Here is a 44,685-nt window from a genome sequence, read left to right as displayed (position 1 = left end):
TCGCGCCGCGGTCGTAGACGGGGTCGTGGAAGAGGTTCTCCGGCCCGCCGGGGTCGGCGGGCGGGCTCTGCCAGAACTCGTCCTCGGCCGGCGTGGCGTAGGCCGCGTCGAAGGCGACCTGCACGGTGCGGCTTCGTGGCCGCCGGCGCCGTGGCCCTGCCCGTACGCGCCCTGCACCGGAGGCGACACCTGGGCCTGGCTCGCCGGGAGTTGCCGCCACTGAGGCGGGGGCACCGCGCCGTACGGCGGCGGGGCGAAGGACGGCTCGGGGCGGCGGCGCCCACGGAGGACCTTGACCAGGATGAGGGTGATCACGATCGCGACCAGCACGCCGGCCCCGATGAGCACCCACACCAGGATCGACTTGGGCGTCTCGTCCTTGCCCGCGGAGATGGCCTGCTGCGTGTCGCTGAGGTATTTGGCCACGTACGGGTGGTTCGGGAAGAGCGCCTGGACCTCGCGGAACTTCGGCAGCGCGGCCGAGTAGTGGTGCCGGAAGAAGTCGTTGAGCGCCTCGTTGTACCGGGTCGTCGTGATGGCCTGGGCGGGCTTGATGTTCTTCTCGCCCAGTTTCTCCTTGATGATGCCCACGGGCAGGACGAAGCTCTCGTTCTCCGACGCCTCGCCGCCCTCGCTGACCGTGCCGGCGATCAGCATGCCGATGACCTTGCCGTCCTTGCTGAACACCGGGCCACCGGAGTTGCCCTTGTAGGAGGGCGCCTGGGTCTGGATGTACGGCACACCGGTCTGCGTGGTGCGTTTGGCGTTGTACGGGCCCTCGGTCAGCGCCGGCTCCAGCTTGGACTCCAGGCTGAAGAACGGGGTGTTCGTGACCAAGCCAGGGAAGCCGCTGATGTACAGCGTGTCGCCGGTCCGCACGTCGGCGTCCTCGCCCAGCGGCACGGTCGGCAGGTTCTGCTGCCCGTTGACCTTGAGCAGCGCGAAGTCCTTGCCGGGGTAGCTCTCGCCCACCGACACCAGTTCGGCGGGGACCGGCTTGGCCGTCTTGTCCACGCCGCCGCCGGGCAGGCTCTGCACGACCGACAGGCTCTGCTGCAGGTTGCGGATCTTCATGTGGTCGGTGTTGAACGTCACGTAGATCTGCTGGGCGAGCTTGACGATCTCCTCGTCGGCCTCGATGCCCTGCAGGCCGTTGATGATCTCCTTGGCGTCCTGCTCGTTGAACTTCTTCAGCGCCTGCTGCGCGAACAGCCGGCTGAGCTCGGTCTCGCCCACCTGGACGCAGTGCGCGCCGGTGACCATGTAGCCGTCGGGGGTGACCCACCAGCCGGTGCACAGTCCGCCGACCTCGGCGTCGACCGTACGCTCCGGGGTGGTCGAGGTGAGGTAGGTGTCCACGTCGGCCGCGATCCGCTGGAACAGCCACTTGGCGATGCTGCGCTCGTCTGAGGCGATCTTGCCGGACTGCACGGTCGCCGTGGCCTGCTGGACGAGCTGGGCGAACGCGGTCTCGTTGATCGTGCTGGTCGGCACGGCGACCGTGCCGGTGTAGGTGAAGCTGGTCAGCTGGACCGCGGGCTGCGTGCGAGCGGCCAGCCAGGTGCCGACGGGCACATCGGGTCGCTCATCGGGCGCCACCTCGGCCGCCGCCGGTGACACGGGCAGCGCGACCGCCATCACCACCGCCGCGGTCGCGGCGATCTTCGTAAACCTTTTCCTGATATTTCCGTTCACAGCCGGAAATGGTGGTGGACGGCTCTTGTGGGCGGCTTGGAGCCGACTGGCGGTGCAGGACTCCGCCGAGGGCGGTGCCGCTCAGTCCCGTTCTCGAGGCAACGGGAGGTCCACCCGCCGCCCCAATCCGAACGAGCCCGCCTCGTCATGCGTGACCATGGCGTACGCGCCGACGGGCACTCCGTCGAGAACGGCCGCGCGGGACGCGATGCTCAGGAGCGTGTCTTCGTCGGCCCCGCTGATGAAGAAGACATAGACGTCCCCGAACTCCTCACTGTCGTCGAAGACCTCCGCCTCGCCCTGCTGCTCCCTTTCGAAGACGAACTCGTCGATCACCTCGATCCACGGAAAGGCGTAGTCGTCTTCGGGCACCCGTGGATCCGCGACGAGGGGAACGTGGATCTCAACGACAAGCTCGTCCATGCCCCTATGGTGCCTGGTTCCTGAGCGGGCGGACCGAGTCGCGGACGATGATGTGGGTGCCGAGCAGGACGTGCTCGGCCATGCCCGCCTGGATGCCCGCCTGATCCTGCCCCCGTCCGAGCGCCAGGCGTACGGCGGTGCGGCCCAGCTCCTCGTGCGGCACGTGCACGGTGGTGAGGTCGATGTCGGCGGCCGGGGGCAGGTCGTCGAAGCCGACCATGGAGACGTCGTCGGGAACGCGCAGCCCGTGTTCCCGCAGCGCCTGCCGGGCGCCGGCCGCGATGAGGTCGTTGCCGGCGAAGATGGCCGTGAAGTCGCGGGGCCCGGCGGCCAGCCGCTGGCGGACCATGCGGTAGCCCTCGAGCCGCTCCATCGTGCCCTCGACCTCCAGGCCGGGATCGTGCGGCACGCGGTGGTCGGCCAGGGCCTTGCGGTAGCCGGCGACGCGGCTCTCCGGGGTGGTGTAGCCGTCGCGCCGGCCGAGGAACAGGATGCGCCGGTGGCCTGCCGACAGCAGGTGGCTGGTGATGGCGTAGGCGCCGCCGGTGTTGTCGTACTCGACGACGAGGGCGGGCACGCCGGGGCCCAGCGGCGGGCGCCCGCACAGGACGAGCTGCGAGCCGGCGAGCGCCAGCGCGCGGGCGTATTCGGCCATGCGCTCGCGGTAGGCCTCGTCGTTGACGACGTTGCCGACGAGGATCACGCATTCGGCGTGCTCCTGGCGCATGAGCTGCACGGTGGCGAGCTCGCGCTCGGAGTCGCCGCCGGTGGTGCCGACGATGCACAGCTTGCCTTCGAGCGCGGCCTGGGCCTGGACGCCCTGGGCGACGTGGGCGTAGTGGGGGGAGACGACGGAGTTGACGATGATGGCGACGCTGCGGCTGCTCGCGCCGGCCAGCCCGCGTGCGTTGGCGTTGGCCACGTAGTCGAGCTCCCGGACCGCGCGCATGACCTTGCTGCGGGTCGCGGGTGCGCTGGGGTAGGTGCCGGACAGGATCCGGGAGACCGTCGCGACGGACACGCCCGCGTGCGCGGCCACGTCGCGGATCGTCGTCGGCCGCCGCCCCTCGTCGCCGGACGCAGCACGCCGGGCCATCCTACCTCCCCCTGGCGCTGCAACACGCTGGTAAACCGCTTTCATACGATGGTTCCGCCTCGCCGCAGGAGTGTCAAATCACCGCTCGCATGCCCGCAGGCCAGACGGGTGGGCGGCGCGCACACCAGGGTTTGTCGCAGGTCGGCCATGCAAACGCATCCCATGGTTGCAGAGGGCCCTTGACAGCCATTGCAGCTCATGCTGCGATCTGCTCTTAGTAAACGGTTTAACAACTCGCCGTTTCATCGCTGTTACGCCTACCGAGTGGAGCCCCCCCATGGCGATGATGTCCCGACGAAACCTTCTCTTGAGCGCGGCGGCGGTCGGCGCCGCCGGGCAGGTCGGCTGGACCGCGGGACCGGCGCGTGCCGAGGCCGCGCAGCCGGTCACGGCGAGCGGCGCGCTTGACGACGGCGTCCAGCTCCGGTGGCTGGAAGGCGGCGCGCCCCGGCAACTCGCCGCGGGGTCCACGTGGGGCGTGCCGTGGCCGAAGGGCACCGTGCCCAAGGACCAGGCCTTCGCGTTGCGCACCGCCGCGGGGCAGCAGGTGCCCGTGCAGACGTGGGCCACCGCGTACTGGCCGGACGGGTCGCTCAAGTGGACCGCTCACGCCATCGGCGCCGAGGTCGCCCCGGCCGAGCAGTACGTGCTCACCGCAGGACAACCGGCCGCGCCCGCGGCGGCCGTGACGGTCAAGGACGGCGACGACCAGGTCGAGGTGAGCACCGGCGTCATCCGGTGCCTGATCCCGAAGAAGGGCGACCGGCTGGTGAGCGCCATCCTGCGCGGCGACCGTGAGATCGCCCGCGACGGCGAGCTCGTCTGCCTGCGACAGACTGACCCCGGCGACGACGAGGGCGGCTCGGTGAAGAAGGAGAGGTTCACCGGCCGGACGGAGAAGGTGACGGTCGAGCAGTCCGGCCCGGTCCGCGCGGTGGTCAGGATCGACGGCGCGCACCGGCACGGCAACCGGTCCTGGCTGCCGTTCACCGTGCGCCTGTACTTCTACGCCGGCAGCGACGGCATCCGCGCCGTGCACAGCTTCGTCTACGACGGCGACGAGAAGGAGGACTTCATCCGCGGTCTCGGCATCCGGTTCAAGGTGCCGATGCGCGACGAGCTGTACAACCGGCACGTGCGCTTCGCCGGAACGGGCGACGGCGTCCTGGCCGAGGCGGTGCGCGGCATCACCGGCCTGCGCCGCGACCCGGGCGCCGCGGTCCGCCAGGCGCAGGTCGCCGGGCAGGCCACCCCGCCGGTGGCGACCTGGGACACCCGGGTCAGCTCGCGGCTGCACCTCATCCCCGCCTTCGGCGACTACTCGCTGCGCCAGCTCACCGCCGACGGCTTCCAGATCCGCAAGCGCACCAAGAGCGGGCACGGCTGGATCCCGGTCGACGCCGGTGGCCGCGCCGGCGGGCTCGGGTACGTCGGCGGTCCCACCGGCGGCTTCGCCTTCGGCATGCGCAACTTCTGGCAGCTGCACCCCAGCCAGCTCGACATCCGTGGCGCGGCGGGCGACAACGCCGAGATCACCGTGTGGTTGTGGTCGCCCGACGCCGGGCCCATGGACCTGCGCTTCTACCACGACGGGATGGGCCAGGACACCTACGCCGAGCAGCTCGAGGGCCTGGAGATCACGTACGAGGACTACGAGCCGGGCTTCGGCACCCCGTACGGCATCGCGCGCACGACGGAGCTGATGTTCTGGGCGCTGGAGGCCACCCCGGCCGCCGAGAAGGTGGCGGAGCTGGCCCAGGCCGTGCAGACGCCGCCGCTCGTCGTCGCACCGCCCGCGCACATGCACGCGGCCAAGGTCTTCGGCGACTGGTCGCCGGTCGACCGCTCGACCCCCGCCAAGGCCCGCATCGAGGACCGCCTGGACTTCCTGTTCGACTTCCACAGCGAGCAGGTCGAGCAGAGGTCCTGGTACGGCTTCTGGGACTACGGCGACATCATGCACAGCTACGACCCCGACCGGCACGTCTGGCGTTACGACGTCGGCGGCTACGCCTGGGCCAACTCCGAGCTGTCGCCCGACCTGTGGCTCTGGTACCACTACCTGCGCACCGGGAAGGCCGAGGCGTTCCGCTTCGCCGAGGCGATGACCCGGCACACCGGCGAGGTCGACGTCTACCACCTCGGCAAATGGCGGGACCTGGGAACCCGGCACGGCGTGCAGCACTGGGCCGACAGCGCCAAGCAGCTGCGCATCAGCACCGCCGGCTACCGGCGATTCCTGTACTTCCTCACCGCCGACGAGCGCATCGGCGACCTGATGCACGATCTCGTGGACTCCGACAAGTCGTTCCTGGTCCTGGACCCCATCCGCAAGATCCGCACGGGCCCGTACGAGCCGGACCCGCACGCCCTTTCCGTCGGCACCGGGACCGACTGGAGCGGCCTCGCCCTGGCCTGGCTGACCGAGTGGGAGCGCGGCGGCGACCCGATCGCCAAGGAGAAGCTCCTGAACAGCATGCGCACGATCGCGGCGATGCCCAACGGCTTCGCGCGCGGCGGCGGCCTGTACGACCTCGACGACGGCACCTTCAAGCCCACCGAGCCGGCCGTCAGCGTCGGCTCGCTCGGCTCGGTGTTCGGGCTGGTCGAGGTCTGCAGCGAGATCATCCACCTGACCGGTGACGAGGCGTTCACCAAGGCGTGGCTGCAGTACTGCCGCCTCTACAACGGCACCGCCGCCCAGCAGCAGGCGGAGACCGGGCAGTCGTGGGGCAACCTGAACCTGCGCCAGGCCCACTCCCGGCTCACCGCCTACGCCGCCGCCAAGCTCGGCGACGCGACCCTGGCCGCGCGGGCGTGGAAGGAGTTCGACACCGGCCACGCCGGATACCCCAAGACCCTGGAGTTCAAGGCGGTGCGCGTGGCGGGCTCGAAGGTGCTCAAGCCGGTCGACGAGACCGCCTTCGCCTCGACCAACGCCTCCTCGCAGTACGGCCTGGCCGCCATCCAGTGCCTCGCCCTCGTGGGCGACCACCTTCCCGCGTAATCCGGCACATCCAAGGAGGAGAACATGCGCGCCTTACGCAAAGCGGCTGTCATCGCCTCGGCGGTCCTGGCCGTCAGCACGGCACTGGTGGCCGGCTCCACGTCCACCGCGTCGGCCCTCGCGGGTCCGCGGGTGATGGAGAACCTCGGCCGCGGGGTCGTGGCCGTGCGCTCCAGCAGCACCAGCGTCCTGGTGACCTGGCGGCTGCTGGGCCTCGACCCGGACGGCATCGGCTTCAACGTCTACCGGTCCACCGCCGGCGGCTCGTACGTCAAGCTCAACACGAGCGTGCTGACCGGCGGCACCAACTACGTGGACTCCACGGCCGACCTGACCAGGGCCAACAGCTATTACGTGCGGCCCGTGGCCGGCGGCGTGGAGCAGGCGCCGAGCAGGGCGTTTACGCTGACCGCCAACCACGCCACCGAGCCGGTGGTCCGCCTGCCGCTGCGGGCCGGCGGCCCGGTGAAGTTCGTCTGGGTGGGCGACCTCGACGGCGACGGCGAGTACGACTATGTGCTCGACCGGCAGACGTCCCCGCAGAAGATCGAGGCCTACCGGAGCAATGGGCAGTTCCTCTGGCAGGTCGACATGGGACCGAACAGCACCAACCAGGACAACATCGAGGGCGGCTCGTCCACCATCGACGTGGGCCACAATGACGGCGTCACCGTCCACGATCTCAACAGCGACGGCCGCGCCGAGGTCGCGGTCCGCATCGCCAACGGCGTCACCTTCGGCAACGGGACCAGGTTCACCAACAGCGACAACAACCGCCAGTTCATCGCCATCCTCGACGGCGCGACCGGGGCGCCCCGGGCCACGGCTCCGGTGCCGACCGACTACCTGGCCGACGGCCCGATGTACGCGCGCTTCGGCGTCGGATATCTCGACGGCGCGACGCCGAGCCTCGTCGCGTACATGAAGAACCGTATCGGCAGCGGCGACTTCAACCTCATGATGACCGCCTGGAAGTTCACCGGGACCGCGCTGACCCAGCAGTGGAAGTGGCTGCGCGGCAACCAGGACATGCCCGACGGGCACAACACCCGCATCATCGACGTCAACGGCGACGGGACGGACGAGGTCGCCGAGATCGGGTTCGTGCTCAACGGCAACGGCACCTTGCGGTACTCGCTGGCGCCCCAGGGCATCATCCACGGCGACCGCTTCCACATCGCGAAGATGGACCCGAACCGTCCCGGCCTGCAGGGATACGGCGTGCAGCAGGTCAACCCCAGCGGCCTGCGCGAGTACTACTACGACGCCGCCAACGGCTCCATGATCTGGAAGCACGTCGAATCCGGCACGGCCGACGTGGGCCGCGGCATGGCCGGCGACATCGACCCGCGCTTCCCCGGCATGGAGGTCTGGTCCTTCTCCGGTCTCTACAACGCCCCCGGCAACCGGCTCGCCGAGCCGAACACGTCACTGCGGCCGTGGCCGCACCTGGGCCTGTGGTGGGACGGCGACGTCACCATGGAGCTGCTCAACGACGGCAAGATCGAGAAGTGGAACCCGAACAGCCCGACCACGACCGGCAGCGTGCCCCGGCTGGTCAGCACCTGGAACTACGGCGCGGTCAACGCGAGCGGCCCGAACCCCGCCTTCGTCGGCGACATCCTCGGCGACTGGCGCGAGGAGGTCGTGTACACCAACGCGGCCTACAACGAACTGATCATCTTCACCACCAACGTGCCGTCGAGCACCAGGTTGTACACCCTCGCCCACAACCCCGCCTACCGCAATGCCATGACCCTCAAGGGGTACATGCAGTCCCACCACGTCGACTACTTCCTCGGGGCCGGCATGACCAAGCCGCCCCGGCCGAACATCACCTACGCAGGAAGCTAAGCTCCTTTGTCTATGTCAACGCGCCTCCCATCGCCCGATGACCGACTGTCCGGCTACACCGGCTGGACCCGGGCGCACTGGGAGGCGATGGCCGATCACCTGCTGGCGTCCGTGATGCCGTACGCGACGGACGGTTTCTCCCAGTTCCGCCTGCCCGGCAGGCCGAGCCGGTCGGGGCCGGTGAGTGACGGCCTGGAGGGTTTCGCCCGCACGTTCCTGCTCGCCGCCTTCAAAATCGCCGGCGCGGGCGGGGACGTGCCGCCGGAGCTGCTGGAGCGGTACGCGAGCGGTCTGGCCGCCGGGACCGATCCGGCGCACCCGTACGCGTGGCCGGCGCTGACCGACATGTCGCAGCAGCTCGTCGAGGCGGCCTCGGTGGCGCTGGCGTTGCACGAGACCCGGCCGTGGATCTTCGATCGGCTCTCGCCCGCCCAGCAGGAGCGGGTGGTGGCGTGGCTGGCCGGGTTCGTGGGGCGGCGCACGCCGGACAACAACTGGGTGATGTTCCGCGTGGTCGTCGAGCAGTTCCTGGCCGAGGTGGGCGGGCCGCACGAGCCTGGCGAGATCATCGGCGGGCTGGAGCGGGTCGAGGAGTGGTACGCCGGCGACGGCTGGTACTCCGACGGCAAGGGGAAGAACTTCGACTACTACTGCGGCTGGGCGATGCACCTGTATCCGTCGTTGTGGGCGCGGATGGCCGGTGACACCGCCAGGCAGGAGCTCTACGCGGCGCGGCTGCACCGCTTCCTCGGCCACTACCAGCACTTCTTCGCCGCCGACGGCGGACCGGTGCACCAGGGGCGTTCGCTGACCTACCGGTTCGCGACGGTGGCGCCGCTGTGGCTGGGCGCGCTGACCGGCGCCTCGCCGCTACCACCTGGCCGGACCCGGCGCATCGCCAGCGGCGTGCTGCGTCACTTCGCCGAGCGGGGCGTGCCTGACGAGCGCGGGCTGCTCAGCCTCGGCTGGTACGAGCCGTTCCGGCCGGTCACGCAGGACTACTCGGGTCCGGCGTCGCCGTACTGGGCGAGCAAGGCGTTCCTCGGCCTGCTGCTGCCACCCGGGCACCCGGTCTGGACGGATCCCGAGGAGCCCGCCCCGGTCGACCTCGCCGACCAGGCGGTGGCGATGGCCGCGCCCGGCTGGCTGCTGCACGCCACCCGCGCGGACGGCGTCGTGCGGCTCGTCAACCACGGCAGCGACCGGGACCGCGTCCAGGACCCGGACGGGCCGCCCGACCCGCACTACCTCAAGTTCGCCTACACCACCCACACCGGGCCCGAGGTGGGGGAGAAGGCGCACGGCGTGGACAACCACCTGGCCGTCATCGCACCCGACGGTGCGGCCTCGGTCAGGCGGTTCATCGAGCCCCTGGTCGTGGCGGACCGGTTCGCCGCCTCCGCCTATCAGGACGGCCCGGTGCGGGTGGTGACGGCCTCGGTCGTCGACGGCGCGTCGGAGATCAGGATCCACCAGGTCACCGCCCCCGCCGGGCACCAGGTGCGGGACGGCGGCCACGCCCTGGCCGCGGCGGTCCCGCTCGACCTGCGTGCAGGCGAAGGTGTGGCGCTGGCCCGGCGGCCGGACGGGCTGAGCAGCGCCGTGCGGGCCCTGCACGGTTACACGGGCGCCGACCTGGTGGCGGCGGAGGAGGCCAACGCCTTCGGGACGCACTCGGCCACCCCGTACGTCGTCGCCGACGCCCACCCCGGCGGCACCGCCGTCTACGTCAGCCTCGTGTGGCTGGCGGGGGAGCAGGAGCCGCCCGCGCCGGGCGTGCGCGTAGAGGGCGACCTGGTCGTGCTCTCCCTGCTCGGCGGGGACACGGTGACGGTGCGCCTGGGCGACGTGCCTGCCTGCGAACGCTCCAGGACCGGCTTGCCCGTAGAGTAGTCGTGTCTGTGAAACCGCTTACATACGACAGGAGCTCCCTTTTGCCACGGCGACCCGTCGCGGTCTTCGCCATCGCCCCCTGGGCGTTCGACGGCGTGTTCCCCGCCGACCTCCTCACCCGGTTGCGGGAGCTGGCGGACATCGATCCGGCGACGACGTTCACCTCGTTGGACGGGCAGCCCGAGGCCTTGGCGGAGGCGGACATCCTGCTGTCCGGGTGGGGGTGCCCGCGTATCGACGCCGGTGTGCTGGCGGCCGCGCCGCGGTTGCGTGCTGTCGTGCACGCCGCCGGCACGGTCAAGGCCCTCGTCGATCCCGTCGTGTTCGAGCGCGGTGTCATCGTGTCCTCCGCCGCCGAGGCGAACGCCGTCCCGGTGGCCGACTACACCATGGCCATGCTCGTCCTGGGCGCCAAGCAGGCGTTCAGCCGCGCCAAGCGCTACGCCGCCGCCGTCGAGGGCACGCCCAGGGACTGGTTGTCGGGGGAGGGCACCGGGCTCCACGACTGCACGGTCGGGGTGATCGGCGCCTCCCGGATCGGCCGCCTCGTCCTGCGGCGGCTCCGGTCGTACGACGTCCGCGTCCTGCTCTACGACCCGTACGTGACCGACGCCGAGGCGTCGGACCTCGGCGTCCAGCAGGTGAGCATGGACGAGCTCTGCCGCCGCAGCGACCTCGTCACCGTGCACGCCCCCGCCCTGCCCGAGACCCGCCACATCCTCGACGGCCGCAGGCTGGACCTCCTGCCCGACGGCGCGGTCGTCGTCAACACCGCCCGCGGATCGCTGATCGACACCGAGGCGCTGACCCGCGCGTGCGCCAGTGGCCGGATCTCCGCCGTCCTCGACGTGACCGACCCCGAGCCGCTGCCGCCGGGGCACCCGCTCTTCACCCTGCCCAACGTCATGATCACTCCGCACCTGGCCGGGGCCCAGGGCCGCGAGCTGCGGCGGCTCGGCGAGTTCGCCGTCGCCGAGGTGAGCCGGCTCCTCAGCGGCGCGCCGCTGCTCGGGCGGGTGGAGCCGGAGCACCTCGCGTACATCGCGTGACCTTTCAAGGGAGGGCGACGGTCACGTCGAGCCCGCCCTCCTGGCGGGGCCGGGAGGGGCCGTTGTCGGAGCCAGTTGCTTGAGCTCGTCGTCCGGAGCGTCCATCCGATGCGGTGGCAAGGCGAATCCCGAGGAAGACAATTGCGGAGATTCCGCGCTCCGTGGACCATGGAACCGGCAGCCACAAGCTGACCACCGAGCAAGACACGTGGAGAGCCCGTTGCGTCAAGAGACGCACGGCGGGTTCGGGACGGCGGCTTGGGAAACGGACCGGTGGCAGCAACACCGACACCGCGCGCCGAGCCGACCGCACAAGCCCACCAGTGACATGCGCACCCGCTAGCGCGCCGCTATTGGGCCGCTAGTGGGCCACTAGCTTTTCAACGAACCGGTGGCCGGCGATCTACGTTTGGGTGACCAGTCGGCGAACTGTGCTCAGAAGATCTGTCGTCGCATTCGGTCGTGACCCAGGCTCCCTTCCGGGCGGTATCAGAACCCGTCCAAACGGAAGGAACCATGATGAAAAACCTGCTCAAGACCGCTGTGGTCGGAGCTGCCGTGATCGCGTCGAGCCTTGCCATGGCGCAGCCGGCGATGGCCAGCACGTTCTCGTGGAACGTCGGCGACGGCGTCGTCTCCTACGACGATGCCAAGAACAAGTTCTGCGTGCGGGCGTACGACTCCGAGGGCGCCCGCTCGGTGGAGGTGAAGCTGCCAGCCGGCGGCAGCACGTTCACCATCACCGACCTCAACAACTATTACGGTAAGCCGGGCGGCACGTGCAGGTACCTGAACACCATCTACAGTGAGAACACCTCCCTCACCGTGACCGCCCGGTCGTACTGGGGCGAGCGCGGCACCTGGGTGGATCGCGGGAGCAAATCGTTCACCACCTGACAACCTGCCGGCTCCCGGCACGCCGCCCAGGCGAGCGGGCGACGGGGTTGGCGCCGGTAGCGACCATCGCCTGATCGTTTACGTGAGGGTGACGGTCACGTCGAGCCCGCCCTCCTGCCGAGGGCGGGCCTCGAGCGTGCCGTGGTGCGCCTCGACGATGGCGGCCACGATCGACAGGCCCAGTCCGAGCCCGTCGCCGCCGGCCTTTCTGCCGCCCTCCAGGCGCTGGAAGGGCTGGATGAGCAGGTGGGCCCGGTCGGGCGGGATCAGCGGGCCGCTGTTGGAGACCCGGAGAGTGGAGTGGCCCGACCTTACGGCCGTCTCCACCGTGATCCATCCGCCGGGCACGTTGTACCGCACCGCGTTGTCCAGCAGGTTCGCCACCAGGCGTTCGATCAGGGCACGGTCCCCGGACAGGGGCGCCGGGTCGAGAGTGGACTCGACACGGATCTCGTCAAGGTCTTCGAGGGCCTGCCGCGTGATCGCGGCCAGGTCGACGGGCCCGCGGTCCTGCAGGCCCTGCTGGCTGCGGGCCAGGGTGAGCAGAGCCTCGATGAGCCGTTCCTGGTGCTTGCCCGCGGCCACCACACGTTCCAGCACGGTGCGCAGCTCCCGGCTGCCGGCCTCCGGGTCGGCCAGCGCGACCTCGGCCATGGCGCGCTGCAACGTCAGCGGGGTGCGCAGCTCGTGGGAGGCGTTGGCGACGAAGCGCCGCTGCGCGGTGAACGCTGACTCCAGCCGGTCCAGCAGCTCATCGAAGGTGTCGGCCAGCCGCTTGAGCTCGTCGTCCGGCCCGGAGGCGGCCAGCCGCCGGTCGAGCCGATCGGCCGTGATGCGGCGAACGGTGGCGGTCATCTCGCCCAGCGGCCGCAGCACCCGCCCGGCCATGAGCCAGCCCAGCAACATCGCCGCCAACGCCATGACGGCCAGCGCGACCAGGGAGTTGACCAGGAGCCGGCTCAGGTTCCCCGCCTGCTCCACGCGGGGCGTCGGGACGGGCACCGGGAACCCGCCGGGCGCGGGGGCGGCCGGCGGCGCCGGGAACGGTGAGTACTCCACCAGGAGGTAGATGAGGGCGACCAGCACCACCCCGGCCATCAGGAACAGGCCGCTGTAGAGCAGGGTCAGGCGCAGCCGCACGGTCCGTCTCATAGCCGGTATCCGGCCTGCGGGACGGTCTCGATCAGCGGCGGGTCGCCGAGCTTGCGGCGTAACCGGCTGACCGTCACCTTCACGGTCTGGGTGAACGGGTCGGCGAACTCGTCCCAGCAGCGCTCCAGCAGCTGTTCGGCGGAGACCACCGCGCCCTCGGCGGCCAGCAGCAGCTCCAGGACGGCGAATTCCTTGGGGCTCAGCGGCAGCCGCCGCCCGTCGCGGGTGGCGATCCGGGTGGCGGTGTCCAGCCGCAGGTCGCCGCGGACGAGCACCGGCGGGAGCACGCGAGCAGGCCGCCTGGCCAGCGCCCGGATCCGGGCGACCAGCTCGGCGAAGGCGAACGGCTTGGGCAGGTAGTCGTCGGCGCCGACGCCCAACCCGGTCACCTTGTCGTCGATCGTCCCGGCGGCGGTGAGCATCAGCACCCGCGCCGGATGGCCGGCGGCGGCCAGCGACCTGCACACGTCGTCACCGTGGATGCCGGGCAGGTCGCGATCGAGCACGACCACGTCGTAATGGTTGACCGAGGTGCGCTCGAGCCCGGCGGGGCCGTCCAGCACCACGTCGACGGCCATGCCCTCGCGGCGCAGTCCCGCGGCCACCGTCAGGGCCAGTTCCTCGTGGTCCTCGACCACCAACACCCGCATGATCTCCAGGATGCCTCCTCACCCCCTTACAGCGGGGTAACAGCCGCCGTTGCCGCCCTGTAACCGGTATCGGGATTGGCTGGTCGCACCGGAAAGAGAAGGAGGCAGCATCATGGTCGGTTCGACGATCAGAAGGTTGGTCCTGGCCGCGGCGGTCCTCGCCGCCGGCATGGGCGGGATGGCCGCGGCCTCGGACGAGGCGCCCACGGGGGACGTCAAGGAATTCGTCGCCTGCATGCGCTCGCACGGACTGCCCGATTTCCCTGAGGTGGCGGTTTCCTCGGACGGGCTGGTCAACCTGCACATCAAGGGGGAACGGGTCGACGTCCTGTCCAAGACGTACGGGGCCGCGGTCAAGGCGTGCGAGTCGCTGCTGCCTGCGGGCAAGCGGCTGCCGCAGGCGCCCACGGCCCCGGTCGCGCCGTCACTCCCGTCCTGACAGGGCGCGGAGGAGCCCGGGAAAGGCTTCGTCGATCTCGTCGCGGCGCAGCGCGTTCATGCGGGAGGTGCCGACGTAGTACTGGCGGATGAGGCCGGCCTCGCGCAGCACGTTGAAGTGGTGGGTGGCGGTGGACTTGCTGATCGGCAGGTCGAAGGTGCCGCAGCGAAGGTCCTGGCCGCCGGTGTACAGCTCGTTGACGATCCGGCGGCGCACCGGGTCGACCAGGGCCTCCAGCACCTGCTGCAGAGTGATCGTCCGGATGTCGGGATGGGGCGGGATGCGCTCCCGCCCGGCTTGCCGCGTTGCCACCGCACCATCGTACGATAAACATCGAAGTACGATCGGCATCGAAGTTTGACAGGAATCGTACTTTCGGCTTGAGTGAGGCACCGAAACCGAATCGGATGGGGTGGTGGCGGGTGATGGCGAAGACGGTGCGGTTCCACGAGTACGGCGGGCCGGACGTGTTGCGGCTGGAGGACGTGGAGGTCGGCGAGCCTGGTCCCGGTGAGCTGCTGATCCGTGTGGACGCGATCGGGCTCAACCGGGCCGAGGTGTTGTTCCGCAGTGGTGACTACATCGAACCGGTCAAGGAGTTCCCCGCCAGGCTCGGTGCCGAGGCCGCGGGGGTGGTCGAGGCCGCCGGCGCGGACGTGGCGGGGTTCGAGGCCGCGCAGCCGGTCAGCGTGGTGCCCGCGTTCTCGATGAACGACTACGGCGTCTACGCCGAGCGGGCGATCGTGCCCGCGGCCGCGGTGGTGCCCCGCCCCGGCGGGGTCGGCGCGGTCGAGGGCGCGGCCGTGTGGATGCCGTACCTGACGGCCTACGGCGCGTTGGTGGAGGTCGGCGGGATGCGGGCCGGGGACACGGTGGTGCTGACCGCCGCCTCCAGCAGCGTGGGCCTGGCCGCGATCCAGGTCGCCAACCGCGTCGGCGCGACGCCCATCGCCACCACCCGCACCCGCGCCAAGGCCGAACGGCTCCGCAAGGCGGGGGCGGCCGAGGTGATCGTCGCGGACGAGGAGGACGTCGTCACGCGCGTGCTCGACCTGACCGGGAGGCGGGGTGCCGAGCTCGTCTTCGACGCCGTCGCCGGTCCCGGTGTGGTGGACCTGGCCAAGGTGGTCGCCCCGGGCGGCACACTCCTGGAGTACGGGGCGCTGAGCGGCGAGGTCACCCCCTATCCGGGGTTCGAGCTCGGCATGCCGGCTCTGAACATGCGCACCTACCTCGTCCACGAGACGACCACCGATCCTGAGCGGTTGCGGCGGGCGGCGGCGTTCGTCTCCTCCGGCCTGCGGAGCGGGGCGTTCGAGCCGGTCGTGGACCGGGTCTTCGGCCTGGACGAGATCGTCGCGGCGCACCGCTATCTGGAAGCCGGTGACCAGGTTGGCAAGATCGTCATCTCCGTGGACCACTACCCGACCGACCGGTAGATAGGCTATCCTCGTCGCGAGCCGACCGACCGGTAGGTAGAGCGACGAAAGGGAGTCTCATGGACGTGTGCGGGACGGTAACCGGCGGCCTCGAGCCGGTGATGGACGTGTTCCAGCACAATTTCGCCCAGGGCGCCGAGGTGGGGGCCGGGCTGGCCGTCTACCGGCACGGCGAGCCCGTCGTGGATCTGTGGGCCGGCTACGCCGACCCCGGCGCCCGGCGGCCCTGGGCTCACGGCACGTTGGCGGCGCTGGCGTCGACCACCAAGACGTTCGCCGCCGGGGCGTTACTGCTGCTGGTCGAGCGTGGCCGGGTGGACCTGGACGCGCCGGTCGCCGCGTACTGGCCGGAGTTCGCCCAGAACGGCAAGGACGGGATCACCGTGCGCACGCTGCTCAGCCACCGCGCGGGTCTGACGTCGATGGAGGCCAGGCCGGTCACCTGGGAAGACCTTCGCGACTGGACGCCGATCACCGACACCCTGGCCGCCGCCGCGCCCGCATGGCCGCCCGGCGCCGCGCACGGCTATCACGGCGTGACGATCGGCCACCTGATCGGCGAGATCGTCCGGCGGGTGTCCGGGACGAGCCTGAGCGAGTTCTTCGCCCGCGAGATCGCCGCGCCGCTCGGCGGCCTGGACTGCTACGTCCGGGTGCCCGACGCCGAGCTGCCCCGGCTGGCCACGATGGTGGTCCCGGACGCCGAACAGGTGGCGCTGGGCATGCAGGTGCCCGAGCTGGCCGACATGGTCCGAGCGCTGAACGATCCGGCCACGCTGACGTACCGGTCGATGTACGGCAGCGTCGCCATCGACTGGGACGCCGCCAACGACCCGCGTACCTACCAGGTGGAGAGCCCGTCCATGGACGGGGTCGCCTCCGCCGCGTCGCTGGCGCGCTACTTCGCCGCGCTGATCGGCCCGGTGGACGGCGTCCGGCTGCTCGGCCCCCCGCTCCTGGACGACGTGCGGCGATCCCACGGCGACGGCATCGACGAGATCCTGCGCGTGCGTACGTCGTGGGGACTGGGGTTCCAGCTGCCCGGCGGCCCGATGTGGCCCGCGCCGGAGCACCTCACCGGCCTGTTCGGGCACGGCGGCGCCACCGGCTCGTTCGCCTTCGCCGACCCCGAGCGCGGCCTGGCCTTCGCGTACGTCCCCAACCGCGGCTCCGAGCTGCTGGAAGGCGGCGACTTCCGGGTCCGTGGCCTGATCAAGGCGCTGTACGCATGTCAACCGACCGATAGGTAGCCTGATAGCCTGCAGCGGATCATCACCCGAATGCGGAGGACCGCGGTTGCCTCGTCACGAGCCGGGCGACACCCGACGTCGCATCATCGAGACAGCGCGGGAGCTGTTCACCACGCAGACCTACCGCGCGGCCTCCATGCGCGACATCGCCGAGCGGGTCGGCATCACCAAGCCCTCGCTGTACCACCATTTCCGCAGCAAGAGCGAGATCCTGGCCAGCCTGGTCGGCCCGCCGATCGACCAGCTCGCATCGACGGTCGCGGACGCGGCCACCTGCCCCACCGACGCGGAGACCCGGCAGCGCGTGCTCGAAGGCTGCCTCGACGTCGTGCTCGCCCACCGCGAGACCATGGCCCTGCTCCTGCGCGACGCCTCGGTCTACGGGGACGAGACGACCGAGGTCATGTCGAGGGTGGTGACCATCGTCAACCGGGCCATCGACCTGCTCGCCGGTCCCGATCCCGACTGGCGCCGTCGCGTACGCGCCGCCCAGGCGTTCGCCGCGGCCACCGACCCGGTCAGCCAGCTCTCGGACGTGCCGGTGGACGACCTGCGTGCCGAGCTGCTCCGCGGCGCGCACGCGATCCTCGCCCTGGAGTGACGCACCGCTCGTCGAAGGTCACGATCACCTGCTCCGTCCACCGTCCGCCAGCAGGCGGGCGCCGTCCACCGTGAACCCGACCTCGGCCCCGCCACCCGGCCGGGTGCGGGCGAAGACCGTGCCGCCGTGCGCCTCGGCGACGTCCCGCACGATGGCCAGGCCCAGCCCGGACCCGGACAGGCCGCGGGCGGCGCCGGCCCGGTAGAACCGGTCGAACACGCGTGCCGTGTCGTCGGCGTGGATGCCGGGCCCGCGGTCGGAGACGGTGATGGTGCCTTGGTGAACGCGCACCTCGATGGGCTCGGTGCCGTCGCCGTCGAACTTGGCGGCGTTCTCCAGCAGGTTGCTGATCGCGCGCTCGAGTCTCTGGCGGCGGCCGCGGACCAGGGAGCCGTCGGCGTCGATCCGCACCGGACGGCCGGCGCGCCGGCGCAGGCGCAGCGCGGCGCCGTGGGCCGCCGCGGCCAGGCTCACGGGCGCCTCGGCTTCGTCGTTGTACCGGGCGAGGGCGAGCTCGACGAGCTCGTCCACCAGGTGGCTGAGCTCGCGCGCCTCGCCCTCGACGTCGTCGAGGAGCCGGTCGCGGGCGTCGGGGGAGAGCTCGGTGAAGCGGCGCAGCACGCTGGAGTTCGTACGCAGGCTGGTCAGTGGCGTCCGCAGCTCGTGGGCGGCGTCCTCCACCAGCCTGTCCTGGGCCTCGCGGGCGGCGGCGAGGCGGCCGAGCATCGTGTTGAACGCGATCGACAGCCGCCCCACCTCGTCCGATCCGTCCACCGGCACCTTGCGGTCCACGAGGCCGTGGACGCTGACGTCTTCGGCCACCCCGGCGAGCCGTACCAGGCGGCGGGTGATGCGCCGGGCGACCAGCCAGCCCGCGGCCGCGGCGGCGAACATGACCGCGAGGCTGAGCGCCGCGATCTCGTTGGCCACGCCGTTCAGCATCCGGTGTGTGTGGTCGATGTGGACCGCGACCTGCAGGGCTCCACGGCCCTCGCCGAGCGAGGTGGTCAGCTGGCGGTAGCAGTGGCCGTCCACGAAGACCTCGGCGGTCTGCGTCCGCCCGGGCGTGCCGGAGCCGGCGAGGGCACGGGTGACGCCGGAGACCGGCAGCGTGATGGGCAGGCCGCCCAGACGCGTGGCCGCGCCGTCACGAGCCACGGCCTGCGCGACCAGCTCGTACCCCGTGTCGTCGTCGTGGCCGGGCGCGGGGTGCTGCGAGACGGTGAGGGAGGACGCCAGCACCAGATCCTGGTCATCGGCCAGGGCCGCCGTGGTGTCCCGCAACGAGCGGTCGATCTCCGCGGTGATGCGGTCGGAGGCGGCGTAGTAGCTCAGCACGCCGACCAGCGCCGACACCACGGCGGCGACGACGGCGAAGGCGAGTGCGAACCGCGAGCGCAGGCTCATGGCCGCCGCACCGTGTAGCCCACGCCGCGTACGGTGTGGATCACGTGGGGCGCGCCGGCGTCGGCGAGCTTGCGCCGCAGGTACCCGATGTAGACAGCCAGGTTCTTGGAGTCCGGGCCGAAATCGTAACCCCAGATCCGCTGGTAGATCGTCGAATGGTCCAGCACGATTCCCGCGTTGCGCACCATGAGCTCCAGCAGGTCGAACTCGGTCTTCGTCAGTTGCAACTCCGCGCCGGCCCACCAGGCGCCCCGGGCGGTCGGGTCGACGCGCAGCTCCGCGATCTGGAGCACGGCGCCGGCGTGCTCCGGCACGTCCGCCGCCGACGCCAGCGTGGCACGACGCAGCAGCGCCCGCAGGCGGGCGAGCAGCTCGTCGAGCTCGAACGGTTTGGGCAGGTAGTCGTCGGCGCCGGCGTCCAGGCCGGCCACCCGGTCCGGGGTCTCGACCCGGGCGGTGAGCATCAACACCGGGGTACGGTCGCCCTCGGCGCGCAGCACCCGGCACACGGCCAGGCCGTCGACATGGGGCATCATCACATCGACGACCAGGGCGTGGAAGGAGTCCCGGCGGGCCCGGGTCAGGGCCTCCACCCCGTCGACGGCGGCGACGACGTCGTACCCTTCCAGCTCCAGCGCCCGCGCCAGGGACTCGCGGATGGCACGATCGTCGTCGGCGATGAGGACACGATTCGGCACCCCTAAATGGTGCCTTACGTCCGGTCTACTTCAACCCCCGTTCCCGGCCGATGGTGCGGAGTGACGGTCAACGCACCGACTGCGGCTCCCACGAGAAGACGGCAGACGACTTCGGGTCTGCGGTGACGCGCAGCCAATCGGCAGCGGTGTCGCCGTACGTCTCCAGGCGGGTCAGGTTGGGCACCCCGGCGTAGCCGGGCTCCACCTCGTAGACGTGCTCGTCGCCGTGCGCGAGGACGACCGGCTTGCCGTAGGCCCGCGCCAGCTCGGCGATGCGCGCCCTGATCTCGGCGAATCCAGGGGTGTCCAAGGGCTCGGCCTGCATCATCAGCAGCACGCCCGGCGCGTGGGTACGGCGGGCGACGGCGAAGGTGTTGCCGATCCAGTCCAGCGCGGCGGCCTTGCGGGCCTCGAACTCGGCCAGCCGCTCCTCCGGGCGGTCGCCGCCGGGCAGCTGGCTCCAGGGGGCCAGGTCGTTCTCGCTGCCGACCACGTGCACCGTGGCGAAGACCACGCCGGCCCGCGTGAACAGCACGTTCTCGCGGTAGTCGCGGTGGCGTGCGTCGCGGGCCTGGGTGCGCACGCCCATCGGGTGCCCGCCGAGGGTACGTCCCGCGACGGGATAGAAGATGCGGCGGACCGCCTCCAGCCGTTCGGTGGGGAGGTAGCCGCCGGCGGCGGTGCGGTGGCAGTCGGTCCACTCGTTGTCGCCGGGCGTCAGCACGAACGGGTCGTCGAAGGTGCCGAACAGCCCGGCCAGCGTCTCGAAACGGGCGTCGTCGCAGGTGGAGGAGCCGTTCTTGACGTCACCCGCGTGCAGGACGAACCGCACGTCCGGGTCGGCGTCGATGGAGTCGACCAGCTTCGGGAACGCGGCCTGCTGGGCGTCACCGTAGGGGGTGTCGCCGATCAGGGCGAACGTGACGGCGGGCCCGTCGGCGGCGTGCGCCGGCGCGGACGGCGCGACCAGCGACGCGGTGATCAGGGCGGCCAGGAGCAGAGATTTGCGCATGCGCGCATCTCTAACAGCCGCGGGAGGCCGGCCGATGAAGCTGAGCCAACGGGCCGGACAACTCCGGCACGTCAAGACCGACCTGTGGCTGATGCCGGTCAAGGGAGGGGGCAAGCCGGTGCGCCTCGACGGCGTGTTCATCCACAGGACGGCACGGTCGGTGGCCCGGCGGGGAGCACCTCCCGCCGGGCCGCCGCTTCAGTCCGGGGTCAGCCGGCGGAGAGCGTGAAGCCCTGCTCGGTGCCGAACGCGGTGATCCGGTCCTGCCAGGTCTTCAAGGCGCCGGCCAGATCGCCCCCGCCGTCGATGGCCTGGCCCACGGTGTCCTTGAAGATGCTGTTGGCGTACACCTGGAAGGGGAGGTACTGCCAGTCGGCCTTCACCGCGGTCGAGGCGTCGCCGAGGACCTGGTTGATCTTCTGCCCGTCGAAGAACTCCTGCGGCGCGTCACGGAAGGCCGGGTCCTCGAGCAGCGTCTTCGTCGCGGGGAACAGGCCGGCCTCCTCGTTCAGCGACTTGACGGCCTCAGGGTCGGAGTTGAGCCACTGCGCGAAGGCCACGGCGGCCGGGATGTTCTTGCTCTGCGGGATGACCGCCACTGACGAGCCGCCGTTCTCGGCGTTGATCGGCTTGGCCGCGTCGTGCTGGGGCATCGGGGCGACCGCCCAGTCGCCCTTCGTCTTGGGGATGGAGTTGATGATGCCGTTCGGCGCCCAGGCGCCGGTCATCCAGACCGCGTACTTGCCGGAGCCCATGCCCTTCCACCACTCGTCCGTCCAGCCGGGCTGCGGGTCGACCAGCTTCTCGGAGAGCAGGGAGCCCCACGTGCTGACGAACTGCTTGACGCCGGGGTCGGTGGCGAGCGTGACGCTGACCTGGTTCTCGCCCGAGGTCTTGAACGGCGTGCCGCCCGCCTGCCAGATCAGGCTGTCCACGCCTCCCGCGTCGCCGGGGTCGATGGACGTGATGAAGTTGTCCGGGTTGTCGGCCTTGATCTTCTTGGCCGCCTCGATGAACTCCGCCCAGGTCTTCGGCGGCTCGATCTTCAGCTTCTCGAAGATGTCCTTGCGGTAGAACATCGCCATCGGGCCGGTGTCCTGCGGGATGCCGTAGACGCCGCCGTTGATGGCCACCTGGCCCCACGCCGCGGGCGCGAACTTGTCCTTGAGCTCGGCGGCGCCGTGCTCGGCGAGGTTGACGACCTGCTTGGAGAGCGCGAACTGGGGCAGCGCGAAGTACTCGATCTGTGCCACGTCGGGCGCGCCGGAGCCGGCCTTGATCGCGGTCTGCAACTTGGTGTACTGGTCGGCGGACTGGCCCGCGTTCACCACGTTGACCTTGATGTTCGGATATTTCGCCTGGAAGCGGGCGACGGTCTTCTCGATGCCCGTGACCCACGTCCAGAAGGTCAGCTCGGCCGGCTTGCTCAGCGCGTCCTGGACCGCGGCCGTCGCGCTCGGGGCCGCGGCCGGGGCGGTGGTGGCGCCCCCGCCGCTGCCGCCGCCGCATGCGGCCAGTGCCAGTGACAGGGCGGCGGCGACCCCGGCGGTCATCACACCGCGCCGCGATGGAAGGTTTCTCATGGCGTTTCCTCAATGACGGGGATATCGGGGGCGAAAAGGTGGGGGTTATTGCTTGACGCTGCCGGTGGCCAGACCCGACTGCCAGAACCGCTGGAGCACCAGGAAGGCGATGATCAACGGCACGATCGACAGCAGGCTGCCGGTCAGGATGAGGGTGTACGTGGCGTCGCCGGCGCCGGAGGTGCCGCTGTTGGCCTGGGCGTTCCACTGGTTGAGCCCGACGGTGAGCGGGAACCAGTCCGGCGTGTTCAGCACGATCAGCGGCAGGAAGTAGTTGTTCCACGTCGCGACCAGCGAGAAGAGCAGCACCGTGACGAATCCCGGGGCGAGCAGCCGCAGCGCGATGGTGCGGAAGATGCGGAACTCGCCCGCCCCGTCGATGCGGGCCGACTCCAGGATCGAGTCCGGCACCGCGTCGGCCGCGTAGACGCGCATCAGATAGAGACCGAACGGGCTGCACAGCGACGGGATGAGCACCGCCCAAGGGGTGTCGACGATCCCGATCTGGCTGAACAGCAGGTACGTCGGCACCGCGAGGGCCGTGCCCGGGATGGAGATCGCGCCGAGCACCAGAGCGAACAGCAGCTTGCGGCCGGGGAAGTCGTACTTCGCCAGGGCGTAGCCGCCGATGGTGGCCAGCAGGGCGGCCCCGCCCGCGCCCACCACCGAGTAGAGCACCGTGTTGCCGAACCAGCGCAGGAAGATGCCGTTCTGGTAGCTCAGGGTGTCGCCGATGTTGGCGAACAGACTGAAGTCCCCGCCGAACCAGAGCCCGAAGGTGGAGAACAGGTCCGCGCCGCTCTTGCTGGCGTTGGCCAGCAGCCAGAACAGCGGCAGGACCGCGTACACGAACATCACCAGCATGATCACGGTGAGGAGCGGGCTCTTGCCCCGGCGTTTCCCCTTGGCGGATCGGTGCGTGCCTCTCCGGGCCGCGGTGGCGGGCGCGTCGGCGATCGCCGTCACAGCGTCTTCTCCCTTCTCGCCGTGATGATCTGCACGACGTACGCGACGACGACGGTGACGAGGCCGAGCACCACGGCCACGGCGGCCGAGTAGTTGATCTGCTGGCCGTTGAACGCGAGGTTGTAGGCGTACATGTTGGGCGTGTAGCTCGTCGTGATCACCGAGGGCGCGAGCTTCTGGAGGATGTTCGGCTCGTTGAAGAGCTGGAAGCTGCCGATGACCGAGAAGAGCGTGGCCACCAGCAGCGCGGGGCGCAGCGCGGGCAGCTTGATGCTCCAGGCGATGCGGACGGCCCCCGCGCCGTCCATCTCGGCGGCCTCGTAGAGCTCCTCCGGGATGGCCCGCAGCGCGGCGTACAAGATGATCATGTTGTAGCCGACGTACTCCCAGGTCACCATGTTGCCGATGGAGCCGAGCATCCAGGAGCGCGACATCAGGTCGGGGAGCGTGACGCCGAGGGCGTCGCCGATCTGGCCGACCAGGCCGAACTGGTCGCCGTACATGTAGCCCCACATGAGGGCCGCCACCACGGCCGGCACCGCGTACGGCATGAAGATCGTGATGCGGAACAACGACGGCCAGCGCAGCCGGCCGCTGTCGATGGCGAGCGCGCAGAGCAGGGCGATGAGCAGCATGATCGGCACCTGCGCGACCAGGAAGAGCGCCACGCGGACCAGTCCGGCGCCGAACAACGCGTCGCCGATCGCGCGGGTGTAGTTGCCCAGGCCGGCGAAGACCGTGCCACCGATCATGCGTTCCTGGAAGAAGCTGAGGTAGATCGCGTACGCCAGCGGCGCGACCACCGTGATCAGGAACACCAGGAAGAACGGCAGGAAGAAGGCGTAGCCGGCGACGCGTAGACGCAGGAACGGCCGGGCCAGGCCGGCACGGGTGGCCGGCGCGGTCATCCCGTGCTCCTGTGTGATGTTCGCGTTGCCATGGGGACTGGCACTGAACTCTCCTTGTCGGGGCGTGGGCGGCCTGGCAACCGCACCGCTACCTGCGCCATCGCGTCCTGCCGGTGACGGCAGTCGCGATGATGCTGTGTTTACGCAAACATGGTGAAGATGGTCCGTAGTCTGGACTTGCCGCCGGAATCATGTCAATAGGTAACTGTCTGTTAACACAACTGCCCCTTTTTGGCGTTGTTTGTTGCTGGCTGGATCCGTCGTTGACGGACAGGTCATGTTTGCGTAAACATCATGCGAGACTTCGTACGGAGGTGTGAGTGGACGGGGCGGCCCAGGAAACGGCGGCAGGACGGCGCGCGCGCAGACGGCCGTCCATGGCCGATGTCGCCGCGATGGCCGGGGTCTCCAGCCAGACGGTCTCCCGAGTGGCCAACAACCGCACCAACGTCGAGGAAGAGACCCGCCAGCGGGTCCTGTCGGCCATGCGCGTTCTCGGCTACCGTCCCAACACGGCCGCGCGTGCCCTGGTCACCGGCCAGTTCCGCACCCTGGGCCTGATCAGCTTCGGGCTCGGCGCCTTCGGCAACGCCCGGACGGTCGACGCCATCACGCGGGCGGCGCAGCGCGCCGGCTACACCGTGAACATGATCGCCGTCGAGTCGCAGACCGAGCGGGCCGTGCACGAGGCGTTCGATCAGCTCACGATGCAGGCGGTCGACGGCATCGTGCTCATCGAGGCGCAGATCCTCGACACGCCGGCGCTGCGCCTGCCGCCGGGCGTGCCGGTCGTGATGGCCGACGGCGACGTCAGCCACCGCCATCCGATGGTCGACACCGATCAGGCGCTCGGCGCCCGGCTCATCACCCGTCACCTGCTCGACCTCGGTCACGAGACGGTCTGGCACGTCGCCGGGCCCGAGGACTCCTACGCCGCCCGGCGCCGGGCCGAGTCCTGGCACGCGACGCTCAAGGACGCGGGCGCCGCGGTCCCGCAACTGTTGTTCGGGGACTGGAGCGCGGCCAGCGGCTACCACGCGGGCCGCGTCCTGGCCCGGCGGCCCGGCGTGACGGCCGTCTTCGCCGCCAACGACCAGATGGCGCTGGGCGTGATGCGCGCGATGATCCAGGCGGGCCGTCGGGTCCCCGAGGACGTCAGCATCGCCGGCTTCGACGACCTCGACGAGGCCGCCTACCTCTCGCCGCCGCTCACCACCGTCCGCCAGGACTTCGACGTGGTGGCCGAGCGGATCGTGTCGCTCATGGTCGACCAGATCGAGGGCGGCACGGCCCCTTCCGCCACCGCCTTCGTCGCTCCCGAGCTGATCGTCCGGGAGAGCACCGCCGCGCCCCCATCGGCCTGATCCCGCCGCATCACCCCAACAGGAAGGAGGAGCGGCGACCTCGCCTGCCGAGGCCGCCGCGCCGACGATGAACGCCGTACCTCGCGATGTCACGCCGGTCTCCGGCACCGCCCCGTCCCTGGGCGACCGGCTCTGGCGCCGGTTGGGCGGCGTGGCCTTCGGCGGCGACTACAACCCCGAGCAGTGGCCGGCCGAGACGCGGGCGGAGGACCTGCGCCTCATGGCCGAGGCCCGGGTCAACCTCGTCACCGTCGGCGTGTTCGGCTGGGCCCGCGTGGAGCCCGCGCGCGGCGCGTACGATTTCTCCTTCTTCGACCAGGTCCTGGATGACCTGCACGCGCACGGGATCACCGCCGACCTGGCCACCATGACCGCCTCCCCGCCGCCCTGGCTCGCCCACGAGCACCCCGAGATCCTGCCGGTCACCGCGGACGGCACGGTGCTGGGTCCCGGCGGGCGGCAACACTTCTGCCCGTCCAGCCCGGTCTACCGGGAACGCGCCGCGCTGCTGGCGGAGCGGCTGGCCGAGCACTACCGCGGTCATCCGGCCCTCGGGATGTGGCACGTCGGCAACGAGTACGGCTGCCACATCCCGGCCTGCTACTGCGACGTCTCGGCGGACGATTTCCGCCGCTGGTTGCGGGAGCGGTACGCCGACGACGTCGAGGCGCTGAACGACGCCTGGTCCACGGACTTCTGGTCGCAGCGGTACGCGTCTTTCGACCACATCCGCCCGCCCCGCGTGGCCCCCACGTACCCCAATCCGGCCCAGCAGCTCGACTACCTGCGCTTCAGCAACGAGGCCTTGCGGGCCTGCTTCGACCTGGAGGCCGGCATCCTGCGGCGGGTCACGCCCGACGTGCCGATCACCACGAACTTCCTGATGGGGCTGAAGGCCGTGGACGTCTTCGACTGGGCGCCGCGGCTGGACGTGGTGGCGGTCGACTCCTATCCCGACCCCCACGACGAGCGGCCGCACCTCCTCCCTGGCCTGGTGTACGACACGATGCGCGGCGCCGGGGGCGGGGATCCCTGGATCCTGATGGAGCAGGCGCCGAGCGCGGTGAACTGGCGGGCCAGGAACGCGATCAAGCAGCCGGGCCAGATGCGGCTGTGGAGCTGGCAGGCCATCGCGCACGGCGCCGACGCGATCCTGTACTTCCAGTGGCGGCAGTCACGAGGTGGTGCCGAGAAGTTCCACTCGGGCATGGTGCCGCACGCGGGCGCCGACAGCCGGGTCTACCGCGAGATCGCAGCGCTCGGCAAGGAGCTGGCCTCGGTGCCCGACCTGGCCGGCACGCGGGTCCGCAACCAGGTGGCGATCCTGCTCGACTGGAACAGCTGGTGGGCGCTCGAGCTCGACTCTCACCCCTCCGACGGCGTACGCCAGGAGGACCGGCTGCTCGACCACTACGGCCCCCTGTTCGACCTCGGCGTGGGCGTGGACGTGGTGCCGCCATCGGCGGATCTCTCCGGCTACGCGCTCGTCGTCGTGCCGAACCTGTACCTGCTGTCGAGCGAGGACGCGCGGCGCGTGACGGCGTACGTCTCCGGCGGCGGCGCGCTGGTCGTCTCCTTTTTCAGCGGGATCGTGGACGAGCACGACCGGGTGCACCTGGGCGGCTACCCCGCGCCGCTGCGCGAGGTCCTCGGAGTGCGGGTGGAGGAGTTCAGCCCGGCCGCCGAGCACGAGACGTTCCCCGTCCGTGGCTACGGGGCGCTGGCAGATCTCGAAGGGGTCGCCGACCTGTGGCGTGAGGACCTGCAACTGGCCGGCGCCGAGCCGGAGATGGCCTTCGACTCCCAGGGCTGGGCCGGCCGCCCGGCCGTGACCAGGCACGAATACGGCGAGGGCACGGCACGCTACCTCTCGACCCGCCTCGACGCGGCGACCATGCGGGCGATCCTCGGCCGGGCGCTCGCCGAAGCAGGCGTGACCCCCGTCGTCGCGGGCCTGCCTGCCGGGGTGCAGGCGAGCGTCCGCGACGGCGCCGGTCGCCGCTTCCTGATCCTGCTGAACCACACCGGCGACAAACACGACATCACCCTCCCGCGCGAGTGGACCGACGCGCTCGCCCCTTCGGGGGAAGGGATCGACGTGGTCACCTTGCCGCCCTCCGGCGTGGCTGTGCTCCGCGCAGTCCAATAAGGGTCACTCTGTGTGAAATCTCCACTGTTACCGTCACGAACTGTGTGCTGACAAAGAGTCAGCACGCCATTCGGGATGATTCTTCGCATCTGTACCTTGAAGTACATGTGCCCCATCGGCATAGTGGACCGAACCACAGGCGTCCCAGTCGTGGCGGGCATTCTCGGGGGCGGTATCGGCTCGCGACTGCCCAGCGCCGCATCACCACGCGCGGAATTGGACATGAGGAATGAGTTCGCCCCCCACGATCCGTACCAAGCTGCTCAGGATTCTCCTGCTTCCGCTGGTCTCCATGGTCGCGTTATGGGGATTCATCGCGTACTCCAGCGTGGAGGAGATCGTCACGGTCTCCCAGACACAGGACCGCTGGGAGGGCATCGGGTCGCCGGTGCTGCAGCTGATCGTCGAGTTACAGCGGGAGCGGCAGCTTTCCGCGGAGGCGCCGCGGGGCACGGCGACGTCCGTGCCGCTGGCCCATCAGCGGCGGGTCACCGACGCCAAGGTCGAGCGCCTGCGTCAGATCATCGGATCCGTTGACGGCGAGTCGGCGGACGGAGAGACCCCGGCCCAGGTGCGGGCGCTGGTGCAGGCGCTCGACGGGTTACGGTCGCTGCGCGAGTCCGCCGACGGGGGCGTGCTGGCCCCGCCGCTGACGATCATCGATGCGTACAGCAACCTGATCGCCGTCGCCAACAAGCAGTTCAACGACCGTGACGTGCTGAGCGACGTCTCGTCCTTCCGCTCGGTCCGTGGCATGGCCGCCTACAGCGCCGCAGCGGAGTACCTGGGCCGGGAGCACGCCGTGCTCACCAGCACGATGGTGCAGCGCAGGATGACGCCCACCGACCGCGCCGCGTTCGTCGCCGCGTTCACCAGCCGCAGGATCGTCTTCGCCAACGCCGAGCGCGACGTCGGCCCCGAGCTGCGGGTGAACTACGACAAGCTGGTCAACAGCGCCGCCTACACGCGGCTGGTGGAGGCGGAGGACGAGCTGTTCACGTGGGACACCAGCGGTGGCGCGCCGCCGGTGGACCCCGCCCAGTGGAAGACCGACGCCACCGCCATGCTCGGCGCGATCTATCTCGACACGCAGAAGGAGCTCGACCGCACCGTGGCCGAGGCGGAGTCGCTGAAGACCGGGGCCTACTGGCGGATCGGGCTGGTCCTGCTCCTGGGGCTGGCCGCGGTGCTCGCGTCGGTGGCGTTGTCGTACCGGTTCGGCCAGTCGCTGATCTCCGAGCTGCGGAGACTGCAGGCGTCGGCGGCCGAGATGGCCGAGCAGCGGCTGCCCCGCCTGGTCGAGCGGCTGCGCCGCGGCGACGACGTGGACCCGGCCACCGAGGCCCCCGGTCTCGACCCGGCCGACACCGCCGAGGTAGACCGGCTGGTACACGCGTTCTCCGAGGTACGCCGCACGGCCGTCGAGGCCGCGGTGGGGCAGGCGAGCCTGCGCAAGGGCGTCGGACAGGTCTTCCTCAACCTGGCCCGGCGTAACCAGGCGCTGCTCCACCGCCAGCTCACGCTGCTCGACACCATGGAGCGGCGGGTCGAGGAGCCGGAAGTCCTGGAGGACCTGTTCAAGCTCGACCACTTGACCACCCGCATGCGGCGGCACGCGGAGAACCTGATCATCCTGTCCGACTCCGCTCCGGCGCGCCGCTGGCGTGACCCGGTGCCGCTGTTCGACGTCGTCCGCTCGGCGGTGCTGGAGGTCGAGGACTACACCCGCGTCACCGTCGCGCCCATGCCGAATGCTCCGCTGCTGATCGGCGCCGTGGTCACCGACGTGATCCACCTGCTCGCGGAGCTGGTGGAGAACGCCACCGTCTTCTCCCCGCCGGACACGAGCGTGCAGATCCGCAGCATGACGGCGGCCAACGGCTTCGCGCTCGAGGTCGAGGACCGGGGGCTCGGGTTGAACCAGGCCACCCTCGACGAGGTCAACGCCCGGCTGGCCGAGCCGCCGGAGTTCGACCTGGCCGACAGCGACCGGCTCGGACTGTTCGTGGTGTCCCGGCTGGCGGCGCGGCACGGCATCAAGATCATGCTGCGGCGTTCGCCGTACGACGGGACCACCGCGATCGTGCTGCTGCCGTCGGCGTTGCTGGCCGGCGCCGACGCCCCGGCCGTCGCCGCGGCGGCGCGGCCGGCGGAGCACGCCGCCCGCGGGGGCCGGCCCATGCGGGCGCTCGGGACGGCGCAGGCCGACGCCCCTCCCCGTGGCACGGCCGTCGCCCAGGGTCCCTTCCCGGCCTTCGCCCCCGAGCCCTTCCCGGGCGCCGCGCCGGAGGACTTCCCGTCCACTGCGCCCTTCGCCGCCGTGGTGCCGGAGGCCAGGAACGGCAGGGAAGTCCCCCAGGGGCAAGAGGACCCGGCCGTACCGGCGGAGGCAGGCGTCCTGGACGGTACGCCGGACGTGCCGTCGCGAGCCCCGGAGCCCGAGCGCGTGACGTGGTTCGAGGCCGCCCCCAGGCCGCGCCCGGCAGCGCCGGGGCCGCCGGGCGGGGCCGCCGGCGGACCGGGCAACGGGTCCGTCACCGGGCCGACACGGCGGAAGACCACCGGCACCGCCCGGCCCTCAGCCCCGGACGTCGAGTGGAGCGTCGCGGTGCCGGCCGAGGAGACGACCGAGGACCTCGACGGGCTGCCGATGCGGGTACCGCAGGCCAACATGGCTCCCCAGTTGCGTGCCACCAGGCGCGTGCAGTCGCGCGCGGTCTCGGTGCGCTCGCCGGAAGAGCACGCACAGCTCATGTCGTCCATGCAACGCGGCTGGCAGCAGGGCCGCAGCCAAGCGGAGCAGAGACCAGACATGTGGAATCGAAAGGACGACCACCCCGATGCCCGACCCCAGAAGTGAACTGAGCTGGCTGCTCGACGACCTCACCCAGCGCGTCTCCGGCATCCGGCACGCCATCGTGCTGTCCGCCGACGGGCTGGCCATGGGCGGCTCCCGGGAGCTCACCCGGGAGGACGCCGAGCACCTGTCCGCCATCTCCGCCGGCAGCCACAGCCTCGCCATGGGCGCGGGACGGCACTTCGGCATGGGCGGAGTGCGGCAGACGATCATCGAGCTGGAAGGCGGCTTCCTGTTCGTCACCGCGGCGGGCCAGGGCGCCCGGCTGGCGGTGCTCGCCTCGGGCGACGCCGAGCTGGGCATGGTCACGTACGAGATGGCGCTGATGGTCAAGAGGGTGGGCGAGCACCTCTCCGCACAGCCGAGGGGAGCGGCACCGGCACCCGCCTGGAACGGCGCGAGACCGTGACAGGCGAGGATCCCGGGCCGCTGATCCGGCTGTTCGGGCTGACCGGGGGCCGGGCGCGCCCGCAGGGCGAGGCGTTCGACCTGGTGGCCATCGTCACGACGGTCGGCGCGGGCTTCCACGAGTCTTCGGACCTGATCCCGGAGCACCACGCCGTGTTGTCATTGTGCCGCAGGCCGACCCCGGTGGCGGACGTCGCAGCGCACCTCAGGCTGCCGCTCAACATCACCCGGGTGATCCTGGGCGACCTGCGGCGCGAGGGATTGGTCACCATCGAGCGGCCGCGTCCCGCGGCGCAGACGATCGACGAACGTATCTACAGGGAAGTGCTGCATGGACTTCGCAGCCTCTGAGCCGGGGGCGACCGCGACCGCCTCGGCCTTGGCCATCAAGATCCTCATCGCGGGCGGCTTCGGCGTCGGCAAGACGACCATGGTGGGCACGATCAGCGAGATCCGGCCGCTGCACACCGAGGAGCTGCTGAGCGAGCGAAGCGTCGGGGTGGACGACACCTCGGGCGTGGAGTCCAAGACCACGACCACTGTGGCGCTGGACTTCGGCCGGATCACGATCCGTGAGGGGCTGTGGTTGTACCTGTTCGGCACGCCCGGGCAGGACCGGTTCTGGTTCATGTGGGACGAGCTGGCCCTCGGCGCGCTGGGCGCGGTCGTGCTCGCCGACACCCGCCGCCTGGAGGACTGCTTCCCCGCGGTGGACTACTTCGAGCAGCGCGGCGTGCCCTTCGTGGTCGGGGTGAACTGCTTCGACGGCGCCCGCCGCCACGACCCGGCGAAGGTGCGGCGGGCGCTGTCGCTGAACGAGACCATCCCGATCGTGCTGTGCGACGTGCGCGATCGCGAGTCGGTCAAGCGGGTGCTCACCACGCTCGTCACGTACGCGGTGGAAGGCCGATGACGGCGCGGGCCGCCATGAGACGCTCCATCTCGTCGCGGCCCGTGTCGCGGCCCGTGTCGCCGCCTGTGTCGCCGCCCGCCACTTCGTCGGCCCAGGCGAGCAGGCGGCTCAGGTGGGGGCCGGTCGCGGCGCTCACGATGCGGGGGCTGCCGGCGACGACCTCGCCGCCGGTGCCGTCGATGGTGATGAGCGTGCCCTCCGGGATGGTCCGCCCGCCCGCCCGGATGGCGGCGGCGTCGATCGTGAGGCCGGCGGCCCCCACGACGGCGGGTTTGCCCATGGCACGCGCGACGACGGCGGCGTGACTGGTCGGTCCGCCGAGGGCGGTGACCACTCCCGCGGCGGCGGCCAGGCCGTGCATGTCGAGCGGGGACGTCTGCGGACGTACCAGGATGACCGGGCCGTCCGCTGCCATCCTGACCGCCGCGTCGGCCGTGGTCGCCACCCGGCCGGCCGCCACACCCGGGCAGGCGCCCAGCCCACGAGTGAGGACGTCGGCCGTGTCGACGGCGGTGTCGATCCGGGGCGTGCGAGCGCTCTGGAGATGCTGCGGCGAGACCCGCAGCAGTGCCTCGCGGCGGTCGATGACGCCCGCGTCGGCCAGGTCGACCGCGACGCGGACGGCGGCGCGTCCCGCGAGGCCGCCGGGGCGCACCTGCAGGATCCACAGCTCGCCGGCCTCGAAGGTGAACTCCACGTGGCAGGCGTCGCGGTAGTGCTGCTCGACGCGGCGCAGGGCGTCCACGAGACCGGCCCACACGGCCGGCTCCCGCCCGGACAGCTCGTGGAGCGGCCGGGTCATCGACGTCCCGGAGACGACGTCGTCGCCCTGGCGGCCGAACAGGACGTCGCCGTAGGGGACGTTCTCGCCGGTGTTGGGGTCGCGGCTGAACGCGACGCCGCTGCCGCTGTGGTCGTCGCGGTTGCCGTACACCATGGCCTGCACGGTCACGGCGGTGCCGCGATCGTGCGGGATGCCGTGCAGGTCGCGGTAGGTCCGGGCGCGGGGTGTGTCCCATGACGCGAACACGGCCTCGACGGCCAGCTTCAACTGCCGCATCGCGTCGTCGAAGACCACGCCCCGAACGGCGGCGGCGAAGCCGGCCAGGAACCGCCGGCGCGCGTCGCGCGCGAACTCCGGGTCGCCGGTCTCGGCCGCCAACCCCGCCGCGGCCTCTGCGGTGAGGCCGAGGTTGAGGACCGTGTCCATCATGCCCGGCATGGACACGCTGCCGCCCGAGCGGACCGACACCACCAGCGGCCGATCCGGCCCGCCGAGGCGCCGGTCCGTGGCGGCTTCGAGCTCGGCGACGGCGGTCGCCAGCTCGGCCTCGAGGCCGTCGGGAAACCGGCCGTCACGGAGAAAGGCGCGGCAGGCTCCCGTGCTGATGACGAATCCCGGAGGCACGGGCAGCCCAAGACGCCGCAGGGCGATCAGACCGGAGGCCTTGCCGCCGAGCACGCTCGCGGGCTCCTCGGTTTCCGCTGAGAGTGGGTGGACCCAGATCATCGATGTACCCTGTCGGCGTGCCGAACTCGCCCCATAAGACCAGTCCTGACCTGTTGGTGCTGCATACTCTTCGCTGCATCGGATTCGCCGCCCTCGACCGCGTGGCCGAAGCGGCGGGCCTGCCCGAGTCCGACGCCGAGTCCGAGCTGATCGATCTCGCGGTGGCCGGCCTCGTCACCCGCCTTCCGGGTGACTTCGGCGGGTGGGGTCTGACCGACGCCGGTCGCGCCGCGGACGCCGAGCGGATCTCCGACGAGCTGGACGCGGCCGGCGCCCGGACGGCGGTGGCCGGGGCCTACGACGACTTCATGGTGCTCAACCCGGAGCTGCTCGATCTCTGCACGGCCTGGCAGACCCGATCCGTCGACGGCGTCGCGACGCTGAACGATCACACCGATGCCGCCTACGACTCCCGGGTCCTGGATCGGTTCACGGAGTTCGACCGGCGTGCCGGCGTCGTCTGCGCGGACCTGGCCGCGGCGATGCCGCGGTTCCAGCGGTACCGCGGCCGGCTGGCCGGCGCGCTCGGCCGCGCGAGGTCCGGAGAGGTGCGTTACGTGACGGACGACCTCGCCTCGTACCACACGGTGTGGTTCCAGCTTCACGAAGACCTGCTCGTCACCTTGGGGATTCCCCGCCACTGAGCCGCCGCGGCGTGGGCGGCGCCTCGGCCGTGCGCCCGGGCGATGATCGTGCCCGCCTGGATGCGTACCGCGGCCTCGGTGGTGTCATCGATGTCCCGGACACCGAGGGCGGAGGACAGGACGGCGTGCTCGTCGAGGACGAGGCGGAGGCCCGGCCAGGCGTCCGGTGCGAACACGCGCCCCAGGCAGCCGGCGAGGTCGCCGATCCTGAGCCGTACGAGACGGCCGATCTCGGCGGGGTCATGCGTCACGACGGCCACGGTGATCCGATCGCCCGGGTGGGCGGCGCGGACGGCTTCCTCGGCCGCCTCCAGACGGCCGGCGCCGATGACCGCGATCACGCCGTCGGCGTCGAACCCTACCGGCCGGCCGGTGATCTGATCAGGCAACTCGGCGGGTGGCTCCCAGGCGTCCTGGGCCGGTTGCGCGGGGGTGACGAACGGCAGATGCGGTGGATCCCATGTGTCGGCGAGGTCGAGGTCGGCCAGATGCCGGCAGGCACGTGCCACGTCGAAGGGGTCGCCGAATCCGGGCGCCGTGCCGGCCAGGTGGCCGGCTCCGTTCAACAGCGTGAGGACCAGCTCGGCCAGTCGCACCCGTCTCGGGTGGCGCGGTGCGCGTGACTCCAGCGCGAGCGCGAGCAGCAGCGCCTCCAGCCTGGCGACCTGCGCCAGCACGGTGCGGCCGGGCTCGTCGTCGATCACTCCGGCCAGCGAGCGCAACCGCAGGCTCCCGCCCGCTGGGGTGTCGCCGGTCAACGGCAAGCGTTCGAGCCAGACGCGGGCGAACGCGCCCAGCGCCTCGGCCAGGTCCGGTGGCGACAGCGCGGCGGGCGTGTCCGTGTGCTCGATCGACTCGACCAGGACCGCCAGGTAGAGTGCGCGCTTGCTCGGGAAGTTCGAGTACACCGCGCCACGGGTCAGCTCGGCCCGCTCCGCGATCCGGTCGATCTTGGCGTCGGCGTATCCGCGTTCGGCGAACTCCTCCCTGGCGGCGGCCAGCACCGCCGCTCGAGTACGCTCCTGCTGCTGTGCCCGGGTCAGCCGGACCATTCGCCCTCCTCGATGCTCACATCATTCGGATGTTCTTATCATCTCAGATGTGTCGGGGCGAACATATCGAGTGTGGGGGCGTACCGCGGACCTTCAATCGGGGCGGCCCTGAAGACGCGCCATATCCTTTGTGTGTGACCACAAAAGTGTCGGTGGAGGACCTGCTGCGCTCTCCCGCCCTCCAGTTGCGGCTCCTGGCCGGCGAGGCGGGACTGGGGCGCTCGGTGTCGTGGGCGCACGTCAGCGAGCTCGACGACCCCACGCCCTGGCTGCTCGGCGCGGAGGTCATCATGACGACGGGCATCGCGATCCCGCGCCAGGCCGCCAGGCAGCGTGCCTATCTGGAACGGCTCGACGACGCGGGCGTCTCCGCGCTCGCCCTGTCGGCACAGCTGCACGTGCCGCCGTTGCACGATACCTTCATCGAGGCCGCCGAGGAGCGGGGGATGCCCGTGCTCGAGGTGCCGCTGGCCGTGCCGTTCATCGCGATCGCCCAGGAGGTGGCCGCGGCGGTGCAGGAGGACGCCAGGCAACGCCTCGGCGCGCAGCTCCAGGTGTTCGGGGCGCTGCGCTGGCTGGCGGCCGAGGACCTCGACACCGCGACGTTGTTCAAACGTCTCGAGCGGCTGTCCGGCTATGAGGTCTACCTCTGCACCCCGCAGGGCCGGCCGTTGTTGCGCGGAGTGCCGGTGCCCGATGTGGCCGTGCTGCCTTCCGAGCCGGAAGCGCCGCCCACCATTCCCGGCGGCTTCGTCCTGCCGGTGCCGGCGCCGGGCGGGCCCGCGGGCTTTCTCGTCGCGTTCGAACGCCAGGGCGCCAGGCCCGCCGGGCTGGCCGTGGTGCAGCACATCGCCACGGTGGCCGCCCTGCAGGTGGCCATGGCCCGCCACGAGCGCGAGACGCTGCGTCGCCAGGGCGCGGAGACCCTGTCCGAGCTGCTCCAGGACGTCCTGGATCCCGCCACGGCGCGGCGGCGGCTGGTCAGGATGGGGTTGCCCGGCGAAGCCGAGCTGGCCCTCCTCGTGATCAGGAACGTGCCCGACGAGGCCATCCACCGCGCGCTCGACGATCAGCCGCACCTCATGCTCCGCAGGGGTGACGACCGCTACGTGCTCGGCTCGCCCGCCCTCGAGGCCGCCGTCGCGGCGCTGCCCGATGTGGCGGCGGGCATGAGCAGGCCGTTCCCGCCGGGGGAGTCCCTGCAGGTCCCCAAGCGGGAGGCGGTGTGGGCGGCGTCCTCGGCGTCCGAGTCGGGGCGCGCCCTGGTCCACTACGGCGACGACACCACCGGCAGGTGGCTGCCCGACGACCCGTGGGCGCTCACCGCGCTGGTCGAGAACGTGCTCGGCAAGGTGCTCGCGTACGACTCCGCGCACGGCTCCCATCTGCTGACGTCCGTGCGGACCTGGATGGAGCGCGACCGGCGTACCGAGGACGCCGCGGCCGCGCTGCACATCCATCCCAACACGCTGGCGTACCGGCTGCGCAGGTTCGCCGAGCTGACGGGCCGCGACCTGTCGTCCACCGGGGCGTTCGCCGAGGTGTGGCTGGCGTTGCGGGCCGGACGTCAGCTCGGTCTCATGGACTGAGGGTCAGCGGGGTGGTGACGATCAGGGCCCATTCCTCGCTGGACGACGGGCTGTCGTCGATCCAGGTGATCGTCGGTCTGCCCTGGCTGTTCAGGGTCATGGCCAGGGCGCCGGAACTCGGCGCCCTCGTCACCGCGGTGCTCTCGCACCGGCCATCGGTGCAGGTGGCGAGCATGAGCCAGGCTCGGTCCTGGTCCTCGTACGCGACCAGCACCCGGCCCGCCCGGTCCAGGACCAGGGCCGGAGTGGTGTGGAACCAGTCTCCGGCGGCCAACGTGATCACGTCCGCCTGGGCGCAGTCGGGCGTGCGGCAGTCGAGCAGCTTGGCCGCGCCGTCCTTCTGGTCCCTATAGGCGATCACCGGGCGGCCGTCCGCCCGGACCGCCAAGGCGAGACCCGTGTCCGGTCCCCGCAGGTCGTAGCGGCTCCAGGGGTGGTGAGGGACGGGGCTGGCCACGCGGGGCCGCAGGCATTCGGCGTCCGCGCAGGTGATGACATGAATCTGACCGGTGTTGTGGTTGTACCGGGCGGCGACGGGACGGTCGTCCGGCGCCATCGTGACGGCCAGATGGTGCGGATCGGGGAAATACGCGCTCTTGTCCAGGCGCGCGACCTGCCGCGCCCGCGGACGCGAGCAGCTGACATCCGGGCAGAAGATGAAGGAGACGACGTCCTCGACCGGACTCGTGGGCCCCTTCACCTGCTCCTCTTCGGAGAGGGCGAAGACCAGGCCGCCGCCCTTCCGCACGGCCAGCGCCAGCCCGGTCCGGTAAGGCGACACCGCGATGGGCGCGGCGCCGGGGGCGGGCACACATCTGTCCGCCTCGCACGTCAGCAGTCTGAGCATGTCACGGGTCCAGGCGGTCAGCAGGAGCCGCCCGTCGGGCAGGCGCGCGCTGGCCGTGCTGGGAATCGCCTCCGGGTCGGGGCCGGGCGGTCGCACCCACGAGAAGCTCGTCGCCCGGCAGGAGACGTCGGGACAGGCCAGCAGGCTGGTGTTGTGCTCCCAGCCGTCGGCGACCACGATCAGGCCCTGGCCCCGGCCGGGGTGCACGTCACGCAGCTCCAACCGGCGGTACCCGTGATTGACGGAGGAGGCCGGTACGTCCGGTGCTTTCCACCATGCGGTCACCTTCGTCTCGGCGACCTCCAGCCAGCCGAACGGGTTGACCAGCACGATCCCGCTGAACAGCAGCCCCGGCAGCGCAGACACCGCCCACAGTCGGGGTTCGACCGATCGCGGCGGGCTGTCGGGCAGGCCGGTTGCCAGCACCTCGTCGTCGACTTCCGTGCGCCAGGCCATGCAATGGAGGAACTGGCGCGCGACCACGGCGGCCTGGAAGGGCGTCACGGCCAGCACCAGCGCGGGTCCGGCCAGACTCCATGCGACGGTCACGAGCGCGTCGGGCAGCCGGCTCACCCCCTGCTCCACGGCCCACGTCACCGCGGCGGGCACGATGACGACGCCGAAGGCCAGCGTGAGCGCGGTCGCCGGCATGCGGAGCTCGCCCAGCCGGTAGGCGTGGCGGATCGACCCCGGCGCCGTGCAGTCGTGCAGCAGGACGCTGGGCACGGCCAGGACGCCCGGCATCACCGCCACCAGTACCAGCGCCACCATGACGGTCGTGGCCGTCCCTTCCCACTCGATCAGCGCCAGCACGCCGAGTCCGGCGGCTATGGCCGCCCCGGACCCGAGCACGGCCGCCACGACGAGGAAGAGAAGGGCCGGCAGTCGCCGCACCGCGGCCCGCAACGCCGCGACGTTCGACGCCGGCCGGCCGACCAGCCTGCCCGCTGCGAGGATCACCGTCGCGGCGAACACCACCGCCTGCGCGACGACCCAGAGCACCAGCAACCCGCCCGTCACGATCAGCAGCGTGGCGTGGAAGTCCGGCACCACCTCCAGCCGGCCGTTGACCAGCACCGCCGAGTCGCCCAGCACCACCCCGAGCACCAGCAGCGAGAACACGGCGAGCGGCACGTACACCAGCAGTCCGGGCAGTGCGAGATGCATCAGGTGCCGTCCGGCGCTCAGGTAGCTCCGCCACCACACGCCTGACTTTCGTAACTCCTGGACGTGGTCCACGGGGGAACGGTGGCAGGAGGCTTGCCCGCTTCGCTCCTCAGTTGCGGGAAACGGTCTGGTCGCGGCGGATCAGGCGTTTGCCGAGCCGCTGGGCCGGCGCCTCGATCAGGTGGTACGAGGCGATGCTGAGCGGGATGAGGACCACGAAGTACAGGACCAGGTCCGGCAGCACGGACAGCAGGAGAGGGTGCAGCAGGTAGACGGAGAAGCTGATCACCCCGAGCCGCGTCAACCAGCGCGGAAACTCCCGCCTCCGCAGCGTGAGCCCCAGCGCGAAGACGGCGAACGCCAGCACGATCGCGGGCGCCCAGGCGGGATCGTCCTTGGCGGGGAGCGCGCAGCCGAGCACGGCCGCCACCGCGACGGCGGCGGCGCGCCAGGAGATCGTCCCCTGCTCGGCGCGGTACACGGCCGTCCCCGCGAACATGGTCGCCAGGATGATCACACCCTGCCAGGTGCCGGCCCGGCTGCCCAGGACCACGAGCGCCAGCCCGAGAAGACCACCCGCGGCCACGGCCGCCGTACGGGCCCTGCCGTGCCCGAGCACGGTCACCGCGATGGCCCCGACGACCGCCAGGCCCAGCAGCGCGGCAGGCACGTCGGCCCGGCCGCCGATCGTCGCCCGGGGGAGCAGCAGGCCCAAGGGCACCGCGGCCAGCGCCAGAGTGACCGCGATCCCCGCCGACCGGTGCGCCTGCCGTACGGCGAACAGCGCCACGCTGATCAGGTAGAACGCCATCTCGTACGAGAGTGTCCACGTCACGCTGATGACGGCGGGCAGATTGAGCAACTCCTGCAGCATCGTCAGGTTGCCCAGAACGACCAGAGGCGGCGAGCGCTCGCTCAGCCCGGGATGCAGCGGCAGCACGCCGGCCTGCGCGAGCAGGAGCGCCAGGCAGCAGGCGGCGAGCAGGAGGGGGAGGAGGCGGAAGGCCCGGCCGGTCCAGAAGGCACGCAGGTCGCCGCGCCGCTCCAGAGAGGCGGGGATGATGTACCCGCTGACCAGGAAGAACACGAACACGCCCCACGTGCCCAGATCGATCCGGCGGTCCACCTCCGCCCAGACGCCCGGGATGAAGGTCCAGCCGGCGTGGTGCATCGTGACGGCCAGCGCGGCCGGCCCCCGCAGGGCGTCCAGCCAGGCCAGCCGGGCAGGGGCCGCGAACATCTGTGGGATTCTAGACCAAAAGGGTCGAACGGCCGGACACTTGCTCTTTTATTGACACCTGTCCATTATTTGGAGCTATGTCGCTGCAGCCCGGCTCGATCGCGGGGTGGTGTGCCAGCCGTACGGCGATCGCGACACGCTGCTGGAAGCCGCGCCCGGCCTCGCCCGGCGCAAGCTGCCGCTGGAGCTCGACGACATCTCGCTCTCCCGGGACAGGCGGTGGCCTTCGTCAACGCCTGGGTGGTGGAGGGGGACGATCCGCTCGACCCCGAGGAGTTCACCGAACGGCTCATGCGGACGCACGTCCTTTCAAGCACAAGGAACAGGACCGGTGAACATGATCAGTCGACTTCTCCAGCGCCGGCTGAAGCTGCCCCCGCCGTCGACCAGGGACCTCGTCGTCCAGCGAGACCTTCGGGTGCCGATGCCCGACGGGGTCGAGCTGCTGGCCGACCGGTGGGCGCCCCGGGCCGGGGGTTCGGGGCTGCCGACCGCGCTCATCCGCTGCCCGTACGGCCGGCGCGGCGTGCTGGCGCTGGGGATGGCACGGCCGCTGGCCGAGCGCGGGTTCCAGGTGCTGATCCAGAGCACCCGCGGCGGCTTCGGCTCCGGCGGCGCCTTCGACCCGCTGCGCCAGGAACGCGAGGACGGCCTGGCCACGCTGGACTGGCTGACCAAGCAACCTTGGTTCGGCGACTCCATCGTCCTGGTCGGCGTCAGCTACATGGGATCTCACAGCGCCTCCACCACGTTCGGCAACAACCTCTGGAACGCCTCCGCCTGCCGGATCCCCGCGTCGCCCGTGACCTTGCGGGCGTGGTTGCCGCGCTGCTCGGCGCGTTGCCGGTAGTACTCCTGGAGATACTGCTGCGCGGCCATCGCCGCCATCGCCTCGACCTTCCGCTCGAAGACAGGGGTGATGTCCACGTAGACGGTGGGGGTGAATCCGCACAACTCGGGCTGGTGCGGTTCGAACACCAGGAACTCCGACGGCGGGGCCGTACGGAAGCCGCTGGCCACCCCGGCGCCTGAGGTGAGCAGCCGGGCCTGCGCGACTGCTGCGTGGGCCGCGGGGTGATCGGGGTTGAACGGGTCGTGCTCCGGGTGGGTGAGCACGACGTGCGGGGCGAAGTCGCGCATCAACTCGGCCAGCCGGTCCACGGCCTCCGGCCCGACCCTGAGCGGATAGTCGCCGAGGTCGAACGCCTCGAACCGGGCGCCCACCGCCGAGGCGGCCTTCGAGGCCTCCTCGTGCCGGATGCACTTGACGTTCTCCTCGGTCTGGCCCGGCTGCTTCCACAACTCGCCGGACTCGCCCCGCTCGCCGTACGACAGAGCGACCACCAGGGCCTCGCCGCCACGGGAGGTGTGGCGGGCGACGGCGCCGGCCGCCCGCCAGACGAAGTCCGCGCTGTGCGCACCGACCACCAGCATCCTGCGTTCGCTCACTTCGCCCCTGCCAACCAGAGAGAGTTGCCGACGGCCATGGTCCGGATGTCCTTTTCGGTGAAGCCCTCGGCGAGCAGCCGGTCGGCGAGCAGCGCGAGGCCGTCCTCCACGGGCGGGTTGAACGGCTGGCCGAGGTCGCTGGAGAGTACGGAATGCTCGGGTCCCGCGGCCTTGATGTGCTCCACCCACGTCTCCCACGAGATCTTGCCGCTGTGGGGGGTGGTGAAGCAGCGTTCGAGCAGGGCGCCCTTGGCAGCGAGCGCCCGCTGCCGCTCGACCGCGACCCGCTGGGACGTGAACTCGGGATGCGTGATCACGATCCGGCGGACACCCTCCTCCACGGCCGCGTCCACCACCACGTCGATCTCGTCCGCGCTGAGGTGGCCGGTGGCGAGCGTCATGTCGTGCTTGGCGATCACCCGCAGCACCTGCCGTGTTTCCTTGAGCACGCTGCTGCCGGATCCCAACACGTCCACCGGATCGGCCAAGATGCCCTCTTCCCGCAACTCGGCCTGCAACCTGGCCCACATGGGCGGTGTCGCTCCCTCGGGGTCGGTGGCCGTACAGGCCCGCTGGTTGGCGCTGTCCACCGTGGGCAACCACACGACCTGCGCGCCACCCCGGGCGGCGATCTCCACGGCGATGGGATTCATGCCACCGACAGCGGCGTTCAGGGTGATCGCACCGACCGCGCCGAACCCGGGCACCGCCGCCCGCACCACCGCGGCCCGCTCCGCCGTGGGCACGTAGTGCGACTTGAGCACGAATCCCGCCAGCCCCACCTCGGCGAAGCGCGTCGCCAGGCTGAGGTCGTCTGTTCGCCTGCGCATCACGTCGGGCGCCACGTGGATGTGGATGTCATAGGCGCCGGTGACGAGCTCACGAGCTCGAGCGGAGGGCCGGGGATGGTCCGCCATGCCTGTCTCCCATGTTCTCGGCAGGCGACGAGTCTACGTCGGTGTCCGTTCTACCGATGTGAACACAGAGAGCCAAAGCCGCTCATGACCCGAGCCGGTCGGCGCGGTCGAGCAGGGCGCGGCGTTCGGTTTCCACGTGGGAGAGGTCGGCGGCCTGCCGGAACAGGGCGGCGGCGCGGTCCCGGTCGCCGTGGCGGGCGGTGAGGTCGGCCTCGGCGGCCACGGCCGGCGGGTAGTCGTCGAGCGCGCCCCCGGCGCGGGCCGCCGCGAGCAGCGCCAGCCCGGCCGCGGGACCGTGCGCGTAGCCGTGCGCCACGGCACGATTCAGCTCGATCACCGGCGAGGGCTGGATCCGGGCGAGCTCGTCGTACCAGGTCGCGATCGCCCGCCAGTCGGTGGCGTCGGCGGACGCCGCGGTGGCGTGGCAGGCGGCGATCCTGGCCTGCAGCGCGTACGGGCCGTCCTGCCGCGTCCTGGCCAGAACGGCCAGGCCTTCGGCGATCGCCGCGTGATCCCAGCGGGAACGGTCCTGCCTGTCGAGGGTGAGCAGATTGCCGTCGGCGTCCCGGCGCGCGTCGCGACGGGAGTGCTGGAACAGGAACAGGGCCTGCAGCGCCGAGATCTCCGGCTGATCCGGCATGAGCTGCTCCAGCAGCCGGACGAGGCGGATCGCCTCATCCGCGAACGCGGGCTCGCCGCCGGCGTCGTAGCCGCGCGTGAACAGCAGATACAGCACGGCGAGCACGCCGGGCAGCCGCTCGGCGAGTGCCGGGCCGGCCGGCACCCGGTACGGGATGCCGGCGTCCGCGATCTTCGTCTTGGCCCGGGTCAGACGCCGGGTCATGGTCGACTCGCTGATCAGGAACGCCCGCGCGATGTCGGCCGTCGGCACCCCGCAGATCGTCCGGAGCGTCAACGCCACGCGTGCCTCCAGCCGGAGCGCGGGGTGACAGCAGGTGAAGATCAACCGTAGCCGGTCGTCCACGACGTCCTCCTTCCGCGCGGTGGCGGGACCCGGATCGGTGAGGGCGAGCGCCGCCAGCTCCCGCAGCTTGCGGCGCTCGGTGGAGACCCGGCGCAGGACGTCGATGGCGCGGTTGCGGGCCGCGGTCATGAGCCAGCCGCCGGGGTTGGCGGGCACGCCGTCCTTGGGCCACCGTTCGAGTGCGAGGGTCAGCGCCTCCTGCGCGCAGTCCTCGGCCAGCGTCCAGTCGCCGGTGACGCGGATCAGCGTGGCGACGATCCGCGCGAAGGCGTCCTTGCCGACGGCGCTCACGGCGGCAGCGGCATCGACGTCCGCGTTGGTGACGTCAGCCACGCGGGGAGAAGAACGGGCGCAGCTCGATCCGCCCCTCCCTGGCCATGGGGTGGGTGCGGGCGATCTCGATCGCCTCGTCCAGGTCGGCGCATTCGAGGAGGTCGTAGCCCACGATCACCTCTTTGGTCTCGGTGAACGGACCGTCGCAGACCAGCAGCTCGCCGTTGCGTACGCGCACCGTCGTGGCCGCGGACGTCGCAGCCAGCTGGTCGCCGTCCAGGCGCCGGCCGCGGGCGTCGTTCTCCGCCACCCACGTGTGGATGTCGGGCAGCTCGGCCGTGTCGGTGTCCGGCTCGCTGTCGGTGCAGACGAACATCATGTATTTCATCGTGCGCTCCTCTGTCTCAGGATCTCACCCTTATGACGAACGGGCGGCGCCGGTCCGGACAGGGCGCCGCGAAAAACTTCCCGGGACATGGAGAGGCGCCGAGGCGGCGTGCACACCGCGCCTCGGCGCCAAGGACCTCCTGGGGCGCCACCCGAAGGTGGCGGTACCGGTCACCCGCTGGACCCGGTCGGCCTCGATGGTGACGCGGCCGGCACCCAGCCCGGCCGGGACAGGCGGGGGTCAGGCGGGTCAGGTGGTGAAGGGTGGGAGGTCGCCGGTGCTGATGCGGGTGCGGGCCTGCCGGCAACCTTCCTGGAAGCTGTTCAGGCGGCTGCGGATCCGCTCGGGCGAGAGGCGCGGGATGGGGGCGACGCCCTTGGGCGCGGACGTGGTTTCCGCCGTGCCGGGCACCAGGTTGGCCTTGGGCACGCGCTTGGGCAGGCCGGACGTGGTGGCGCCGGCGTCGGACGGGGTGGCCGCGGCCTCCGCCGCGCTCCAGCCGGCATCCGCCTTGGCCGAGCCCCACGTCGCGTCGCCGGCGTTGCCGCGCTCGAACCAGGCCGACTGGACCTGCGCGAAGATCGGCAGGTAGTCGTCGTCACCGGCCGGGGCGGTCCGGATGGCGGGAATCGGGCCGGTGGCCGTCGCATCGGTGCGAGACAGGGGGGTGGGGTCGCCGGCCGCCGCGTCGAAGTGCGGCAGGGAAGACGGGCCCGCGTCAAAGCGCGGCAGGGAAGACGGGCCCGTGGTGGCGCGCGTCACGGGGATCGGGCCCGTGGTGGCCCTGCCGGTGCGTCGACCGGCGACCGCGCTCAACGCCCTTCAGCGCGACGCGGGCGGACTTACGCCAGACGCGGGTGTCCTGAGGCTTCACGAGGCACCGCCTTCGATGGCAAACAGGTGGCCAACGGTGT

At 71.2% G+C, this 44,685-nt stretch carries 40 protein-coding genes; 19 read left to right on the top strand and 21 right to left on the bottom strand.

All coding sequences use genetic code 11. The features are described 5' to 3' along the window. The 3 genes from ETD86_RS20540 to ETD86_RS20530 all read right to left on the bottom strand — a co-directional run. Positions 1 to 1,695 (bottom strand): S1 family peptidase (locus ETD86_RS20540; RefSeq protein ID WP_246148036.1); only part of this gene is annotated, 1,695 nt, incomplete at its 3' end. Between the two features lie 81 nt (positions 1,696 to 1,776). Continuing rightward, positions 1,777 to 2,118 carry a hypothetical protein gene (locus ETD86_RS20535; RefSeq protein ID WP_138667768.1) on the bottom strand — a complete coding sequence of 114 codons (342 nt, stop codon included), beginning with the start codon at positions 2,116 to 2,118 and terminating at the stop codon, positions 1,777 to 1,779. Positions 2,119 to 2,122: 4 nt separating this feature from the next. Continuing rightward, complete coding sequence (locus tag ETD86_RS20530; RefSeq protein WP_138667767.1) at positions 2,123 to 3,214, bottom strand: LacI family DNA-binding transcriptional regulator; 1,092 nt, start codon at positions 3,212 to 3,214, stop codon at positions 2,123 to 2,125. 277 nt (positions 3,215 to 3,491) lie between these two features. Here ETD86_RS20530 and ETD86_RS20525 point away from each other — a divergent pair, with 277 nt between their 5' ends. The 5 genes from ETD86_RS20525 to ETD86_RS20505 all read left to right on the top strand — a co-directional run bounded on the left by ETD86_RS20525 (position 3,492) and on the right by ETD86_RS20505 (position 11,914). Continuing rightward, entirely contained in the window at positions 3,492 to 6,221 is a 2,730-nt protein-coding gene (locus tag ETD86_RS20525) for an exo-rhamnogalacturonan lyase family protein (RefSeq protein WP_138667766.1), read from the top strand. A 24-nt stretch (positions 6,222 to 6,245) separates the two neighbouring features. Then, the gene (locus ETD86_RS20520) at positions 6,246 to 8,075 is read left to right on the top strand and encodes a rhamnogalacturonan lyase family protein (protein ID WP_170223177.1); all 1,830 of its coding nucleotides are present in this window, start codon (positions 6,246 to 6,248) and stop codon (positions 8,073 to 8,075) included. 12 nt (positions 8,076 to 8,087) lie between these two features. Further along, a complete protein-coding gene (locus tag ETD86_RS20515; RefSeq protein ID WP_138667765.1) occupies positions 8,088 to 9,968 on the top strand; it encodes a DUF2264 domain-containing protein in 1,881 nt (626 codons plus the stop codon). A gap of 41 nt (positions 9,969 to 10,009) precedes the next feature. Then, positions 10,010 to 11,017 (top strand): hydroxyacid dehydrogenase, encoded by a 1,008-nt coding sequence (locus tag ETD86_RS20510; RefSeq protein WP_138667764.1) that lies wholly within the window; start codon positions 10,010 to 10,012, stop codon positions 11,015 to 11,017. Between the two features lie 516 nt (positions 11,018 to 11,533). Next, positions 11,534 to 11,914 (top strand): hypothetical protein, encoded by a 381-nt coding sequence (locus ETD86_RS20505; protein ID WP_138667763.1) that lies wholly within the window; start codon positions 11,534 to 11,536, stop codon positions 11,912 to 11,914. A gap of 78 nt (positions 11,915 to 11,992) precedes the next feature. On the opposite strand, the gene ETD86_RS20500 is transcribed toward ETD86_RS20505, so the two are convergent. Together ETD86_RS20500 and ETD86_RS20495 are read right to left on the bottom strand one after the other, a co-directional pair. Beyond that, positions 11,993 to 13,066: a sensor histidine kinase gene (locus ETD86_RS20500; protein ID WP_138667762.1), complete on the bottom strand. Its 1,074-nt coding sequence runs from the start codon at positions 13,064 to 13,066 to the stop codon at positions 11,993 to 11,995. After that, on the bottom strand, positions 13,063 to 13,716 hold the full coding sequence (locus ETD86_RS20495; RefSeq protein WP_138667761.1) for a response regulator transcription factor: 654 nt from the start codon (positions 13,714 to 13,716) through the stop codon (positions 13,063 to 13,065). Before ETD86_RS20495 ends, ETD86_RS20500 begins: the two co-directional genes overlap by 4 nt. Before the next feature lie 112 nt (positions 13,717 to 13,828). Between ETD86_RS20495 and ETD86_RS20490 the strand changes: the two genes are divergently transcribed. Continuing rightward, a complete protein-coding gene (locus ETD86_RS20490; RefSeq protein ID WP_138667760.1) occupies positions 13,829 to 14,155 on the top strand; it encodes a hypothetical protein in 327 nt (108 codons plus the stop codon). Here the strand turns inward: ETD86_RS20490 and ETD86_RS20485 are convergent. Further along, positions 14,141 to 14,467: an ArsR/SmtB family transcription factor gene (locus ETD86_RS20485; protein ID WP_246148035.1), complete on the bottom strand. Its 327-nt coding sequence runs from the start codon at positions 14,465 to 14,467 to the stop codon at positions 14,141 to 14,143. The two genes, ETD86_RS20490 and ETD86_RS20485, sit on opposite strands and share 15 nt — an antisense overlap. Before the next feature lie 113 nt (positions 14,468 to 14,580). On the opposite strand from ETD86_RS20485, the gene ETD86_RS20480 reads away from it, so the two are divergent. The 3 genes from ETD86_RS20480 to ETD86_RS20470 are packed head-to-tail and all read left to right on the top strand — an operon-like array spanning position 14,581 to position 17,445. Further along, entirely contained in the window at positions 14,581 to 15,594 is a 1,014-nt protein-coding gene (locus ETD86_RS20480) for a zinc-dependent alcohol dehydrogenase family protein (protein WP_138667758.1), read from the top strand. A 59-nt stretch (positions 15,595 to 15,653) separates the two neighbouring features. Continuing rightward, positions 15,654 to 16,844, top strand: coding sequence for a serine hydrolase domain-containing protein (locus ETD86_RS20475; protein WP_138667757.1), 1,191 nt, complete (start codon positions 15,654 to 15,656; stop codon positions 16,842 to 16,844). Between the two features lie 46 nt (positions 16,845 to 16,890). Then, entirely contained in the window at positions 16,891 to 17,445 is a 555-nt protein-coding gene (locus ETD86_RS20470; RefSeq protein WP_170223176.1) for a TetR/AcrR family transcriptional regulator, read from the top strand. A 24-nt stretch (positions 17,446 to 17,469) separates the two neighbouring features. Here the strand turns inward: ETD86_RS20470 and ETD86_RS20465 are convergent, their stop codons facing one another. The 3 genes from ETD86_RS20465 to ETD86_RS20455 form a co-directional block, all read right to left on the bottom strand. Further along, complete coding sequence (locus tag ETD86_RS20465) at positions 17,470 to 18,852, bottom strand: sensor histidine kinase (RefSeq protein WP_138667755.1); 1,383 nt, start codon at positions 18,850 to 18,852, stop codon at positions 17,470 to 17,472. After that, the gene (locus ETD86_RS20460; protein WP_138667754.1) at positions 18,849 to 19,550 is read right to left on the bottom strand and encodes a response regulator transcription factor; all 702 of its coding nucleotides are present in this window, start codon (positions 19,548 to 19,550) and stop codon (positions 18,849 to 18,851) included. The genes ETD86_RS20465 and ETD86_RS20460 overlap by 4 nt, the downstream gene beginning before the upstream one ends. A gap of 67 nt (positions 19,551 to 19,617) precedes the next feature. Next, positions 19,618 to 20,562 (bottom strand): metallophosphoesterase, encoded by a 945-nt coding sequence (locus ETD86_RS20455; protein WP_138667753.1) that lies wholly within the window; start codon positions 20,560 to 20,562, stop codon positions 19,618 to 19,620. A 34-nt stretch (positions 20,563 to 20,596) separates the two neighbouring features. Between ETD86_RS20455 and ETD86_RS20450 the strand changes: the two genes are divergently transcribed. Next, positions 20,597 to 20,791 carry a hypothetical protein gene (locus tag ETD86_RS20450; RefSeq protein WP_138667752.1) on the top strand — a complete coding sequence of 65 codons (195 nt, stop codon included), beginning with the start codon at positions 20,597 to 20,599 and terminating at the stop codon, positions 20,789 to 20,791. Here ETD86_RS20450 and ETD86_RS20445 read toward each other — a convergent pair. Genes ETD86_RS20445 through ETD86_RS20435 form a run of 3 tightly spaced genes read right to left on the bottom strand, consistent with a single transcriptional unit; the run spans position 20,772 to position 24,019 of the window. Beyond that, a complete protein-coding gene (locus tag ETD86_RS20445; protein ID WP_211370189.1) occupies positions 20,772 to 22,145 on the bottom strand; it encodes an ABC transporter substrate-binding protein in 1,374 nt (457 codons plus the stop codon). The genes ETD86_RS20450 and ETD86_RS20445 overlap by 20 nt on opposite strands. A gap of 45 nt (positions 22,146 to 22,190) precedes the next feature. Continuing rightward, a complete protein-coding gene (locus ETD86_RS20440; RefSeq protein WP_246148034.1) occupies positions 22,191 to 23,111 on the bottom strand; it encodes a carbohydrate ABC transporter permease in 921 nt (306 codons plus the stop codon). Then, positions 23,108 to 24,019 carry a carbohydrate ABC transporter permease gene (locus tag ETD86_RS20435; protein ID WP_138667751.1) on the bottom strand — a complete coding sequence of 304 codons (912 nt, stop codon included), beginning with the start codon at positions 24,017 to 24,019 and terminating at the stop codon, positions 23,108 to 23,110. Before ETD86_RS20435 ends, ETD86_RS20440 begins: the two co-directional genes overlap by 4 nt. A 377-nt stretch (positions 24,020 to 24,396) precedes the next feature. Here ETD86_RS20435 and ETD86_RS20430 point away from each other — a divergent pair, with 377 nt between their 5' ends. From ETD86_RS20430 to ETD86_RS20405, 6 genes are all read left to right on the top strand, one after another. Then, complete coding sequence (locus ETD86_RS20430) at positions 24,397 to 25,383, top strand: LacI family DNA-binding transcriptional regulator (RefSeq protein WP_138667750.1); 987 nt, start codon at positions 24,397 to 24,399, stop codon at positions 25,381 to 25,383. A 67-nt stretch (positions 25,384 to 25,450) separates the two neighbouring features. Continuing rightward, the gene (locus ETD86_RS20425; RefSeq protein ID WP_138667749.1) at positions 25,451 to 27,532 is read left to right on the top strand and encodes a beta-galactosidase; all 2,082 of its coding nucleotides are present in this window, start codon (positions 25,451 to 25,453) and stop codon (positions 27,530 to 27,532) included. A gap of 229 nt (positions 27,533 to 27,761) precedes the next feature. Continuing rightward, positions 27,762 to 30,392 carry a sensor histidine kinase gene (locus ETD86_RS20420; RefSeq protein ID WP_138667748.1) on the top strand — a complete coding sequence of 877 codons (2,631 nt, stop codon included), beginning with the start codon at positions 27,762 to 27,764 and terminating at the stop codon, positions 30,390 to 30,392. Next, positions 30,373 to 30,798: a roadblock/LC7 domain-containing protein gene (locus tag ETD86_RS20415; RefSeq protein WP_138667747.1), complete on the top strand. Its 426-nt coding sequence runs from the start codon at positions 30,373 to 30,375 to the stop codon at positions 30,796 to 30,798. Before ETD86_RS20420 ends, ETD86_RS20415 begins: the two co-directional genes overlap by 20 nt. Continuing rightward, positions 30,795 to 31,148 carry a DUF742 domain-containing protein gene (locus ETD86_RS20410; RefSeq protein ID WP_211370188.1) on the top strand — a complete coding sequence of 118 codons (354 nt, stop codon included), beginning with the start codon at positions 30,795 to 30,797 and terminating at the stop codon, positions 31,146 to 31,148. The genes ETD86_RS20415 and ETD86_RS20410 overlap by 4 nt, the downstream gene beginning before the upstream one ends. Further along, positions 31,129 to 31,710: a GTP-binding protein gene (locus tag ETD86_RS20405; RefSeq protein WP_138667745.1), complete on the top strand. Its 582-nt coding sequence runs from the start codon at positions 31,129 to 31,131 to the stop codon at positions 31,708 to 31,710. Before ETD86_RS20410 ends, ETD86_RS20405 begins: the two co-directional genes overlap by 20 nt. Here ETD86_RS20405 and ETD86_RS20400 read toward each other — a convergent pair. Then, a complete protein-coding gene (locus tag ETD86_RS20400; protein ID WP_138667744.1) occupies positions 31,685 to 33,220 on the bottom strand; it encodes a pyruvate, phosphate dikinase in 1,536 nt (511 codons plus the stop codon). The two genes, ETD86_RS20405 and ETD86_RS20400, sit on opposite strands and share 26 nt — an antisense overlap. Before the next feature lie 17 nt (positions 33,221 to 33,237). Between ETD86_RS20400 and ETD86_RS20395 the strand changes: the two genes are divergently transcribed. Further along, positions 33,238 to 33,864, top strand: coding sequence for a transcriptional regulator (locus ETD86_RS20395; protein ID WP_246148033.1), 627 nt, complete (start codon positions 33,238 to 33,240; stop codon positions 33,862 to 33,864). Here ETD86_RS20395 and ETD86_RS20390 read toward each other — a convergent pair. Then, entirely contained in the window at positions 33,822 to 34,916 is a 1,095-nt protein-coding gene (locus tag ETD86_RS20390; protein ID WP_138667742.1) for a TetR/AcrR family transcriptional regulator, read from the bottom strand. The genes ETD86_RS20395 and ETD86_RS20390 overlap by 43 nt on opposite strands. Positions 34,917 to 35,050: 134 nt before the next feature. Between ETD86_RS20390 and ETD86_RS20385 the strand changes: the two genes are divergently transcribed. Continuing rightward, entirely contained in the window at positions 35,051 to 36,505 is a 1,455-nt protein-coding gene (locus ETD86_RS20385) for a PucR family transcriptional regulator (RefSeq protein ID WP_246148032.1), read from the top strand. Here the strand turns inward: ETD86_RS20385 and ETD86_RS20380 are convergent. Both ETD86_RS20380 and ETD86_RS20375 read right to left on the bottom strand, forming a co-directional pair. Continuing rightward, the gene (locus ETD86_RS20380; protein ID WP_138667740.1) at positions 36,495 to 38,591 is read right to left on the bottom strand and encodes a hypothetical protein; all 2,097 of its coding nucleotides are present in this window, start codon (positions 38,589 to 38,591) and stop codon (positions 36,495 to 36,497) included. The genes ETD86_RS20385 and ETD86_RS20380 overlap by 11 nt on opposite strands. A 37-nt stretch (positions 38,592 to 38,628) precedes the next feature. After that, the gene (locus ETD86_RS20375; RefSeq protein ID WP_138667739.1) at positions 38,629 to 39,759 is read right to left on the bottom strand and encodes an acyltransferase family protein; all 1,131 of its coding nucleotides are present in this window, start codon (positions 39,757 to 39,759) and stop codon (positions 38,629 to 38,631) included. A gap of 337 nt (positions 39,760 to 40,096) precedes the next feature. Here ETD86_RS20375 and ETD86_RS20370 point away from each other — a divergent pair, with 337 nt between their 5' ends. After that, complete coding sequence (locus ETD86_RS20370) at positions 40,097 to 40,609, top strand: CocE/NonD family hydrolase (protein WP_211370191.1); 513 nt, start codon at positions 40,097 to 40,099, stop codon at positions 40,607 to 40,609. Here ETD86_RS20370 and ETD86_RS20365 read toward each other — a convergent pair. The 5 genes from ETD86_RS20365 to ETD86_RS20345 all read right to left on the bottom strand — a co-directional run bounded on the left by ETD86_RS20365 (position 40,492) and on the right by ETD86_RS20345 (position 44,587). After that, on the bottom strand, positions 40,492 to 41,208 hold the full coding sequence (locus ETD86_RS20365; protein WP_246148031.1) for a PIG-L deacetylase family protein: 717 nt from the start codon (positions 41,206 to 41,208) through the stop codon (positions 40,492 to 40,494). The two genes, ETD86_RS20370 and ETD86_RS20365, sit on opposite strands and share 118 nt — an antisense overlap. Next, positions 41,205 to 42,125, bottom strand: coding sequence for a DUF6282 family protein (locus ETD86_RS20360; protein ID WP_138667738.1), 921 nt, complete (start codon positions 42,123 to 42,125; stop codon positions 41,205 to 41,207). Before ETD86_RS20360 ends, ETD86_RS20365 begins: the two co-directional genes overlap by 4 nt. An 82-nt stretch (positions 42,126 to 42,207) precedes the next feature. After that, positions 42,208 to 43,443, bottom strand: coding sequence for an RNA polymerase sigma factor (locus tag ETD86_RS20355; RefSeq protein WP_138667737.1), 1,236 nt, complete (start codon positions 43,441 to 43,443; stop codon positions 42,208 to 42,210). Further along, positions 43,436 to 43,771 carry a YciI family protein gene (locus ETD86_RS20350; RefSeq protein WP_138667736.1) on the bottom strand — a complete coding sequence of 112 codons (336 nt, stop codon included), beginning with the start codon at positions 43,769 to 43,771 and terminating at the stop codon, positions 43,436 to 43,438. The genes ETD86_RS20355 and ETD86_RS20350 overlap by 8 nt, the downstream gene beginning before the upstream one ends. Before the next feature lie 249 nt (positions 43,772 to 44,020). Next, on the bottom strand, positions 44,021 to 44,587 hold the full coding sequence (locus ETD86_RS20345) for a hypothetical protein (RefSeq protein ID WP_138667735.1): 567 nt from the start codon (positions 44,585 to 44,587) through the stop codon (positions 44,021 to 44,023). Positions 44,588 to 44,685: the final 98 nt, after the last annotated feature.

Origin of the sequence: Nonomuraea turkmeniaca, from assembly GCF_005889735.1 — a bacterium.
GTDB lineage: Bacteria > Actinomycetota > Actinomycetes > Streptosporangiales > Streptosporangiaceae > Nonomuraea > Nonomuraea turkmeniaca.
The sequence above is the reverse complement of the archived record's forward strand: the minus strand, read 5'-3'. Positions and strand labels throughout refer to the sequence as shown.

What these genes read in the sequence shown, in the direction of transcription:
- ETD86_RS20535 (WP_138667768.1), bottom strand. Translation starts at nt 2,118, where the DNA reads ATGGACGAGCTTGTCGTTGAGATCCACGTTCCCCTCGTCGCGGATCCA.
- ETD86_RS20530 (WP_138667767.1), bottom strand. Translation starts at nt 3,214, where the DNA reads ATGGCCCGGCGTGCTGCGTCCGGCGACGAGGGGCGGCGGCCGACGACG.
- ETD86_RS20525 (WP_138667766.1), top strand. Translation starts at nt 3,492, where the DNA reads ATGGCGATGATGTCCCGACGAAACCTTCTCTTGAGCGCGGCGGCGGTC.
- ETD86_RS20520 (WP_170223177.1), top strand. Translation starts at nt 6,246, where the DNA reads ATGCGCGCCTTACGCAAAGCGGCTGTCATCGCCTCGGCGGTCCTGGCC.
- ETD86_RS20515 (WP_138667765.1), top strand. Translation starts at nt 8,088, where the DNA reads ATGTCAACGCGCCTCCCATCGCCCGATGACCGACTGTCCGGCTACACC.
- ETD86_RS20505 (WP_138667763.1), top strand. Translation starts at nt 11,534, where the DNA reads ATGATGAAAAACCTGCTCAAGACCGCTGTGGTCGGAGCTGCCGTGATC.
- ETD86_RS20500 (WP_138667762.1), bottom strand. Translation starts at nt 13,066, where the DNA reads ATGAGACGGACCGTGCGGCTGCGCCTGACCCTGCTCTACAGCGGCCTG.
- ETD86_RS20495 (WP_138667761.1), bottom strand. Translation starts at nt 13,716, where the DNA reads ATGCGGGTGTTGGTGGTCGAGGACCACGAGGAACTGGCCCTGACGGTG.
- ETD86_RS20490 (WP_138667760.1), top strand. Translation starts at nt 13,829, where the DNA reads ATGGTCGGTTCGACGATCAGAAGGTTGGTCCTGGCCGCGGCGGTCCTC.
- ETD86_RS20480 (WP_138667758.1), top strand. Translation starts at nt 14,581, where the DNA reads ATGGCGAAGACGGTGCGGTTCCACGAGTACGGCGGGCCGGACGTGTTG.
- ETD86_RS20475 (WP_138667757.1), top strand. Translation starts at nt 15,654, where the DNA reads ATGGACGTGTGCGGGACGGTAACCGGCGGCCTCGAGCCGGTGATGGAC.
- ETD86_RS20465 (WP_138667755.1), bottom strand. Translation starts at nt 18,852, where the DNA reads ATGAGCCTGCGCTCGCGGTTCGCACTCGCCTTCGCCGTCGTCGCCGCC.
- ETD86_RS20455 (WP_138667753.1), bottom strand. Translation starts at nt 20,562, where the DNA reads ATGCGCAAATCTCTGCTCCTGGCCGCCCTGATCACCGCGTCGCTGGTC.
- ETD86_RS20450 (WP_138667752.1), top strand. Translation starts at nt 20,597, where the DNA reads ATGAAGCTGAGCCAACGGGCCGGACAACTCCGGCACGTCAAGACCGAC.
- ETD86_RS20445 (WP_211370189.1), bottom strand. Translation starts at nt 22,145, where the DNA reads ATGAGAAACCTTCCATCGCGGCGCGGTGTGATGACCGCCGGGGTCGCC.
- ETD86_RS20435 (WP_138667751.1), bottom strand. Translation starts at nt 24,019, where the DNA reads ATGACCGCGCCGGCCACCCGTGCCGGCCTGGCCCGGCCGTTCCTGCGT.
- ETD86_RS20430 (WP_138667750.1), top strand. Translation starts at nt 24,397, where the DNA reads ATGGCCGATGTCGCCGCGATGGCCGGGGTCTCCAGCCAGACGGTCTCC.
- ETD86_RS20425 (WP_138667749.1), top strand. Translation starts at nt 25,451, where the DNA reads ATGAACGCCGTACCTCGCGATGTCACGCCGGTCTCCGGCACCGCCCCG.
- ETD86_RS20420 (WP_138667748.1), top strand. Translation starts at nt 27,762, where the DNA reads ATGAGTTCGCCCCCCACGATCCGTACCAAGCTGCTCAGGATTCTCCTG.
- ETD86_RS20415 (WP_138667747.1), top strand. Translation starts at nt 30,373, where the DNA reads ATGCCCGACCCCAGAAGTGAACTGAGCTGGCTGCTCGACGACCTCACC.
- ETD86_RS20405 (WP_138667745.1), top strand. Translation starts at nt 31,129, where the DNA reads ATGGACTTCGCAGCCTCTGAGCCGGGGGCGACCGCGACCGCCTCGGCC.
- ETD86_RS20400 (WP_138667744.1), bottom strand. Translation starts at nt 33,220, where the DNA reads ATGATCTGGGTCCACCCACTCTCAGCGGAAACCGAGGAGCCCGCGAGC.
- ETD86_RS20390 (WP_138667742.1), bottom strand. Translation starts at nt 34,916, where the DNA reads ATGGTCCGGCTGACCCGGGCACAGCAGCAGGAGCGTACTCGAGCGGCG.
- ETD86_RS20375 (WP_138667739.1), bottom strand. Translation starts at nt 39,759, where the DNA reads ATGTTCGCGGCCCCTGCCCGGCTGGCCTGGCTGGACGCCCTGCGGGGG.
- ETD86_RS20370 (WP_211370191.1), top strand. Translation starts at nt 40,097, where the DNA reads ATGATCAGTCGACTTCTCCAGCGCCGGCTGAAGCTGCCCCCGCCGTCG.
- ETD86_RS20360 (WP_138667738.1), bottom strand. Translation starts at nt 42,125, where the DNA reads ATGGCGGACCATCCCCGGCCCTCCGCTCGAGCTCGTGAGCTCGTCACC.
- ETD86_RS20350 (WP_138667736.1), bottom strand. Translation starts at nt 43,771, where the DNA reads ATGAAATACATGATGTTCGTCTGCACCGACAGCGAGCCGGACACCGAC.